Annotated in this window: 59 protein-coding genes (2 of these 59 running past the window's edge); 30 read left to right on the top strand and 29 right to left on the bottom strand. The window is 62.7% G+C overall.

All coding sequences use genetic code 11. From position 1 onward, the window contains the following. Positions 1–500: the 3' portion of a LysR family transcriptional regulator gene (locus LDZ23_RS19290; RefSeq protein ID WP_008352964.1), read on the top strand. The gene continues 436 nt to the left of window position 1, outside the view; 500 of the gene's 936 nt are visible here — the last part of the coding sequence; the start codon falls outside the window, past its left edge; its stop codon occupies positions 498–500. A 3-nt stretch (positions 501–503) separates the two neighbouring features. On the opposite strand, the gene tam is transcribed toward LDZ23_RS19290, so the two are convergent. Beyond that, the gene (gene tam, locus LDZ23_RS19285) at positions 504–1,283 is read right to left on the bottom strand and encodes a trans-aconitate 2-methyltransferase (RefSeq protein ID WP_008352965.1); all 780 of its coding nucleotides are present in this window, start codon (positions 1,281–1,283) and stop codon (positions 504–506) included. Positions 1,284–1,565: 282 nt separating this feature from the next. Between tam and LDZ23_RS19280 the strand changes: the two genes are divergently transcribed. Then, positions 1,566–2,795: a sensor histidine kinase gene (locus tag LDZ23_RS19280; RefSeq protein WP_008352967.1), complete on the top strand. Its 1,230-nt coding sequence runs from the start codon at positions 1,566–1,568 to the stop codon at positions 2,793–2,795. 62 nt (positions 2,796–2,857) lie between these two features. On the opposite strand, the gene ahpF is transcribed toward LDZ23_RS19280, so the two are convergent. Together ahpF and ahpC are read right to left on the bottom strand one after the other, a co-directional pair. Then, positions 2,858–4,444, bottom strand: a complete 1,587-nt coding sequence (ahpF, locus tag LDZ23_RS19275; RefSeq protein WP_008352970.1) for an alkyl hydroperoxide reductase subunit F — start codon at positions 4,442–4,444, stop codon at positions 2,858–2,860. A 147-nt stretch (positions 4,445–4,591) separates the two neighbouring features. Beyond that, a complete protein-coding gene (ahpC, locus tag LDZ23_RS19270) occupies positions 4,592–5,155 on the bottom strand; it encodes an alkyl hydroperoxide reductase subunit C (RefSeq protein WP_008352971.1) in 564 nt (187 codons plus the stop codon). Positions 5,156–5,370: 215 nt separating this feature from the next. On the opposite strand from ahpC, the gene LDZ23_RS19265 reads away from it, so the two are divergent. Next, complete coding sequence (locus LDZ23_RS19265) at positions 5,371–6,066, top strand: NADPH-dependent F420 reductase (RefSeq protein WP_008352973.1); 696 nt, start codon at positions 5,371–5,373, stop codon at positions 6,064–6,066. A gap of 144 nt (positions 6,067–6,210) precedes the next feature. Beyond that, positions 6,211–6,879 (top strand): GTP cyclohydrolase II, encoded by a 669-nt coding sequence (gene ribA, locus LDZ23_RS19260; protein WP_008352974.1) that lies wholly within the window; start codon positions 6,211–6,213, stop codon positions 6,877–6,879. An 18-nt stretch (positions 6,880–6,897) separates the two neighbouring features. On the opposite strand, the gene LDZ23_RS19255 is transcribed toward ribA, so the two are convergent. The 4 genes from LDZ23_RS19255 to LDZ23_RS19240 form a co-directional block, all read right to left on the bottom strand. Continuing rightward, positions 6,898–7,632, bottom strand: a complete 735-nt coding sequence (locus LDZ23_RS19255; RefSeq protein WP_033537062.1) for a 2OG-Fe(II) oxygenase — start codon at positions 7,630–7,632, stop codon at positions 6,898–6,900. Positions 7,633–7,714: 82 nt separating this feature from the next. Then, a complete protein-coding gene (locus LDZ23_RS19250; protein WP_008352978.1) occupies positions 7,715–8,209 on the bottom strand; it encodes a hemerythrin domain-containing protein in 495 nt (164 codons plus the stop codon). Positions 8,210–8,328: 119 nt separating this feature from the next. Further along, on the bottom strand, positions 8,329–10,662 hold the full coding sequence (locus LDZ23_RS19245; RefSeq protein WP_008352980.1) for an ATP-dependent DNA helicase: 2,334 nt from the start codon (positions 10,660–10,662) through the stop codon (positions 8,329–8,331). 24 nt (positions 10,663–10,686) lie between these two features. Then, positions 10,687–12,090: an aminotransferase-like domain-containing protein gene (locus LDZ23_RS19240; RefSeq protein ID WP_008352982.1), complete on the bottom strand. Its 1,404-nt coding sequence runs from the start codon at positions 12,088–12,090 to the stop codon at positions 10,687–10,689. A gap of 130 nt (positions 12,091–12,220) precedes the next feature. Between LDZ23_RS19240 and LDZ23_RS34855 the strand changes: the two genes are divergently transcribed. From LDZ23_RS34855 to LDZ23_RS19225, 4 genes are read left to right on the top strand one after another with little or no spacing between them, the layout of a single operon-like run. Beyond that, positions 12,221–12,349, top strand: a complete 129-nt coding sequence (locus tag LDZ23_RS34855; RefSeq protein WP_268811676.1) for a hypothetical protein — start codon at positions 12,221–12,223, stop codon at positions 12,347–12,349. Continuing rightward, positions 12,349–13,860, top strand: a complete 1,512-nt coding sequence (locus LDZ23_RS19235) for an FAD-binding oxidoreductase (RefSeq protein ID WP_008352984.1) — start codon at positions 12,349–12,351, stop codon at positions 13,858–13,860. The genes LDZ23_RS34855 and LDZ23_RS19235 overlap by 1 nt, the downstream gene beginning before the upstream one ends. Further along, on the top strand, positions 13,857–14,204 hold the full coding sequence (locus LDZ23_RS19230) for a hypothetical protein (protein ID WP_008352985.1): 348 nt from the start codon (positions 13,857–13,859) through the stop codon (positions 14,202–14,204). The genes LDZ23_RS19235 and LDZ23_RS19230 overlap by 4 nt, the downstream gene beginning before the upstream one ends. A gap of 54 nt (positions 14,205–14,258) precedes the next feature. Further along, the gene (locus tag LDZ23_RS19225; protein ID WP_033537083.1) at positions 14,259–14,627 is read left to right on the top strand and encodes a DOPA 4,5-dioxygenase family protein; all 369 of its coding nucleotides are present in this window, start codon (positions 14,259–14,261) and stop codon (positions 14,625–14,627) included. A gap of 49 nt (positions 14,628–14,676) precedes the next feature. Here LDZ23_RS19225 and phaP read toward each other — a convergent pair whose 3' ends face one another. Continuing rightward, the gene (gene phaP / locus LDZ23_RS19220; RefSeq protein ID WP_008352987.1) at positions 14,677–15,243 is read right to left on the bottom strand and encodes a TIGR01841 family phasin; all 567 of its coding nucleotides are present in this window, start codon (positions 15,241–15,243) and stop codon (positions 14,677–14,679) included. A 589-nt stretch (positions 15,244–15,832) separates the two neighbouring features. On the opposite strand from phaP, the gene LDZ23_RS19215 reads away from it, so the two are divergent. After that, positions 15,833–16,048: a helix-turn-helix domain-containing protein gene (locus LDZ23_RS19215; RefSeq protein WP_008352988.1), complete on the top strand. Its 216-nt coding sequence runs from the start codon at positions 15,833–15,835 to the stop codon at positions 16,046–16,048. 14 nt (positions 16,049–16,062) lie between these two features. Here the strand turns inward: LDZ23_RS19215 and LDZ23_RS19210 are convergent, their stop codons facing one another. Further along, positions 16,063–17,001 (bottom strand): DMT family transporter, encoded by a 939-nt coding sequence (locus LDZ23_RS19210; protein WP_008352989.1) that lies wholly within the window; start codon positions 16,999–17,001, stop codon positions 16,063–16,065. A 295-nt stretch (positions 17,002–17,296) separates the two neighbouring features. Here LDZ23_RS19210 and LDZ23_RS19205 point away from each other — a divergent pair, with 295 nt between their 5' ends. Together LDZ23_RS19205 and LDZ23_RS19200 are read left to right on the top strand one after the other, a co-directional pair. Continuing rightward, positions 17,297–17,443 carry a hypothetical protein gene (locus tag LDZ23_RS19205; RefSeq protein WP_160172893.1) on the top strand — a complete coding sequence of 49 codons (147 nt, stop codon included), beginning with the start codon at positions 17,297–17,299 and terminating at the stop codon, positions 17,441–17,443. Positions 17,444–17,675: 232 nt separating this feature from the next. Beyond that, complete coding sequence (locus LDZ23_RS19200) at positions 17,676–17,882, top strand: hypothetical protein (protein ID WP_008352990.1); 207 nt, start codon at positions 17,676–17,678, stop codon at positions 17,880–17,882. Positions 17,883–17,893: 11 nt separating this feature from the next. On the opposite strand, the gene LDZ23_RS19195 is transcribed toward LDZ23_RS19200, so the two are convergent. After that, positions 17,894–18,328: a hypothetical protein gene (locus LDZ23_RS19195; RefSeq protein ID WP_008352992.1), complete on the bottom strand. Its 435-nt coding sequence runs from the start codon at positions 18,326–18,328 to the stop codon at positions 17,894–17,896. Positions 18,329–18,583: 255 nt separating this feature from the next. On the opposite strand from LDZ23_RS19195, the gene LDZ23_RS19190 reads away from it, so the two are divergent. Beyond that, positions 18,584–18,958, top strand: a complete 375-nt coding sequence (locus tag LDZ23_RS19190; protein ID WP_008352994.1) for a hypothetical protein — start codon at positions 18,584–18,586, stop codon at positions 18,956–18,958. A gap of 63 nt (positions 18,959–19,021) precedes the next feature. Here the strand turns inward: LDZ23_RS19190 and LDZ23_RS19185 are convergent, their stop codons facing one another. Beyond that, the gene (locus LDZ23_RS19185) at positions 19,022–19,195 is read right to left on the bottom strand and encodes a hypothetical protein (RefSeq protein WP_160172894.1); all 174 of its coding nucleotides are present in this window, start codon (positions 19,193–19,195) and stop codon (positions 19,022–19,024) included. Between the two features lie 282 nt (positions 19,196–19,477). Here LDZ23_RS19185 and LDZ23_RS19180 point away from each other — a divergent pair, with 282 nt between their 5' ends. Beyond that, positions 19,478–19,768, top strand: a complete 291-nt coding sequence (locus tag LDZ23_RS19180) for a hypothetical protein (protein ID WP_008352995.1) — start codon at positions 19,478–19,480, stop codon at positions 19,766–19,768. A gap of 53 nt (positions 19,769–19,821) precedes the next feature. On the opposite strand, the gene LDZ23_RS19175 is transcribed toward LDZ23_RS19180, so the two are convergent. Together LDZ23_RS19175 and LDZ23_RS19170 are read right to left on the bottom strand one after the other, a co-directional pair. Beyond that, positions 19,822–20,868, bottom strand: coding sequence for a S1C family serine protease (locus LDZ23_RS19175; protein WP_008352997.1), 1,047 nt, complete (start codon positions 20,866–20,868; stop codon positions 19,822–19,824). 54 nt (positions 20,869–20,922) lie between these two features. After that, the gene (locus LDZ23_RS19170; protein WP_008352998.1) at positions 20,923–21,798 is read right to left on the bottom strand and encodes an ATP adenylyltransferase family protein; all 876 of its coding nucleotides are present in this window, start codon (positions 21,796–21,798) and stop codon (positions 20,923–20,925) included. Positions 21,799–21,971: 173 nt separating this feature from the next. Between LDZ23_RS19170 and LDZ23_RS19165 the strand changes: the two genes are divergently transcribed. The 3 genes from LDZ23_RS19165 to LDZ23_RS19155 all read left to right on the top strand — a co-directional run bounded on the left by LDZ23_RS19165 (position 21,972) and on the right by LDZ23_RS19155 (position 24,580). After that, positions 21,972–22,481, top strand: coding sequence for a hypothetical protein (locus tag LDZ23_RS19165; RefSeq protein ID WP_008353001.1), 510 nt, complete (start codon positions 21,972–21,974; stop codon positions 22,479–22,481). A 232-nt stretch (positions 22,482–22,713) separates the two neighbouring features. Then, on the top strand, positions 22,714–23,478 hold the full coding sequence (locus LDZ23_RS19160) for a ParA family protein (RefSeq protein WP_008353002.1): 765 nt from the start codon (positions 22,714–22,716) through the stop codon (positions 23,476–23,478). Positions 23,479–23,677: 199 nt separating this feature from the next. Then, positions 23,678–24,580 (top strand): LysR family transcriptional regulator, encoded by a 903-nt coding sequence (locus tag LDZ23_RS19155; RefSeq protein WP_008353003.1) that lies wholly within the window; start codon positions 23,678–23,680, stop codon positions 24,578–24,580. A 3-nt stretch (positions 24,581–24,583) separates the two neighbouring features. On the opposite strand, the gene LDZ23_RS19150 is transcribed toward LDZ23_RS19155, so the two are convergent. The 3 genes from LDZ23_RS19150 to LDZ23_RS19140 form a co-directional block, all read right to left on the bottom strand. Further along, positions 24,584–24,748, bottom strand: a complete 165-nt coding sequence (locus LDZ23_RS19150; RefSeq protein WP_008353004.1) for an FmdB family zinc ribbon protein — start codon at positions 24,746–24,748, stop codon at positions 24,584–24,586. 82 nt (positions 24,749–24,830) lie between these two features. Beyond that, positions 24,831–25,643, bottom strand: coding sequence for a mechanosensitive ion channel family protein (locus LDZ23_RS19145; RefSeq protein WP_008353005.1), 813 nt, complete (start codon positions 25,641–25,643; stop codon positions 24,831–24,833). 158 nt (positions 25,644–25,801) lie between these two features. Then, positions 25,802–26,332, bottom strand: coding sequence for an Lrp/AsnC family transcriptional regulator (locus tag LDZ23_RS19140; RefSeq protein WP_008353006.1), 531 nt, complete (start codon positions 26,330–26,332; stop codon positions 25,802–25,804). A 139-nt stretch (positions 26,333–26,471) separates the two neighbouring features. Here LDZ23_RS19140 and mdeB point away from each other — a divergent pair, with 139 nt between their 5' ends. Then, positions 26,472–29,180, top strand: coding sequence for an alpha-ketoglutarate dehydrogenase (gene mdeB / locus LDZ23_RS19135; RefSeq protein WP_008353007.1), 2,709 nt, complete (start codon positions 26,472–26,474; stop codon positions 29,178–29,180). Here the strand turns inward: mdeB and LDZ23_RS19130 are convergent. Both LDZ23_RS19130 and LDZ23_RS19125 read right to left on the bottom strand, forming a co-directional pair. Further along, positions 29,177–29,827, bottom strand: a complete 651-nt coding sequence (locus LDZ23_RS19130; RefSeq protein WP_034471932.1) for a phosphoribosyltransferase — start codon at positions 29,825–29,827, stop codon at positions 29,177–29,179. The two genes, mdeB and LDZ23_RS19130, sit on opposite strands and share 4 nt — an antisense overlap. 13 nt (positions 29,828–29,840) lie before the next feature. Then, complete coding sequence (locus tag LDZ23_RS19125) at positions 29,841–30,635, bottom strand: crotonase/enoyl-CoA hydratase family protein (RefSeq protein WP_008353009.1); 795 nt, start codon at positions 30,633–30,635, stop codon at positions 29,841–29,843. 313 nt (positions 30,636–30,948) lie between these two features. On the opposite strand from LDZ23_RS19125, the gene LDZ23_RS19120 reads away from it, so the two are divergent. Together LDZ23_RS19120 and LDZ23_RS19115 are read left to right on the top strand one after the other, a co-directional pair. After that, positions 30,949–32,151, top strand: coding sequence for an ammonium transporter (locus tag LDZ23_RS19120; protein WP_008353013.1), 1,203 nt, complete (start codon positions 30,949–30,951; stop codon positions 32,149–32,151). 197 nt (positions 32,152–32,348) lie between these two features. After that, a complete protein-coding gene (locus LDZ23_RS19115; protein ID WP_008353016.1) occupies positions 32,349–34,544 on the top strand; it encodes a hybrid sensor histidine kinase/response regulator family protein in 2,196 nt (731 codons plus the stop codon). Positions 34,545–34,571: 27 nt separating this feature from the next. Here the strand turns inward: LDZ23_RS19115 and LDZ23_RS19110 are convergent, their stop codons facing one another. From LDZ23_RS19110 to LDZ23_RS19100, 3 genes are read right to left on the bottom strand one after another with little or no spacing between them, the layout of a single operon-like run. Next, positions 34,572–35,039 carry a hypothetical protein gene (locus tag LDZ23_RS19110; protein WP_008353018.1) on the bottom strand — a complete coding sequence of 156 codons (468 nt, stop codon included), beginning with the start codon at positions 35,037–35,039 and terminating at the stop codon, positions 34,572–34,574. Continuing rightward, on the bottom strand, positions 35,040–36,359 hold the full coding sequence (locus LDZ23_RS19105; RefSeq protein WP_008353020.1) for a PQQ-dependent sugar dehydrogenase: 1,320 nt from the start codon (positions 36,357–36,359) through the stop codon (positions 35,040–35,042). Positions 36,360–36,381: 22 nt separating this feature from the next. Further along, positions 36,382–36,549, bottom strand: coding sequence for a hypothetical protein (locus tag LDZ23_RS19100; protein WP_008353022.1), 168 nt, complete (start codon positions 36,547–36,549; stop codon positions 36,382–36,384). Positions 36,550–36,726: 177 nt separating this feature from the next. Between LDZ23_RS19100 and LDZ23_RS19095 the strand changes: the two genes are divergently transcribed. Further along, positions 36,727–36,888, top strand: coding sequence for a hypothetical protein (locus LDZ23_RS19095; RefSeq protein WP_167561849.1), 162 nt, complete (start codon positions 36,727–36,729; stop codon positions 36,886–36,888). A gap of 66 nt (positions 36,889–36,954) precedes the next feature. Here the strand turns inward: LDZ23_RS19095 and LDZ23_RS19090 are convergent, their stop codons facing one another. The 3 genes from LDZ23_RS19090 to LDZ23_RS19080 are packed head-to-tail and all read right to left on the bottom strand — an operon-like array spanning position 36,955 to position 39,542. Beyond that, positions 36,955–37,335 (bottom strand): DUF3175 domain-containing protein, encoded by a 381-nt coding sequence (locus LDZ23_RS19090; RefSeq protein WP_008353024.1) that lies wholly within the window; start codon positions 37,333–37,335, stop codon positions 36,955–36,957. Between the two features lie 16 nt (positions 37,336–37,351). Further along, complete coding sequence (locus LDZ23_RS19085) at positions 37,352–37,969, bottom strand: UdgX family uracil-DNA binding protein (RefSeq protein ID WP_008353025.1); 618 nt, start codon at positions 37,967–37,969, stop codon at positions 37,352–37,354. 10 nt (positions 37,970–37,979) lie between these two features. Continuing rightward, positions 37,980–39,542 carry an FAD-dependent oxidoreductase gene (locus LDZ23_RS19080; protein WP_008353026.1) on the bottom strand — a complete coding sequence of 521 codons (1,563 nt, stop codon included), beginning with the start codon at positions 39,540–39,542 and terminating at the stop codon, positions 37,980–37,982. Positions 39,543–39,743: 201 nt separating this feature from the next. Here LDZ23_RS19080 and LDZ23_RS19075 point away from each other — a divergent pair, with 201 nt between their 5' ends. Further along, positions 39,744–41,150: a cytochrome c peroxidase gene (locus LDZ23_RS19075; protein ID WP_244808153.1), complete on the top strand. Its 1,407-nt coding sequence runs from the start codon at positions 39,744–39,746 to the stop codon at positions 41,148–41,150. A gap of 29 nt (positions 41,151–41,179) precedes the next feature. On the opposite strand, the gene ehuA is transcribed toward LDZ23_RS19075, so the two are convergent. From ehuA to ehuB, 4 genes are read right to left on the bottom strand one after another with little or no spacing between them, the layout of a single operon-like run. Continuing rightward, the gene (gene ehuA / locus LDZ23_RS19070) at positions 41,180–42,004 is read right to left on the bottom strand and encodes an ectoine/hydroxyectoine ABC transporter ATP-binding protein EhuA (protein ID WP_008353028.1); all 825 of its coding nucleotides are present in this window, start codon (positions 42,002–42,004) and stop codon (positions 41,180–41,182) included. A gap of 26 nt (positions 42,005–42,030) precedes the next feature. Beyond that, positions 42,031–42,690 carry an ectoine/hydroxyectoine ABC transporter permease subunit EhuD gene (gene ehuD, locus LDZ23_RS19065; protein ID WP_200889187.1) on the bottom strand — a complete coding sequence of 220 codons (660 nt, stop codon included), beginning with the start codon at positions 42,688–42,690 and terminating at the stop codon, positions 42,031–42,033. A 5-nt stretch (positions 42,691–42,695) separates the two neighbouring features. Beyond that, positions 42,696–43,388: an ectoine/hydroxyectoine ABC transporter permease subunit EhuC gene (gene ehuC, locus LDZ23_RS19060; RefSeq protein ID WP_008353030.1), complete on the bottom strand. Its 693-nt coding sequence runs from the start codon at positions 43,386–43,388 to the stop codon at positions 42,696–42,698. A gap of 49 nt (positions 43,389–43,437) precedes the next feature. Next, positions 43,438–44,289 carry an ectoine/hydroxyectoine ABC transporter substrate-binding protein EhuB gene (gene ehuB, locus LDZ23_RS19055; RefSeq protein WP_033537059.1) on the bottom strand — a complete coding sequence of 284 codons (852 nt, stop codon included), beginning with the start codon at positions 44,287–44,289 and terminating at the stop codon, positions 43,438–43,440. A gap of 226 nt (positions 44,290–44,515) precedes the next feature. On the opposite strand from ehuB, the gene ehuR reads away from it, so the two are divergent. From ehuR to LDZ23_RS19010, 9 genes are all read left to right on the top strand, one after another. Further along, entirely contained in the window at positions 44,516–45,913 is a 1,398-nt protein-coding gene (gene ehuR / locus LDZ23_RS19050; protein ID WP_008353032.1) for a MocR-like ectoine utilization transcription factor EhuR, read from the top strand. Between the two features lie 80 nt (positions 45,914–45,993). After that, on the top strand, positions 45,994–46,959 hold the full coding sequence (gene eutB, locus LDZ23_RS19045; RefSeq protein ID WP_008353033.1) for a hydroxyectoine utilization dehydratase EutB: 966 nt from the start codon (positions 45,994–45,996) through the stop codon (positions 46,957–46,959). Positions 46,960–46,963: 4 nt separating this feature from the next. Continuing rightward, positions 46,964–47,968: a cyclodeaminase gene (locus LDZ23_RS19040; protein WP_008353036.1), complete on the top strand. Its 1,005-nt coding sequence runs from the start codon at positions 46,964–46,966 to the stop codon at positions 47,966–47,968. 11 nt (positions 47,969–47,979) lie between these two features. Beyond that, positions 47,980–49,206, top strand: coding sequence for an ectoine hydrolase DoeA (gene doeA, locus LDZ23_RS19035; RefSeq protein WP_008353038.1), 1,227 nt, complete (start codon positions 47,980–47,982; stop codon positions 49,204–49,206). A 4-nt stretch (positions 49,207–49,210) separates the two neighbouring features. Beyond that, positions 49,211–50,233, top strand: a complete 1,023-nt coding sequence (gene doeB / locus LDZ23_RS19030) for a N(2)-acetyl-L-2,4-diaminobutanoate deacetylase DoeB (protein WP_008353039.1) — start codon at positions 49,211–49,213, stop codon at positions 50,231–50,233. Between the two features lie 4 nt (positions 50,234–50,237). Beyond that, entirely contained in the window at positions 50,238–50,717 is a 480-nt protein-coding gene (locus LDZ23_RS19025; protein ID WP_033537078.1) for an Lrp/AsnC family transcriptional regulator, read from the top strand. Between the two features lie 195 nt (positions 50,718–50,912). Next, positions 50,913–52,391: an NAD-dependent succinate-semialdehyde dehydrogenase gene (locus LDZ23_RS19020; protein WP_008353045.1), complete on the top strand. Its 1,479-nt coding sequence runs from the start codon at positions 50,913–50,915 to the stop codon at positions 52,389–52,391. 47 nt (positions 52,392–52,438) lie between these two features. Beyond that, positions 52,439–53,857 (top strand): aspartate aminotransferase family protein, encoded by a 1,419-nt coding sequence (locus tag LDZ23_RS19015; RefSeq protein ID WP_008353047.1) that lies wholly within the window; start codon positions 52,439–52,441, stop codon positions 53,855–53,857. A gap of 129 nt (positions 53,858–53,986) precedes the next feature. Continuing rightward, complete coding sequence (locus LDZ23_RS19010) at positions 53,987–54,220, top strand: hypothetical protein (protein WP_008353048.1); 234 nt, start codon at positions 53,987–53,989, stop codon at positions 54,218–54,220. A 64-nt stretch (positions 54,221–54,284) separates the two neighbouring features. On the opposite strand, the gene pqqA is transcribed toward LDZ23_RS19010, so the two are convergent. Continuing rightward, positions 54,285–54,315 carry the final stretch of a pyrroloquinoline quinone precursor peptide PqqA gene (pqqA, locus tag LDZ23_RS19005; RefSeq protein WP_008353049.1) on the bottom strand. The gene runs 44 nt beyond the window's last position, so only the last 31 of its 75 coding nucleotides appear in the window; the start codon falls outside the window, past its right edge; its stop codon occupies positions 54,285–54,287.

The raw sequence follows: 54,315 nt of genomic DNA, 5'->3' as shown, positions 1-54,315 counted from the left end.
TGCTCGACGACGGCCGCGTCGATCTCGTCATCGGGCGCTCGAGCGTGTCCGATCAGCCGTCGAAGTATCAGTATCAGCCGCTGGCGGACGAGCCGCTTTGCATCGTCGTCGGTCAGGGTCACGAGCGCACGGGCGAGCCGGAAGTCGGTTTCGCCGATCTCGCGCGCTATCGCTGGGTCACGTATCCGAGCTATATGCCGATGAGCGCATTGCTGGAACGCGAACTCGATCTCGCCGGCCTGCCGATGCCCGCCAATCCGATTTCCACCGCCTCGCCGCTGATGACCGTGACGCTGCTGCAGGAGAGCGCGGAACTCGTGTCGATTCTGCCGGCGAGCGTCGCGAAAGTGTTCGAGCGCCACGGCATGCTGCGCATTCTGCCCGTTCGCATGAAGTCGAAATCGCAGACCTACGGCATCGTCACGCGCAGGGGCGGCGAGCTTTCGCCGGCGGCGCGGCAGTTCGTGCAGATGTTGCGCGAGCAGCGCCGGCCGAACTGACACTCAGCGCGTCGCGACGATGAACAGACGCGGGAAGGGCAGGAGCACGCTGCCGTCGTCGAAAACGGTATATGCGGTTTTCAGGCCGGCGCGATAGCGGTCGAGGAACGCGGCCGCTTCCTTCTCGTCGAGCTTCGCGAGGAACGGCCGCAGCGCCGAGCCCTTGAACCATTCGATGATGGCATCGACGCCGCCGTCCAGCGGATGATGGTACGTCGTGCGCCACACGTCGACGCGCGCGCACAGCGGCTTGAGCAACGCGTAATACCAGTCCGCCCGGAAGCGCGCGGTGCGCTCCACGCCCTTCAGCTTGTCGCGCCAAGGGCCATCGGCGGCGGCTTCGCGCATCAGGCGGTGCGCGGGTTCGTCGAGATTGTCGGGCATCTGCACGGCGAGCTGCCCGCCCTTCGCGAGCTTGCCGGCGAGCGACGGAAACAGCGTCTCGTGATCGGGCACCCACTGCAGCGCCGCGTTCGCGAGAATCAGATCGAACGGTCCTTCTGCCTGCCACGCGGAAATGTCGGCGAGCGCGAATTCGACTTGGGGCAGGCGCTTTTTCGCCGCGTCGATCATGTCGCCCGAATTGTCGACGCCGATCACGCGCGCGTTCGGCGCATGCGCGATGAGCGTTTCGGTTGAATTGCCGGGGCCGCAGCCGAGATCGACCGCCGTGCGCGCGGCTCGCGCATGAGTCGCGTTCAGCAGATCGCGGACGGGGCGCGTGCGCTCTTCCTCGAACAGCGAATATTGGCGCGCTTGCCATTCGGGCGATGATGTCGTCATTGAAGGCTCCAGTCGATGTTCGTCGTGATATCACACGCGATTCTAGATGCACGGGCCGCGCCGATCCAAAGCCGCGCGACGGCCTTTGAATGGAACGCTGAATCCGATGTGCACGCGAGTCATTGAAAAAACTCGGATATGTCCCTTTCGCGCGGGCATCGCGCCTATACTGGCGAAGCATTCGCGGGCGGTTCCAGGCAATATCGGAACTTGCTTTCGCATGCATATCACGAACATCATTCGCGCCGCCCTCCGGCGCCTTAAGCACTCGGGGACTCGCAGATGAGCGACACGTCAGTCGGCGGCTTGAAGGGTCTCGTGGACGCGCTGCGCGCGCAGCAAGACGCGCTCACCGAACGCTGGATGAAGCTCGTGTTCGGCGATCAGGAAGTCGAACATTCGGATCAGCTCACGTATCGGCAGCTTGCGGATCATCTGCCGAGCATCTTCGATGAAATCTGCATCGTGCTGGAATCGCGCAATCTGCGCGACCAGGAAGGCGCGATCGAGCGCGACGCGCGCCAACACGGGCAATGGCGCTGGCAGCAAGGCTACCGTATCGATGAACTCGTGCGCGAGCTCGATCTTTTTCGTCAGGTGTTGCTGCTCGCGATCGGCGAATACGCGGGCGCCCATGACGATCTTTCGCGCGCCGACGAAGAGCACGCGCGCCTCATGACCGATGAAGTCGTGAGCTTCGTCACGCTGGCGTCGATTCGCGAGGCGATCGGCGAGCGCGATCGCAAGATCGACGAATACACCGGCATGCTGGAGCGCGCCAACTACGAGCTGACGCTGCGGCAAAAGCTCATCGGCGATTTGTACGAGACGCGCATGCAGGTCACGCGGCGCGTCGCGCACGATCTGCGCAATTTCCTCAACGTGTTCTCGACGGCGCTGCAACTGGCCGCGCGCTCGGCCGCGAAGCGCGAGACGGCGCTCGGACTGGCGAACCGGCAAGTCGCCGACATGGCGTCGCTCGTCGACGAGATGGTCGAATATTCGAAAGTGCTGGGCGACGATTCGGTGCTGACGGTCGAGCCGTTCGATCTCGTCGGTCTCTTCGACGAGCTGATGCAGGCCTGCCGCGTCGCGACCGAATCGAAGGGATTGAAGCTGATCGGCCATCTCGATCCGGCGCTCGGTGAGGTGACGTCGAACCGGCTGAAGGTGAAGCAGGTCGCGCTGAATCTGCTGTCGAATGCGATCAAGTACACGTCGTCGGGCGAGATCGCACTGTCGATCGCCGCCGCGCCCGATCAGCGCTGGAAATTGCGCGTCGCCGATACGGGCGTCGGCATCAGCGTGGCGGATCAGGAGCGCGTGTTCGAGGAATTCGAGCGCGCCGCCGATGACGACATTCCCGGCGCCGGGCTCGGCCTTGCGATCGTCAAGGAGTTGTCGCGCACGCTGGAAGGGGAACTGCGCTTCCAGTCGTCGAAAGGGCGCGGAAGCGTGTTCGAAGTGACGTTCCCGATGGTGCTGGAACCGAAGGCTTCCGACGCTCAATAAGCGAAAAAAGGCGGACGGGTCGCCCCGTCCGCCTTCCGGTCACCACGACGCCTGAACGATGCTCAGGCCGCCGCTTCTTCTTCGACCACTGCTTCGTCTTCCACCGACGCGCGGATCAGATGGTCGAACGCCGAGAGCGCCGCCTTCGCGCCTTCGCCGACCGCGATCACGATCTGCTTGTACGGCACCGTCGTCACGTCGCCCGCGGCGAACACGCCCGGCAGCGAGGTCGCGCCCTTCGCATCGACGACGATCTCGCCGTGCTTCGACAACTCGACTACGCCCTTCAGCCATTCGGTGTTCGGCACGAGGCCGATCTGCACGAACACGCCTTCCAGCTCGACGTGGTGGCTCGCGCCCGTCGCGCGGTCCGTGTACGTGATGCCGTTGACCTTCTTGCCGTCGCCGGTGACTTCGGTCGTCTGCGCCTCGGTGACGATCGTCACGTTCGGCAGGCTGCGCAGCTTCTTCTGCAGGACCGCGTCGGCGCGCAGCTCGTTGCCGAATTCGATCAGCGTCACCGCCGACACGATGCCCGCGAGGTCGATCGCCGCTTCCACGCCCGAATTGCCGCCGCCGATCACGGCGACGCGCTTGCCCTTGAAGAGCGGGCCGTCGCAGTGCGGGCAGTACGCCACGCCGCGTCCGCGATACTCGCGCTCGCCCGGCACGTTGATTTCACGCCAGCGCGCGCCGGTCGACAGAATCACGGTCTTCGCCTTCAGCACCGCGCCGCTCGCGAGATGGATTTCATTGATGCGGCCCGGCACCAGCTTCTCGGCGCGTTGCACGTCCATGATATCGACTTCGTAGCTCTTGACGTGCTGCTCCAGCGCCGTGGCGAACTTCGGCCCTTCGGTTTCCTTGACGGAGACGAAGTTTTCGATGGCCATCGTATCGAGCACCTGACCGCCGAAGCGCTCGGCGACGACGCCCGTCGCGATGCCCTTGCGCGCCGAATAGATCGCCGCCGCCGCGCCGGCAGGACCGCCGCCGACGATCAGCGTGTCGAACACCGGCTTGTTCTCGAGTTCCTTCGCCGCGCGCGCCGATGCGCCCGTGTCCAGCTTCGCGAGGATTTCCTTCACGCCCATGCGGCCCGAGCCGAAGCTCTCGCCGTTGACGAACATCATCGGCACGGACATGACCTGGCGTTCCTCGACTTCCTGCTGGAACAGCGCGCCGTCGATCGCGACATGCTTGATGCGCGGGTTGATGATCGCCATCACGTTCAGCGCCTGCACGACTTCCGGGCAGTTCTGGCACGACAGCGAGAAATACGTCTCGAACGCGAAGTCGCCGTCGAGATTCTTGATCTGCTCGATGATGGCGTCGTCGAGCTTGATCGGATGGCCGCCGGCTTGCAACAGCGCGAGCACGAGCGACGTGAATTCGTGGCCCATCGGGATGCCGGCGAAGTGGATGCCCGCAGCCTTGCCCGCCTCGCCGATGGTGAAGGACGGACGACGCACGCTGGCGTCCTCTTTCTCGACGACGCTGATCCGCGCAGACAGCGTAGCGATCTCGTCGAGCAGGCTTTTCAGCTCACGCGACTTGTCGCTGTCGTCGAGGAAGGCGACGAGTTCGATCGGCCGGGTGACTTTTTCCAGATACGCTTTTAATTGATTCTTGAGATTGGCGTCGAGCATGGCGATGTCCGTTCCTTGACTTGGGATATTGCAGACGTGTTCCGCCGCGGCGCTGCGAAATTCGCAGCGCCGGACGAACACGTTTTTTGGGGTGAACCTGCCGCAGAACCGCGGCAAGTTCGATACAGCGCTCGTGAAGTACGAGACTTAGATCTTGCCGATCAGGTCGAGCGACGGGGTCAGCGTTTCAGCGCCCGGCGTCCACTTGGCGGGGCACACTTGACCCGGATTCTTCGCGATGTACTGAGCAGCCTGAACCTTGCGGAGCAGTTCGCCAGCGTCGCGGCCGATGCCGTTGTCGTGCACTTCGCACAGCTTGATCTCGCCTTCCGGGTTGATCACGAACGTGCCGCGCAGCGCCAGGCCTTCTTCTTCGATCAGAACGTCGAAGTTGCGCGAGATCGCGAGCGTCGGGTCGGCGATCATCGGATAGTTGATCTTCTGGATCGTGTCCGACGTGTCGTGCCATGCCTTGTGCGTGAAGTGCGTGTCGGTCGAAACCGAGTAGATTTCCACGCCGAGCTTCTTGAATTCTTCGTAGCGGTCAGCCAGGTCGCCCAGTTCGGTCGGGCAGACGAACGTGAAATCGGCCGGGTAGAACACAAACACCGACCACTTGCCCTTCAGGCTTTCATCGGTGACGGTCACGAACTCGCCATTGTGATAGGCGGTTGCTTTAAACGGCTTGACTTGACTGTTGATGATGGGCATTACCAGTTTCCTTTTGGAGTGGTGTTGAAGAAGTAAGTGAACTATACAGGAAAGCTATCGTACTTGCGAAGTGGATTGATTTTATTATCGGGATAGCGCCGGGCTATCGACGCGATATTTTGGCGTTTTCCCGCACAAGGCATTCTGATTGCATGCGCCTTCGCAGGTTCCTTAAACAGACTTGGTCGCTTTCACTTTCATTTCAAGGAGGCAATATGAAAATAGGAATCATCGGAGCGGGGAATATCGGTTCGGTGCTGGCACTGCGCTTCACCGAGAAAGGGCATGACGTGCGTATCGCGAATTCGCGCGGCCCGGCGTCCCTCGCGGATATCGAGCGCGAGACCGGCGCGAAGGCCGTCGAAGCGCGGGACGCGGTGAAGGACGCCGAAGTCGTCGTCGTCACGATTCCGGAAGCCAAGGTGCCGAACCTGCCGAAGGATCTGTTTGCGGGCGTGCCGGCGAGCGTCGTCGTGATCGACACCGGTAACTACTATCCGCAGCAGCGCGACGGGCGGATCGAAGGCATCGAAAAGGGCACGCCCGAGAGCCGCTGGGTCGAGCAGCAGATCGGTCGGCCGGTCGTGAAAGCGTTCAACAATATCTATGCGGATCACCTGAAGAACCGCGGCAAGCCGCCGGGAACGCCGGGCCGCATCGCGCTGCCGGTCGCGGGCGATGACGCGAAGGCAAAGGCCGTCGTGATGATGCTCGTCGATGAGATCGGCTTCGATCCGGTCGATGCCGGCCAGATCGACGATTCCTGGCGTCAGCAGCCCGCGACGCCCGTCTACACCGCCGATCTCGACGCCGCCGGCCTGCGCGCGGCGCTTCAGAAGGCCGATCCGGTGCGCAAGCCCGAATGGCGCGCGACGGACAAGAGTCCCGGCACGTTCGAGCAACCTGCGTAGAAGCGAAAGACCGTACGGTAAAGCGCGGGAACGCGCGCGCGCCGTGAGACAATCTGCAAACTTTCCCGATGGGCTTTAACATGACGAACCGGGCTGGCGCAAAAATGCAGCCGCCGTCCGGCGTCGTGGACTCGCAGATTGACTATGAAAACCGCTTCTCCTACGCAGGACGTGCAGAACCCGCAACACCGCTTCGGCGAGTGCGACGAGTGCGCGGACGTCGAACTCGTGGCGACCGCCACCATTCCGACCCGCTACGGCACTTTCGCTTCGTACGTCTATCGCGTGAAGCACACGGATGTGGAGCACATCGCGTTCGTGATGGGCGACGTGAGCAGCGGCGAACCCGTGCTGACGCGCCTGCACTCCGAATGCGTGACCGGCGATGTCTTCGGCTCGTACCGCTGTGACTGCGGCGAGCAGCTCGATCTGGCATTGCGCTATATCGCCGCGGAGGCTCGCGGGATTCTGCTGTATCTGCGCGGCCACGAAGGGCGCGGCATCGGCCTCGCGAACAAGATCCGTGCATACGCGCTGCAGGAACAGGGGCTCGATACCGTCGATGCGAACCTGCATCTCGGCCTGCCCGACGACGCCCGCGAATACGATTCCGCCGCCGCGATCCTGCGTTCCATGAACGTGAAGTCGGTGCGATTGATGAGCAACAATCCGTCGAAGTTCGACACGCTGCTCAGGCACGATATTCCCGTATGCGAACGCGTCGCGCTCGCCATCCCGATGCGCGAGGAAAACGAGCGCTATATCAAGACCAAGCAGGCGCGCTTCGGGCATTACTTCGACGAGAACGAGTAAGCCCGACAGTGCGCGCGCTCACTGCGCGTCGTGAAAAATTACCCCGAGCATATGCCTGCGTCCCGAGCGCAGGCGGCTCACGCCGTGCTTCATGTTCACCCGATACGGCCCGCGCGTGCCCTGCACCGGCCGATGATGCACCGCGAAGAACACCGCATCGCCTTGCAAAAGCGGTACGACTTCCGCACGCGACTGCATGCGCGGACGCTGCTCCGTCATCACGAATTCGCCGCCGGTGAAATCGTGGCCGGGCGCGGAAAGCAGGATCGCCATCTGAATCGGAAAGACGTGCTCGCCGTAGAGATCCTGATGCAGACAGTTGAAATCGCCGGGCACGTAACGTAGCAAGAGCGGCGTCGGCCGTGTCTGCCCCGCGCGATGACAGCGCTCGATGAACGCCGCATGCTCGCGCGGATAGCGCGTCTCGATGCCCATCACCTCGTTCCAGCGATTCGCGACCGGCGCGAGATGCGGATACACCGCGCGCCGCACGCGTTCGAGCGCGCCCGGCAACGGATACGCGAAGTATTTGTATTCGCCGCGCCCGAAGCCGTGGCGCTCCATCACGACGCGGCTGCGAAAAATGCCGTCGCGATCGTAAAGCGCCGCGAGCGCCTCGCATTCGTCGCGCGAAAAAAGCGCCGACGCCGTCGCGCAGCCGAAGCTATCGAGTTGCGCTTCGAGATCGGCCCAGTCGAGCGCGTCGATGCGATCGCCGATATCGTCTGCCGTCGCGCGTTCGAGCACCTTCATGTCGTTCCTCCGGATGTGCGTGAATTCGAATGAAGTGTGCGCCCGCGACGCGACGCACGCACTCCGGCTCTTGCTGTGCAATTCAGTGCGCGGCCGCAGTCTCCGCGATGCGTTCGTACAGCGCGGCCTTGCGCGCGGCCATCTTCGCGCCGATCGCGACGAGATCCATCTGCGTCTTGCGCACGGCCGGGAAGAGTACGGTTTCCTCTTCCTCGATGTGATGCACCGCGTTTTCCTTCAGCACCTTGAACGTCCCGTCGAAACCGTCTTCGCCGGCGCGCAGGTTCGCGAATCGTTCGATCAGCGTCTTCACCAGAAAATGCTCGACGTAGGCTTCGTCCACGTCGATGCGCCGGTCCGCTTCGAGCGCGTTCTGCGCGCCCGGATACAACAATTCTTCCTCGACGATCGTATGGATCGTCAACAGTTCGCACGCGCGCTGCACGAGCGAGTTCTTGCGCTCGAAATCGTCGTGGTCCGCGCGTTCGAAGGCATCGAACAATTGTTCGATGGCGCGGTGATCGGCTTCGAGCATGTCGAGCGCATCGATGGGTCGCGGGGTTTGAGCGGTGGACATGGGGTTCTCCAATAGTGGGCTCTGTCGGCCCGGTAGCGACATCTGCGTGTCCCCAAGGTGCCGTAAAAAAGCAAGACGAATGCCCGCTATGGATCAGTTAACGGCGGCGGTGCGCGCGTCTAGATAGTGGTATTTCTCGATTCGCTCAAGTCGCGTTGGCGCAGCACTTTCACCTGCCACCACGCGGGCAGCAGCCGCCGCACTTCGGCGCGCGCGAAGCGGTCGTCGATCAGATAAAGCACGCCGCGATCGAGCGGTCCGCGAATCACGCGTCCCGCCGCCTGCACCACTTTCTGCAAGCCGGGAAAAAGATACGTGTACGCATAGCCCTCGCCGAACGCCTCGTGCATGCGCGCTTTCATTTGCTGATTGACGGGATTGAGTTGCGGCAGCCCGAGCGTCGCGACGAACGCACCGATGAGACGCGTGCCCGGCAGATCGATCGCCTCGCCGAACGCGCCGCCCAGCACCGCGAATCCGATACCGCGTCCATCGGCGACGAAGCGCGCGAGAAACTCGCGTTGCGCCGCCTCGCTCATCGCGCGGGACTGCTGCCAGCAGGGAATCGACGGATGACGCGCCGCCAGCGCCGCCGCCACTTGCGTCAGATAGTCGAAGCTGCTGAAGAAGCTCAGATAGTTGCCCTCGGCGCGGAAGTATTGCGCGGCGATGAGATCGGCGATGCGATCCACCGAGCGCTCGCGATCCCGATAGCGCGTCGAAAGATCGGCGATCGCGCGCACGTCGAGCTGATCGGCGGAGAAGGGCGATTCGACGTCGATCCGCACGCTCGATGCCGGCAAGCCGAGCGTATCGGCGTAAAAGTGCGCGGGCGTGAGCGTCGCCGAAAAGAGCGCGACGCTGTGCGCGCGCGCCAATCGCGGCGCGAGATGCGGCGCGGGAATCACGTTGCGCAGGCAGAGCGTGGCATTGCGCTTCTTCGCGTTTGCGCTCGCGTTTGCGTTCGCGCCGGAAAGCGTGATGTCGAAGATCGAATGCGACCCGAAACGCTCCGCGATGCGCGTGAAATGCACGGCATCGAAATAGAAGCGCAGCGTGTCGGGCGTGAAGGCGTCGGGCTGTTCGCCGAGCGTTTCTGTCATCAGCGAAACGGCTTGCCCGAGCGCGGTCAAAAAGCGCGCGGGCGGCTCCGTATGCGCCGCGTACTCGATGCCCGACGCGTGCTGCTCGCTCGCCGTCTCGCTCCAGCTTCGCGCGACGCGCCCGAGCGCCTTCTTGAGCACGCCCGGCGCGCCGCGGCGCATCGCGTTGAAGGCGGACTGATCGAGTGTCGCGGAATACATGCCGCGCGCGCGTTCGACGAGGTTGTGCGCTTCGTCGACGAGCACCGCCACGCGCCAGCGATTCGCCTCCGCGAGCGCGAAGAGCATCGCGCTCGTGTCGAAGTAGTAGTTGTAATCGCCGACGATCACATCGCTCCAGCGCGACAATTCCTGGCTCAGATAGTACGGACAGATGTCATGCCGGCGCGCGACCTCGGCGACCGACGCCCGATCGAGCTGCGTGCATTGGAGCGCGGCGGCGCGCGCATCGGCGAGGCGATCGTAGAAGCCGCGCGCGAGCGGACACGCTTCGCCGTGACACGCGCGATCGGGATATTCGCAAGCCTTGTCACGCGCGACGAGTTCGACGACGCGCAACGGCTTCGCGGCGAGCGTCGTGAGCGCGTCGAGCGCGAGTTGCCGTCCCGCGCTTTTCGCGGTGAGAAAGTAGATCTTGTCGAGCTGCTGGCCGGGCCACGCCTTCAGGAGCGGAAAGAGCGTGCCGACCGTTTTGCCGATGCCCGTCGGCGCTTGCGCGGCGAGACAGCGCTTCGATACCGCCGAGCGATACACCGCTTCCGCGAGCGCGCGCTGGCCGGGGCGGAAATCGGCGTGAGGGAACGCGAGCGTCTTCAGCGCTTCGTCGCGTGCCGCCCCGTGCGCCAGTTCCTGCCGCGCCCACGCGATGAAGCGTTCGCACTGCGCCTCGAAATGCACGGCGAGCGCTGCGGCCGTTTGCGTCTCGACGAGCACGCTTTCGGTTTCATCGACGATATCGAAATAAACGAGCGCGATGTCGATGGCTTCCAGCCCGAGCTTTCGGCACATCAGATGTCCGTAGACGCGCGCCTGCGCCCAATGCAGATGCCGATGATTCTCCGGCATCGATTCGAGCTTGCCGCGATGCGTCTTGATTTCCTCGAGCCGGTTGAGCGCGGGATCGTAGCCATCGGCGCGGCCGCGAACGAGTAGCGGGCCGTAGGTTTCCGAAAGCGAAATTTCCTTTTGATATCCGTCCGGCCGACGGTTCGTCACCGTGGCATGGCCGGCGACGCCTTCCTGCGCGCTCGGCGTCGGCGTAAAGCGTAGATCGAGATCGCCCTGTTTCGCCGTGAACTCGCACAGCGCGCGCACGGCGACGGTGTAGGCGGGCTCGGATACTGTATGCATGTACAGGAGTCTAGCACGCGCCTTTCACGAAGCCGCGCGCAGCAGTTCTCCGAGCGTTTTCATCGCGTTGTCGATTTGCGGCGACCATGGATGACCGAAATTGACGCGCACATGATTCCCGAAATCGTGACGCGCGGAGAAGATCGGCCCCGGCGTCACGTTGATGCCGTGTTCGAGTCCCCGCCGATGCAACTGCATCGCGTCGACGTGATCGGCCAGTTGCAGCCACAGGAAATAGCCGCCGTCCGGCCGCCGATATGCGACGTCGGACGGCAGCCAGCGCGCGATGGCGTGCTCCATCGCATCGCGTTGCACGAGAAGCGCGCCGCGCAGCTTGCGTAAATGCTTGTCGAAGCCGCCGTGCTGCAAATAATCGGCGATGCCCGCCTGAATCGGGACGCTGGTGGAAATGCTCGTCATCAGCTTGAGACGCCGGATCGCATCGGCGAAACGGCCCGCCGCGACCCAGCCGAGCCGATACCCCGGCGCAAGCGTCTTCGACAGCGATGCGCAATGCATCACGAGCCCGTTCGTATCGAAAGCTTTCGCGGGCGGCGGACGATCCTGCGCGAAATGCAGTTCGCCGTAGACATCGTCTTCGATCAGCGGAACCTCGTGCTTCGCGAGCAATGCGACGAGCGCGCGCTTTTTCTCGACGGAAAGCGTCGCGCCGGTCGGATTCTGAAAGTTCGTCATGAACCAGCACGCGCGCACCGGATGCTTGTCGAGCGCTTCGGCGAGCACGTCGAGATCGAGACCGTCTTGCGGATCGACCGGAATCTCCACCGCGCGCAAGCCGAGATGCTCGATAGCCTGCAGCGCGGCATAGAAGCACGGCGATTCGATCGCGACGACATCGCCCGGCTGCGTGACGGCCATGAGGCAAAGCGTGAGCGCTTCCATCGCGCCGTTCGTGACGATGAGTTCGTCCATCGGCTGCGCGATGCCCATGCCGATATAACGCAGCGCGATCTGTCCGCGCAACGCCTCGTTGCCCGGCGGCATGTCGACGACGGTGCTCCACGGATCGAGCATCCGCGCCGCGTGCGCGAGCGACTTCGCAAGACGCTGCAACGGAAAGAGCGCCGGCGATGGAAACGCGGAGCCGAGCGGCACGACGTCCGGGCGCTTCACGGCGTCGAGCACGGAGAACACGAGGCTGCTTACGTCGATGGGCGCGGGTTCTTTCAGCGTCGCGCTCTCTTTCGGCGCGAGTGCGGCGCCCGGCGCGACGTAATAGCCGGAACGTTCGCGCGCGCGAATCAAGCCCCATTCTTCGAGCAGGTAGTACGCGCGAAAGACCGTCGACTGGCCGACGCCGTATTGCGTCGTCAAATGCCGCACCGAAGGCAGCCGTGCACCGACAGGCAGGCGGCCCGCGCGTATCTCGGCGGCCATCGTGTCGGCAAGGGCTTGGTAGCGCTTCATCGCGGGTATCGGTGAAAGGGCGCGAAATTGTCTCACGCTTTATCGACGGAATATCGACACCCCGCCGCGCGTTTAATGAATAAGCGGCTTAATCGCCGTGCCCGCTTTTCAATCTTTCGGAGGTGGTTCCATGAAGCTCGCCAGAATCGCAACTGTCATGCTCGCGCTGCTCGCCGGCCTGCTCGCAGGATGTCAGACCGATGGCAGCTCGGGCGCGTCGGGCACGACATCGAACAGCGGCAGCAGCGGCGGATATTGATGCCGTATTTGCCCGCGGCGCTCGCGGCGTTCAAGTCGGCGCTCGGCAACGATGCGGTGCTCGCGGACGATATCGCTTCGTATCTCGATCCGTTCGCGCCCGGCGATGCATCCGCACACGCGCCATCTGCTGTCGTGTTGCCGAAGGACGTCGAAGGCGTGCGTGCGGCATTGGCGGTCGCGAATCGATATCGCGTGCCGCTCTGGACCGTATCGACGGGGCGCAACTTCGCTTACGGCGGCGCCGCGCCGCGTATGCCTGGTTGCGTCGTGCTCGATTTGCGGCGGATGAATCGCATCGTCGAGATCGATGAAACGCTGGCTTATGCGCTCGTCGAACCGGGCGTGACGTATTACGACCTGTATCGCGCGCTCGGCACGCCGCGGCGCTTCTGGCTCGATCCGCCCGCGGCCGGATGGGGCAGCGTGATCGGCAACACGCTCGAACGCGGTTACGGCACGACGCCATACGGCGACCATGCGGCGAATCAGTGCGGCATGGAAGTCGTGCTCGCGAACGGCGATGTCGTACGCACCGGCATGGGCGCGATGTCGTCGAGCCGCGACTGGCAGGTATTCAAGAGCGGCTTCGGGCCTTCGTACGACGGCATGTTCATGCAATCGAACTTCGGCGTTGTCACGAAGCTCGGCGTCTGGCTCATGCCCGCGCCCGAGGGCTACATGATCTGCCGCTACGCATTCGCGCGCGAGGACGATCTCGAACGCGTCGTCGATACGCTGCGCCCGCTGAAGATGGACGGCACCATCCAGAGCAACGCGGTCATCGAAAGCGCGGTGCGCTGGGCGGCAGGCGTGTCGACGCGCAAGCAATGGTTCGACGGCGACGGCGCGATGCCCGACGACGCCATCGACGCCATGGCACGCAAGATCGGCATCGGGCGCTGGAACCTGCGCTTCTGCCTGTATGGGCCGAGAGCGCTCGTCGAGGCGCGGCGCGATATCGTGCATGCGCGCTTCAGGCCGATCGCGGGCGCGACGCTCTTCGAGATGCCGTATCGCGATGCATCGGTCGAGCCGGAAGGCGGCGGCGATCGCGCGCAAGTCGGCATTCCGGGACTCGAAGCGTTCAATCTGCTCAACTGGCGCGGCGGCTCGGGCGCGCACATCGATTTCTCGCCGATCTGTCCGCCCGTCGGACGCGATGCCGTGAAGCAGGTCCGCATGGTGCGCGAGCGCGCCGCGCAATTCGGCTTCGATTATTACGGCGGATTCACGGCCGGCGAGCGCGCGATGCATCACATCTTCGCGGCGATTTTCGATCGCGACGATCCGAAACAGTCGCGCGATGCCGGCGCGCTCGTCGAAACGCTGATCCGCGATGCGGGCGCGGCGGGCTACGGGCAATATCGCACGCATCTGTCGTACATGGACCTCGCCGCCGCGCAATACGAATTCAACGATCACGCGCTGTTGCGGCTTTCGAAGACGATCAAGGCGTCGCTCGATCCGAACGGGATTCTGTCGCCCGGCAAGCAGGGGATCTGGCGATGACGACACGGCGCGCGTTTCTTATCGCGATGGGCGTCGTGCCGTGGATGCCGTTCGGCGGCGCGACGCGGACATCGGCGCGCACGTGGGTCGTCGACGGGGACTTGCCGCAAGGCGGCATCATCGTGCGGCGCGCGCGTCTGACGGGCGCGCAGATCGCATCTCTGTCGGGCGATGCGGGCTGGCTGTGGATCGAACGCCTGTCGTCGTCGCATGCGATCGGCGGCATCACGCGCTACGCCGATGCGTTCGTGTTGTCTCAACTCGGCGCAGGAGTCGGCATGCGCGCGACGCATCATCGAACGTTCGATGACGGCGCCGTGCTCTGGACGCTGGAACGTTGCTGAACGCGGTTCGCTAAAATGACACGCATCTCAATATTGCCGCGCACGGACGAAACGATGAACGCCACGGACACACGCACGATCGCCGACTGGCACGCGCATGTCTATTTCGATGCCGCGAGCCGCGACGCCGCGTGGCAGCTTCGGCTCGTGATCGAGCAGCGGTTTGCGACCGAATTGCAGGATGGCGCGCTGCGTCTGGGCCGCTTTCACGAGCGCCCGGTCGGACCGCATCCGATGTGGTCGTTCCAGTTGGGATTCGGCGATGCGCTGCTCGCGCCGATGCTCGCGTGGCTCACGCTGAATCACGGCGCGCTCGATGTCTTCATGCATCCGAATACGGGCGACGCGCTCGTCGATCATCGCGACTCGGCGGTGTGGATCGGCCGGTCGCACGAACTCTCGCTGAAGAGTCTGGGCGGTTGAGACGTAAAAAAGGCGGACCGCGTCCGCCTTTTGCTGGATCGCCGGCGAGTTACTTCTTCGCGCTTGCCGTCTTCGACGACACCACGCGCACGGCCGTCTGGCCAGCCACCGAGGCGTCGTTTTGCGCGGCCTCCACCACTTGCTGCGCGGCCTTCTTCGCCGCTTCGTAAGCGGAATTCGCCGATTCCGTCGCGGCATCGATCGCCGTGCGCCACGCCGTCACGACGGCTTCGCTGCCGACCGGCGCATTGCTCGCGAGACTCTCGACGAACGCCTGCACATTGCGCTGAGACTTCGCGATCTGGTCCTGCGCGGCTTCCAGATAGCCGCCGCGCACGCCCGACGCGATCTCATGGACGCCGAGCCAATAGGCCTGAACGCGCTGGGCGCTGTCTTGCAGGTGCTGGTTCTGAAGCGCGAAGAACGCCTGCGGATCGCGCACGGAGAGCGTTCTGGCGATGAGCGCCTGATGCTCGTCGAGCGCCGTCCTGACCGTACGCACGTTCAGATCGATCAGCTTTTCGAAGCCTTCGACGGCTTGTGCGGCGACACCGAACGTGGTGTCGACCCCCGCCTTTTGTGACGCGATTACATTTTCGGGCGCAAGACTGCTCATGCTCGACTCCATATGGAAATTGCCAATTGATTGCCGATGTATTTGTGCAATGCAGCGAACGACTTATTTTAAGGCAAGCGCGTGGTGTGTCAATTGCGTTTTCCCGGCTTGACTTTAAACCACTCAGCCGTTTATTCAAAAATAACAGTGAGCGCAAAGTAAATAACCGGAGCGATTAAGGACTCATCACACATCACACGAATGCAGGTAGAAAAGAAATAATCCCGACCAGTCGGCCTGCGAACGTGCGTTCATTAAACGCTTGCTGCAGGCGTCCAGGCGCGGCCTGTCGTAAACCCCTAAGACAAAAGTTACCGAATGCGTTGTTTCCCCACTTGACGCATTGATGCGTTAATTGGAAGAATCTCGCACTGCAACATGCGCGACGGGCTTTCGGTAGGACGGACGGTTTTCCGGTATTTCTGTCACTGCCGCGTCATCGTGAATCAGTAGGATTCACCTCGCGCTAATGAGCCGGCGCTGAACGGCATAAAGATATAAATCGAGAGACTTGAAGAAAATGGGGCGACATTCCCAAACCCTTGGCCACCTTGAACGCAGTCACGAAGACAACGCCTTGCGGCGCGCCATGGCCGCACGACTCGACCGGGCCTTGCAGAAGGCAAACATCAGTTCCGCAAAAGCCGCTGGCTGGCTCGACGTGAGCGAGCACGACGTGCAATTCTGGCGCCGCGGCATCACGGTTCCGCCGTTCGCGGCATTCAATCGCATCGCGAAGGCGCTGGACATCGATCCGCATTGGCTCTGCACGGGCCAGGCCGAGCGCGCGCACGCCGCCAACTGAGCGTTTCGTTATCGTCAGACATCCGCCGATACGGCCGGCGCCGCCTTGCGTCCATGCAGGAGCACGGTGCCGATGCCGCTCGCCGCGATCACGCACATGCCGATCGCCATCCAGAAGTCGGGCACTTGTCCGAACAGCAACCAGCTGAAAAGGGCGGCGAACGCGAGCTGACCGTAGCCGAGCGGCGTCAGCACGGAGAGCGGCGCGCGCTTTAGCGCCTGAAGCATGAGTCCGTGGCCGGTGGTCGCCATCGTCGCCATGAAGACGACGAGCAGCCAGCTTTCGAATCGTACCTGCGCGAGCGCGGGCAGCATTTCGGCTTGATCCATCCACACGAGCACGCACAGCATGAGCGTCGCGACGAGCGCCGTGAGGAAGTTGGTCGTGATCGCGTCGTCGACGCGCGAAAGATGGCTCGACACCACCTGGAAACACGCGAACGTCGTCGCCGCGCCGATCGGATAGATCACCGTCCAGCTAAACGAGCTGCCGCCCGGCCGCACGACCAGCAGCATGCCGACGAAACCGATCGCGACCAGCGCCCACTTGCTGCGCGGCACGTCGTCTTTCAGCACGAGCGCGGCGAGCAGTGTGGAGATGAGTGGCGCGAGCATCGCGAGGGACGTGCTGACGGGCAACGGAAGATGCCGCAGCCCTGCGAACGTGCACGCGGAATTGGTCAGCAGCAGCACCGCGCGCACGATCTGCAGCTTGACGCTGCCCGTGCGAAAGAGGCCGAACGCGCGGCGGCGTATCTGCCACGCGCCCATGACGATCATCTGGAAAAGATAGCGAACCCAGAGCAAAGCCAGCAGAGGGACGGCGGTGCCGATCAGCTTGACGGTGGAATCGCTTGCCGCGAAAGTCGCGGTCGTCAGGATCATGATGGCGATACCGGCTGCCGTGTTATCGGTATCAATGCGGTATTGCGCCTTGCCCTCTAAGGTTGCCATCGAACTCTCGTGGTAGTGAAGGAACGGTTTTTAGGCCGTTGCTTCAATTCTCCCGGCATCGCAGGACGCTGGCAAGGCAACAGTAAAGTTCTTTTCCGCCGTGTTGCGCACAGGGCACGATGCGGGAAATGTACTAGACGGTTCGAACAATCGCATGCTGCCTCATGCCGATTGCTGGCGGTCGTGCTTTTCGCTCCTAGTTTTTTGTGCCTTGAATTAAGACGCGGATTAGCGCTTTCCTATCTTCGACGCTCTACTATTCGTTGCACGCCAAACGAGAGAACGAATAGCAGCCATGCAAAAGAAGCGCATCATCCTTGCGGCCGCCATGATGTCGATGAGCCTTATCGCATTCATGTCGATGAGTAACAGTTACAGCGCCGCCGATACGTTCCCGATCGCTCGTGCGGCCCCGGAGCAGGTACAGGTGTTTCAGCAGTGAAGCAGTAGAAGCAGTAGAAGCAAGGCAGTATCCGCAGCAGCAGTAAAACGTGACGTGAAAGTGATAAAAGAGCCGGACGTGTGCGCAAGCATCCGTCCGGCTTTTTTATGCGCGTCCGAAACGCATGCAACGCGCATGCGCCGGCGCACATTATTTCGATGGAACGCCTTGCGCCTGAGCATTTGCCGCCTACACTTAAAGTAGTTTCTCAACTGCTTCGAAGGAGGCAACAATGAGAACGAGAACACGCGAAGTCGTTCGCCTGCTCGCGACGTTCCGCCACTCGGCGCGCTGTCGGACGTTGCGTGCGGCGGCGGCGGCGCAGGAAGCGCGCGATCTCGCCAACGAGCCTTCGTCCGACGACCCATCGGAAGACGATGAGCGCGCCGAGTCCGAAGCGCCCTCCGTCGTTCGCAAGCCTCATCCGGGCATGCACTGAAAACGCTGCGCTCAGACGCCCGCCGGATTCCTGAACGGGGAGAAGCGCCAGTGGCCGCTCGCGTCCTTGACCGCGATCGCGCCGTGCTCGTGCAGCATTTCGCCGATCGCGCCCGGCTTGATGTCATCGTTGATGCGGATGACGAGCAGCGTGCGCTGTGGCGTGGCGTCGTCGGCGGCATGAGACGCGGGCGGGCGCGGCGAGACCGGCTCGTGCGGCACGAACCGATTGCGCGCGCAGATCACGCCTTGATGCTCGCCATGAGCGACGTACTCCGCATCGTCCTCGTCGTGCGCGGGCGGCAGCAGAGCATCGATATCGCTCTCGCCACGTCCGGCCCGATAAAGATGCGCGTCGTCGCGTCGCAAACCCGCGAGCTGCAATGCGCGAAGCGCGTCGTGTCCGTCCCGATAGGATCCGAACACACCAACTATGACCTGATTCATCGTCGCCCCCTCTGTCAGTCCGAATGAGTCGCGGACCGGCAATGTCTTCATGCGCGGTCTTTCGCAGTCGTGATCCGCGCTCTTTCGATTCGTCAGATGAAGTGCAGCAACACGCGTTCCCGAATGAAGGTTCTGAAAGGAGCGCCGAGGATGACCATTCGTCCGCAGGTTGCGACCCCAACGCCGATCACCTAAAGTAACTGAGCTTCTTTCCCGGATCCGCGCGTCACGCGACGCGCTCTTCGCGAGGTTCGAATGATTGCGAAAGCCTGTGCTTGGGTGCTCGTGCTGATGGCAGGCTCCGCAGCGGCGGCGCCTTGCTATAACGATGGCGATGTCGTCACGCTCGAAGGCACGGCGACGCGCCAGTCCGCACGCGAAGGCGATGCGTCCCCCAAGCCCGCGTGGGTGCTATCGCTGTCGCGTCCGGTGTGCGTGATGAGCGCGAGCACAGGACAAGGCGGTCGCCAGCAGACGAATGTGTCGGCGGTGCAGATCATCGATGCGACGCCCACGGAGAACGCACGCATTCAACTGACGGGCAAGCTCGTCACGGGCAATGTCAGCGCTTACTACGCAGTGCCCACGGCAATCTGGGTGCTGAAGCAGCGGGTGCTGTCGGGACAATAGCGGGTACATAGCGCCGCGCGGCCCGCAGGGCGATGCTTCGAAACCGGCGAGAAGTACGAACGATCAGGCGGCTTTCGCGTGCGCCTGATAGCGCCAGTATTCAGCGACGACGATATGCAACGGCTGATTCTCCAGCTTGCGTTCCTCGCCGAATCGCAGGATGGCGTCGAGTTGTGCGCCAGTGCAACGGAACGCTTCGCGGCGCATCGCCGTCTGGTTTTTCTTGTGCGTGGTCATGGCAATCCTTTTTCTAGGACCTTCCCCGACAGGGCAGGCTCGTTCGAACGGGGCGGCCCGTGCGCGCGAACACTGTCTGCTGCTTCCACATTAGGCCGGAGCCGCGCACGCGCGACCGGTCGTTAGCGCACATAGCCGTCGAGACATTGCAAACAGCGCAAAGCGCGGGCCAGGGTGCGGAATCGCTTCGTTTCCTTGCGCCGCTGGAATAAAGCCTTCGGTTGCGACGTTTAGCATTCATGGAACCGCGCTCCATGACAGACGCGGAACGAGGAGGAGCCTGTGAGCGTCGATCAGCTCGCGCAGGAGGAACTCGCGCACATCGGCCGGATGATCGCGGAGCTTGAGCGCGTGGCGGCGAAAGCACGCGGGGAGCCGATGCGGCATGCCGTCATGCAGCAGGCGTACTGGCAACGGCGTATCGATGCGTTGATCGATGCGTCGGCGAACGCGCCGTTGCGCCGCGACGCCGACGCGCTGCGCGAGCGTCTGGCCGATGTTTTCGCCGATGCGCGCGCACGAAACACCGGGTACGCGGGACAAGCGGCGCGGGAGACCGGCAGCAGGAAGTGAAGTGAAGCGTTGGGAGGCGGCGCGTGTGCATCGAGGCACGCGCCGCCGCCGCGTCAGCCCGTCTGCTCGACGGGCGTCACGTCGATATCGAGCTTCTGCGTGCCGCGCAGCACCGCGATCTTCACCGGCCTGTCGATGCGCGATGCGTCCAGCGTGCGCTGCAAACTGTCGACGCTATCGATGGCGACGTCATCCACCGCGACGATCCGATCGCCTGTGCGCAGGCCGCCGAGCGCGGCCGGACTGCCTTTGACGATCTCCATCACATGCACGCCGCTTGCCGACGGAAGCGCGAAAAAGCGCTGCACGCGCCGCGAGATCGGCGTCGTCGTACCCGCCACGCCGATATACGCGCGCCGCACGCGCCCGTACGCGAAGATCTGCATGATGACCCACTTCGCCGTATCGATCGCGGTCGCGAACGAGATGGCCTGCGCGCCGGCGATGATCGCGGTGTTCACGCCGATCACCTGGCCTGCCGAATTGATGAGCGGCCCGCCCGAGTTGCCGGGATTGAGCGCGGCATCGGTCTGAATGACGTCATAGATCATGCGGCCCGAAGTCGAGCGCAGCGTTCGGCCGAGCGCGGAGACGACGCCCGTCGTGACGGTCTGCGCGAGCCCGAGCGGATTGCCTACCGCGATCGCGATCTGTCCTACGCGAAGGCGGCCCGAGTCGCCCAGTTCGACATGCGGCAGCGGCTCCGGCGAGCCGATGCGCAGCACCGCGAGATCGCTTGCGGGATCGTCGCCGACGAGATCGGCGTCGAAGCGCGTGCCATCGGCGAGCGTGACGACGATATGCGTCGCGCCGTGCACGACGTGACTATTGGTCAGCAGATAGCCGTCGGGCGTGAAGATGAATCCCGAGCCCGTGCCGCCGACACTGCGTCGCGCGCCGCGCGCGTCAGCCAGTTGACGTTCGACGGAAATGAACACGACTGCTTGCTGCACGCGCTCCAGCGCGCCGATGACGGTGCGCGAATAGGCGTCGAGCAGGGCCCCATCGTCGATAGCGTCGATGGGGTCGAGCGGGGTGGAGGGCGCGGCGTCCTGCGCCCCGCGCGCAAGATCGTCGATGAATTGAGGCCGGCTTCCCATGTTCCTTGAACTCCCGATGTCTGGATGCGGACATGCGGGTCGCCGGAGCCGATTTCAAGAGATAGTTGCGTTTGCAAGTAGTTTCATCGGACCCAGCGTTTCGACGACCTCGCGCTGTGCGTCGTCGCGAACGAAGAGCGAGCCGGCGAATCCGAGCGCATTCACCGCGACGCCCTCGACATGCGATACGCTGCGCGGCACCGCGAGCATCCATCGACGCGTGACGAGCAGGTTATAAGGCGCGCTTTGATGTTCGACGCCCATGACATCGAGCGGTTGCACGCCGATCGCGTTCAGCAGTTGCAGATAGGTTGCGTGCACGTTGGCGATGCTGTCATCGTCGAGCCATGCGGCTGCGTGCGCGAACGCGAGTTGCGGCACGCGAAAGATGCCGCTCGTGCGCGCCGCTTCGATGGCCGCTTCGATCGGCAATGCCTGACCATCGAGCGGCAGCGGCACCATCTGCAGATGCTTGTGCGGCTGGCTCGATCCGGCGATGCTGCCGCCGTTATAGAAGCCGAGTGCATCGAAACGATCGAGGCAGGCAAAGAGCGCGGCGAAGTCGTCCTCGCTGATGAGCGTCTCTTGCGGCTCGAAGTCCGTCGTCACGATCAGCAGATGATGCGCGAGCACGTTGAACTTGTTGAGCAACAGAAAATGCCGCTCGCCGATATCGCCGACACGCAGCGCTTCCTCGCATGGCGAGAATGGATCGCGCCATGCGCTCGCGGCATCGGCGGCGGACTTTGCCGCGAGTTTCGATGCCTGCTCCTTGCGCGCGATATTAGCGGCCTGTCGTACGAGAAAGCGCACGCCGCCATCTTCGATCACGCTTTGCGCGGTATCGAACGAACGCAGTGCGCCGCATGCGAGTGCGCGTTCGGTTTGCGTGATTACGTCCTGCCACGAAGGGGTGTTCATGTGCGTCATGCTGCTCCTTTTCCGAATGCGAATCGTTCGAACGCATCCGGAGATACTCGCATAAGCGTGCGCTGCCTGCATGGTGATACCCAAGCACGGTGACTTGCTTCGTGCGTGTTGAAAAGCGTTCCTGTGCGCGTCGTCTATATTGGATTCATGACGCTCCGATATGGAGGTGCGAGATGAGGCGCATCTATTTTCTGCTGCCGAGTGTGGCGAGCGCGAAGGGGATCATCGACGAATTGCTGCTGAAGCGAATCGAATGGCGGCATATCCATGTGCTTGCGCGGCCTCATGAACCGCTGGAGGATTTGCCTCAAGCGACACTCGTTCAACGCACCGATCTCTTGCCTGCGCTTGCTCGCGGAACGGCTGCAGGAGGCGTGACGGGCGCGCTCGCCGGACTTGTTGCGATGGCATTTCCGCCTGCGGGTTTGACGATTGCCGGCGGCGCGGTCGTTTGCATGACGCTCGCGAGCATGGGCTTCGGCGCATGGGCCGCGACGATGATCGGCGTGGGCATTCCGAATACGCGTTTGCGGCGGTTCGAGCATGCGATCGACGATGGCGAATTGCTGATGATGGTCGATGTGCCGAAGGATCGTGTCGAGGAGATCGAGGCGCTGGTGAAGAGTCATCATCCGGAGGCCGATGTCGAAGGGGCCGATCCTACGATTCCGGCTTTTCCTTGATTTTTTCGCTTTCGCCGGATCCCGTCTTCTAAGTGGTCTATTAGCACAGGGGCAGTGCTAATAGACCGACACGAATACGGGATCCAGCGACACCTCCCGAACAAACGAACAAAAACCCAAAGCCAAAAACCGCAACCATATTGATGCGATAAGATCACATCCCTGGAACCGCTCAACCCCAGCCAGAACGCACAAAGAAACGAGCGTTCACAAACCCAGGAAGAAAAACCCGATGCGCCGTGTGGTCTTCAATCAAAAGGGTGGCGTAGGCAAGTCCACCATCGTCTGCAATCTCGCCGCGATCAGCGCTTCCCGGGGCCTGCGCACACTCGTCATCGACCTCGATCCGCAGGGCAATGCAAGCCAGTACCTGCTAGGCGAACAAGCCCGCGATGCACAGCCGAATCTCGCAAGCTTCTTCGAATCCGCATTGAGCTATAGCTTTCGCGAACCGGCGTTCGAGTCCTTCATTCATGCAACGCCATTCGAGAATCTCGACATCGTGCCGTCGCATCCGAATCTCGAAGCGCTGCAAAGCAAGCTCGAATCGCGCTACAAGATCTATAAGCTGCGTGACGCATTGAAGGGACTGCAACACTACGACGCCGTCTATATCGACACGCCGCCCGCGCTCAACTTCTTCACGCGCTCCGCATTGATCGCCGTGGAGCGCTGTCTGATTCCATTCGATTGCGACGACTTCTCGCGCCGCGCGCTCTATTCGGTGCTCGATAACGTGCAGGAGATCCGCCACGATCACAATCCGGATCTGAGCGTCGAAGGCATCGTCATCAATCAGTTCCAGCCGCGCGCAAGCCTGCCCCAGCAACTCGTCGACGAACTACGCGGCGAAGATTTGCCTGTGCTCAATTCGCATCTGTCGCTCTCCGTGAAAATCCGCGAGAGCCATCAGCACGCGCGGCCGATGATCTATCTCGAACCGCGTCACAAGCTCGCGCAGGAATACGTCGCGCTGCACGAGGAACTGAACGGCTGACGCGCCGCACTACACGAGAGCGCGGGTAAGTCGGGAATAAATCGGCATCACGCACGTTCTCGCAGAAGACAGGCGCAATCCGTCGCGCCTTCTTTTTCGCCAGAACATGAATATGACCACCGTTCCATCGCAGGCTTCGCACGGGTCTCTCACGGCGACTTCGTCCGGGGCGCCTCCATCGACAGAAAGTCTTTCCGGCATGGTCGCGTTCGTGCGCGCCGCCGAGTCGGGCAGCTTCGTCGCGGCAGGGCGCGCGCTCGGATTGTCGGCTTCGGCAGTAGGCAAGAGCGTGATGCGGCTCGAAGCGAAGCTCGGCGTGCAACTGCTCAATCGCACGACGCGCAGGATCGGCCTCACGCACGAAGGCGCACGTTTCTTCGCGCGCTGCAAACGCATGCTCGCCGATCTCGAAGAAGCAGAGAACGAGCTGTTCCATTCGACGTCGTCGCCGCGCGGACGCCTGCGCATCAGCGCGCCGTCGCTCGGCACGCGGCTATTGATGCCGCTCGTGCCGGACTTCAGGCGGCGCTATCCGGACATCGAACTGGATATCGAATTCAGCGATCGCGTAGTCGATGTCACGCAGGAAGGGTATGACGCGGTGATCCGCACAGGGCGTCTCGCCGATTCGCAATTGCTCGCGCGCCCGCTCACGCAATACGGTCCGGTCGTGATTGGCTCGCCCGCATACTTCGCGGGTCATGGCGAGCCCGCGACGCCCGGCGATCTCGATGGCCATGCGTGCATCCGCTTCCGTTCTCCGGCGAGCGGCCGTCCCGAGCCCTGGCGTTTCGCGCGTGACGATCACACGTTCGCAATCGATCCGCACGCGACGCTCACGTTCAACGACATGGAAGCCGTGCTCGCAGCCTGCATCTCCGGATTGGGGCTCGCGTGCGTGCCGGATTTCGTCGCGAAGAGCGCGATGGACGGCGGCATGCTGCGCGCGGTGCTCGGTGCACACATGCGTACGGAAGGCGTGTTTCAGATTCTATGGCCGCCGAGCCGTCACGAAGCGCCGCGCTTGCGCGCGTTCATCGATCACGTCGCGCAACGTCTGGGCGGCCTGCCGTCGCACGAAGTGCGGTTTCGCGCGGCTTGAAGTTCAGCTTTTCTTCGTGGTCTTCGCGACGAACGGCGCCGGTGCGTGCGCGACCTTCTCGCTGCCGCACTTCGGGCATTTGAGTTGCACCGTTGCATGCTCGACGATGTGCTCCGCGTGCTCGAAGGTCTCGCCGCAATCCTGACAACGGTATTGATAAGTCGGCATGGCATCCTCCCGCGCGCGACCGGTGATCCGGCGCAAGGCACGCCGGTTCCACTCATTCTAGTTCAGCATTCGCGCGTGAAAATCAGTTGACGACGCGGCGCACGAGCGGCGTTTCCGGCGTCGGATAGCCGGCTTGCCTGAACGTTTCGATGATCGTGCGATTGGTGTCGAAATAGACCTGCCAATAGTCGTTTGTATTGGTGTAAGGCCGCACGCACAGAAGCGGTCCTTCCGGCGTGAACGACAGCACTTCGACATCGGGCGGCGGCGTGGTCGCCACGTTCGGTATCTTCGCGACGGCTTCCTTCAGACGCGCGATGGCATCGAGCGGATCGACGCCATTCGCGATCTTCGCGCTCAGTTCGACGCGCCGATGCGGCAGCAAGCTGAAATTCCAGATCGTGTCGGAGAAGATCTTGTTGTTGCCGATGATGGCCGCGACGTTGTCGGGCGTCGTGATGGTCGTGCCGAAAAGACCAAGCTCAGTGACGGTGCCGGTCACGCCGCCCGCGGTCACGAAATCGCCCACTTTGAAGGGCCGCAACACCTGCATGAACACGCCTGCCGCGAAGTGCGCGAGCAGCCCGCCCCATGCCGTGCCGATAGCGAGACCGAGACCCGCGAGCAACGCCGCGAAAGACGTCGTCTGCACGCCAAAAATCTGCAGAATCGCGAGTACGAGCAGCAGATTGAGAATGACGCCGACGATGGAGCCGAGATAATGCGCGAGCGTGGGATCGACGCGGCCGTTGCGCGAAAGAAGCTTGCGCATCGTGCTCGTGACGAGACCGATCAGCCAGCGCCCGATGATCCACAGCGCGATCGCGCCGATCACCATGATCGCGAAATCGACGCCGCGCGTCATGATGAATACACGTACGGTTTCGATGTTCATGTCTTTCTCGCGTGCGTGGTAATTCGTCAGAGAACACGTCAAGCCGGGAAAACATGCCGCACAGGCCACACGAGTTATAGGCGATGCACCGCGTCATCGCAAGAATTACAGGAATGTTTAGTGCTGTCGGAAGGATCGACCGCTCGTTGCACTATCCCTCAGGTCCATTCTGCCTCGTCGGCATTCTGATCGGGCAGGGTCAATCCCGACGCGGGCAACGGCAGCGCGGTTTTATAGCGCACCTGTTTGAGCGCAAAGCTCGAACGAATGTTGGAAACGCCTGGCATCTTCGTGAGCCGTTCCAGGATGAAGCGCTCCAGCGCGGCGACGTCGGGCAATACGACGCGCAACAGGTAATCGGCATCGCCCGTCATCAGATAACACTCCATCACTTCGGGCCGCTCGCTGATCGCTTGCTCGAAACGGGCAAGCGCATCCTTGATCTGCTTTTCCAGACTGACCTGAATGAAGACGTTGATGGAAAGCCCGAGCGCTTCCGGATTCAGCAAGGTGACGTGCTGCTTGAAAAGGCCCGCCTTCTCCAGCGCGCGCACGCGGTTGAAGCAGGGCGTCGGCGAAAGATTGACGGCGCGGGCGAGTTCCGAATTGGTGATGCGCGCGTTTTGCTGTAGCTCATTCAATATGCCGATGTCGATGCGGTCGAGGCGCTGCTTCGAGTGTGCTGTCATAGTCGAAAGATTCCGGTTTTTGGCGTTTCCGAAGAATAAACACACTACAGCAAAGGGAGAAGGCAGCCAAATGAGACGCACATTCTGCGCATCAAAGGATATGCTTGAGCGTATTCTCTAGCCAACGCGGAGTCGCGCCATGACGGACTTGTCGAGCGGTACCACCCAGCTTCTTTCCATTGCCAAGGGACGCGAGGACATCGATCCCGGCGAGACCGCCGAATGGCTGGAGGCGCTCGATGCGGTCGTCGAACACGTAGGCAAGGATCGCGCGCAGTATCTTTTCGACCGGCTCGCGGAGCACGCGCTGTCGGTGGGCGTCGAATCGGCGCGGGCGCGCGCGACGCCTTATGCGAATACGATTCCCGTGGCGCAGCAACAGCCTTATCCCGGCAATCTCGACATCGAGGAAAAGCTCGCCGCGGTGTTGCGCTGGAATGCACTCGCGATGGTCGTGCGCGCGAATCGGGCTTATGGCGAACTCGGCGGCCATATCGCAAGTTATGCATCGGCGGCGGATCTTTTCGAGGTCGGCTTCAATCACTTCTTTAAAGCCGCGAATGAAACGCATGGCGGCGATATCGTCTACTTTCAGCCGCATTCGTCGCCGGGCGTCTATGCGCGCGCGTTTCTCGAAGGCTTTCTCGGCGAAGAACATCTGAAGCATTATCGGCGCGAGATCGCGGGACCGGGCTTGTGCTCTTATCCGCATCCCTGGCTGATGCCGGATTTCTGGCAGTTCCCCACTGGGTCGATGGGCATCGGTCCTATCAATTCCATTTATCAAGCGCGCTTCATGCGCTATTTGCAGAACCGCAATCTCAAGAACACGGAAGGCCGCAAGGTCTGGGGCTTCTTCGGCGATGGCGAAATGGACGAGCCGGAATCGATCGGCGCGCTGTCGCTCGCAGCGCGCGAGCAACTCGATAACCTCGTGTTCGTCATCAACTGCAATCTGCAGCGGCTCGATGGCCCTGTGCGCAGCAACGGGCGCATCGTCGATGAACTCGAAGCGCAATTCACCGGCGCGGGCTGGAACGTCATCAAGGTCTTGTGGGGCTCGGACTGGGACGCGCTGTTCGCGCGCGATCGCTCCAATGCATTGCTGCGCGCATTTGCGCATACCGTCGACGGCCAATTCCAGACTTTCTCGGCGAATGACGGCCGCTATAACCGCGAGCGCTTCTTCGGGCAGAATCCGGAACTCGCGGCGCTCGTCGCGCATATGTCGGATGAAGATATCGACCGTTTGCGCCGTGGCGGTCACGACGTGCGCAAGCTCCACGCCGCTTATGCGAAGGCGCTTTCGCACAAGGGCCAGCCGACGGTGATTCTCGCGAAGACGATGAAGGGCTTCGGCATGGGCGCGGTGGGGCAGGGCCGCATGACGACGCATCAACAGAAGAAGCTCGATCTCGACGATCTCAAGCAGTTCCGCGATCGTTTTCGCCTGCCGCTCTCCGATAACGATGTCGAGCAGCTCAAGTTCTACAAGCCCGCGGATGACGCGCCCGAAATGCGCTATCTGCACGAGCGTCGTGCGGCGTTGGGCGGTTATCTGCCGCGACGGCGCGCGAAGGCTTCGCTTGGCATCACGCCGCCCGCGCTCGCTACGTGGGGCCAGTTCGCGCTCGACGCATCAGCGAAGGAAATGTCCACGACGATGGCTTTCGTCCGCATGCTCGGCAGCTTGCTGAAGGACAAGACGCTCGGACCGCGCGTCGTCCCTGTGGTCGCGGACGAGGCGCGCACGTTCGGCATGGCGAATCTCTTCAGGCAAGTGGGCATCTATTCGCCGCTCGGCCAGTTATACGAGCCGGAAGACATGGGCTCGATGCTCTATTACCGCGAGGACACGCGCGGGCAGATTCTCGAAGAAGGCATTTCGGAGGCGGGCGCAGTGTCGTCGTGGATCGCGGCGGCGACTTCATACAGCGTGCACGATCTGCCGATGCTGCCGTTCTACATCTATTACTCGATGTTCGGTTTTCAGCGCATCGGCGATCTGATTTTCGCGGCCGCGGATCAGCGTTCGCGTGGTTTTCTCATCGGCGCGACGGCGGGCCGCACGACGCTCGGCGGCGAAGGCTTGCAGCATCAGGACGGCACGAGCCATCTCTCTGCATCGACGGTTCCGAACTGCCGCGCTTACGATCCCGCGTTCGCGTACGAAGTCGCGGCTATCGTCGATGAAGGCATGCAGGAGATGATGGAACGCCAGAACGACGTGTTCTATTACATCACGGTGACGAATGAAAACTACGCGCAGCCTTCCGCGCCCGGCAGTGCGCTGAATGCGTCCACGCGCGAAGGCATTTTGCGCGGCATCTATCGCATCGGCGGCGATGCCAATGCGCAAGTGCAATTGCTCGGCTCGGGCGCGATCCTCAACGAAGCGATCGCCGCGCGCATGATGCTCAAAGACGACTGGAACATCGACGCCGCCGTGTGGAGCGTGACGAGCTTCACGGAGCTTCATCGCGATGGCGCGTCATGCGAGCGCGCGGCGCGCCTCTCCGACGACGATGCGAGCGTGCCCTTCGTCACGCGCGCGCTCGAATCATCGCGCGGGCCGGTGATCGCGGCGACGGACTATGTGCGCGCGGTGCCCGAACTGATTCGCGCGTATGTGCCGCGCCGTTACGTCACGCTCGGCACCGATGGCTTCGGCCGCAGCGATACGCGTCAATCGTTGCGTGAGTTCTTCGAAGTGGATCGCGTATCGATCGTCATCGCCGCGCTGAAATCGCTCGTGGACGAAGGCGTCATCGAGAAGCAGTCGTTGAAGGCCGCGCGTGAAAAATACGGCAAGACGCAGGAATCGCACGACGCGCCCTGGCTGCGCTAAACATCCTTGCGGGCCGCATCGAGCAACTCGCGCACTTCGTCGTCGCTCGTCTGATCGAAGTCGATGTAGAACTGCCCGACGCCGAAGTATCGATGCGGCCGCATCACGCAGACGAATTCATCGACGATATCTTCCACGCGCGCTTCCGAATCGAGCGGCGCAACGGGCAGCGCTGCGACGATCTTCGACGGGCGCGCATGACGCAAGGACATCGCCGCGGCCTTCATCGTTGCGCCGGTCGCCATGCCGTCATCGACGACGATCGCCACGCGTCCGTTCATATCGAGCGGCGGCATGTCGCCGCGATACAGCGCCTCGCGCCGCTCGAGCTCGGCGCGCTCCATCGCGATCACGCGATCGAGTTCGTCTTTCCCGACGCCTGCATATTCCACGATGCGCTCGTCGAGAAAGAACGCATCGCCGGATGCGATCGCGCCCATCGCGAGTTCCGGCTGCACCGGCACGCCGAGCTTGCGCACGACGAGCACATCGAGCCGTGCGCGCAATGCACGTGCGACTTCGTATGCCACGGGCACGCCGCCGCGCGGCAATGCGAGCACGGTGACGTCGTCACGGTCCGCATACGCGCCGAGATGCTGCGCGAGCTCGCGGCCCGCTTCCCTACGGTTCTCGAACACTGAGTTCATGTCGCTCGTCCTTTCAGTCCCGATGTCTTGCGATGAAACTCGTCGCGCCTTCGAGACCTTCATCGCACACCGCGCGATATCCGCTCGCGCCTTCGCGCTGCAAGGCGCGGCCCAAGTCGGCATCGAACGCGTTGTCGTGCGCGGAGCATAAGTCGGCGCGCAACGCGGCCTGCGGCAGCGCGGCCAGTTCCCATGCGAGCGCTTCGGCGACATTGCGCGCTTCGCCCGCCGGCGCAATGCGATTCGCAAGGCCGATAGCGAGCGCTTCGTCAGCATCGACGGCGCGGCCAGTGAGGATCAGATCGAGCGCGCGCGACATGCCGATGAGACGCGGCAGCCGTATCGTGCCGCCATCGATGAGCGGCACGCCGACGCGTCTGCAGAACACGCCCAGCACCGCGTGTTCCTCGACGACGCGCAGATCGCACCACGCGGCAAGCTCGAGTCCGCCCGCGACCGCATGACCGGCGATGGCGGCGATCACGGGTTTGTGCAGCGTGAGCCGCGTCGGTCCCATCGGGCCGGGGCCGCTGCCGTCGGCATGGATCTCGTTGCGGCGCGAGTCATCGTTGAGTGCGGACAGATCAGCGCCCGCGCAGAACGTGCCGCCCGCGCCCCATAGCACGGCGACGGATAACGCATCGTCGGCATCGAAGCGCTCGAACGCCTCTCGCAATGCGTCGGCCATGGAACGATCGACGGCATTGCGACGCGCGGGCCGATCGAGCACGACCGTGACGACACGCGGATCGCGCTCATGCGATTCCATGCGTACGTGCTCGCCAAATCGTTCGATGCGTGAGGTCATGGCCACTCCGTTTTGCACGCGACCAGTCTTCAGAATACTCGCCACGCAACGCGAACGTGCATCGCATCGCATGCTTGCGATAAGCCTACGACGTCCCTTCGCATCGAAATATTTGGCTCTTGCGCGGTGCATTCAATGCCATGCAACGGGGCACTGCACCAAGATCGGGCGCACCGAAAAAGTTAGCGTCGCGGCCCGTTGCACCATGCCAATCCGCGCTGCGCAAAGCGTCTGCACCGTTTGGATGCCGTCTGCGCCAAGTTGGCCCGGAACTTGCAAAACGTGCGCCTCTTCCAGACCAATCGCTCGAATCATGCAGGCACTCCAATCCGGAACCGACACTCTTTTTCTGCTGTTAGGCGCCGCGATGGTGCTTGCGATGCACGCAGGTTTCGCCTTTCTCGAACTCGGCACCGTGCGCCGCGAGAATCAAGTGAATGCGCTCGTGAAGATCCTCGTGGACTTCGCCGTGTCGACGCTTGCGTACTTCTTCATCGGCTACAACATCGCGTACGGCGTGCAGTTCATGCACAGCGCCGATATCCTCGCGCAGCACAACGGCTATGCGCTCGTGCGCTTCTTCTTTCTGCTGACCTTCGCCGCGGCGATTCCGGCGATCGTGTCGGGCGGCATTGCGGAGCGCTCCAAGTTCAATCCGCAACTGTTCGCGACCTGCGTGATCGTCGGCTTCATTTATCCCTTACTGGAAGGCGTCGCGTGGAACGAGCGTTTCGGCATTCAGGCGTGGCTCACGCACGCGTTCGGCGCGCCGTTTCATGATTTCGCCGGCTCGGTCGTCGTGCATGCGTTCGGCGGCTGGGTCGCGTTGCCCGCCGTGCTGCTGCTCGGGCCGCGTCACGGGCGTTATCACAAGGACGGGCGCATCGCCGCGCATCCGCCGTCGAGCATTCCGTTTCTCGCGCTCGGCGCGTGGGTGCTTGCGGTCGGCTGGTTCGGCTTCAATGTGATGAGCGCGCAGACGGTCGACAAGATCAGCGGCCTCGTCGCCGTCAACTCGCTGATGGCGATGGTCGGCGGCACGCTCGCCGCGTGGTTCGCGGGCCGCAACGATCCGGGCTTCACGTATAACGGGCCGCTCGCGGGTCTCGTCGCGGTATGCGCGGGCTCGGACCTCATGCATCCGCTCGGCGCGCTGATCGTCGGCGCGGTCGCGGGCGTGCTTTTCGTACAGATGTTCACCTGCGTGCAGAACCGCTGGCGCATCGACGACGTGCTCGGCGTGTGGCCGCTGCACGGCATGTGCGGCGCGTGGGGTGGCATCGCGGCGGGCGTGTTCGGGCAGAAGGCGTTCGGCGGCATCGGCGGTGTATCGATCGGGTCCCAGCTCATCGGCACGGCGGGCGCCGTCGTGCTCGCGCTCGCGGGCGGTGCGCTCGTGTATGGCGCCATCAAGATGACAGTGGGCCTGCGGCTCGATCGCGAAGAAGAGTTCAATGGCGCCGATCTCGCGATTCATCGCATATCCGCGACGCCCGATCGCGAAATGGCCGGCTGAAGCCGACGCTCGCGCCGGGTCCACAAGCCCTGCGACGAGTGGCCAGGCATGCGCCTGGCTAAATGAGAAGAAAGGCCGCCGGCGACCGATGCACTCGCCGCGTTTAAAGAGAATGCCGGCGTTTTCTTCATTCTTCATACCGCTCCGACTCCTCGCCGGTTACGATATGCCGGTCGACTTCCTCGGAGACGCAACGCTTGGACTCCACAGAGACCGCGACATTCGATCTGCCGCTGCCTGCCCGCAATTTCGCATCGATGCGCAAGGTGCTGCTGCTCGTATTGGGCGCATCCATCGTCATTCCGGTCGCGTGCCTTTGCATCTACGGCTACTACGATCATCAGCGCCGCTTCGCCGATGCGCGGGAACTCACGGAACGCCTCACGCGCGTCGCCGACGAGCACGCGCTGAAAGTGATCGACCTCAATCAGCAACTGGAGACGCGCATCGTCGATCTGCTCGGCGATAGCGACGACGCGCTCATCAAGAGCCGCGAAGCGGAGCTGCATCGCACGCTCGACGACATGAGCGGCACGCTCGCGCAGATCGCGGCGATCTCCGTGTTCGGCGAGAAAGGCGCGCTGCTCGCCAATAGCCGGTGGTATCCCGCGCCCGCGATATCGATCGAGGATCGCGACGATTTTCAGTCCGCGCGTGCGGTGGCGCCCGTCACGTACTTTTCGTTGCCCTTGCGCGGCAAGGTGGCGCGCTCGGATGTCTTCACGACGACGATGGGACGCATCGGCCGAAACGGGAAGTTTCTGGGCGTCGTGTCGATTGCGTTGAAGCGCGACTACCTCACCGATTTTTATCGCGAACTCGCGGCGGGCGACAAGGCGGTCGTCATCGGGCTTTATCGGCGCGACGGCAATATCCTCGCGCGCTTTCCGGCCGCCATGGAGAGCAGGCAACCCGCGACCAATACACCCTTTACCGCCGCGTTTCGCAACAACGAACTTTACGGCAGCATGCGTCTTCGTTCGACCGTCGATCACGTCGATCGCTTGCTCGCGTTCAGACGCGTGGGCGACTATCCGCTCTATGTGTCGACGGGCTATGCGGCCTCCGCTGTTCTCGCTCGCTGGCGCAATCACCTTGCGCTCGTCGCGACGATCGCGCTCGTGCCGTGCATCGCGGTGTGGCTGCTGATCCTGTTCTCGATCCGCCGGCTCAATGCCGAGCAGGCCGCATGGGAACGCTGGCAGGCCGAAGTCGCGACGCGCCTTTCCGTCGAGGCGTCGAGCCGGCAATTGCGGCGCATGGGCGCGCTCGGCAATCTCGTCGCGAACGTCGCGCACGACTTCAACAATCTGCTGATGGTCGTCGGCTCGAACATGGAGCTTGCCCGACACAAGCGCTTCAACGACGTCGAAAGCGAAGTGCTCGCGGTGGAACGTGCCACGGCCGGGGCCGAATCGCTCGCGCGGCGGCTGATGAGCGTCGCGCGCAAGCAGCCGCTGAAACGCGAGCTCGTCGATCCCGCCGACTGGCTGCGAAGCGTGCTCGATCTCGTGAAGAAATCGGTGCATCCGTCCGTCGCGGTGACGCTGGAGTTATCGCCCGATCTGTGGCGCGTCATGGCCGATCGGGTCGAACTGGAGATCGCGCTCGTGAACGTCGCGGTGAATGCGAGCGATGCGATGCCGCACGGCGGGCGCGTGCTGATCCGTTGCCAGAACGCGCGCGTGCGCGGCGCGGAAACGGATATTCCCGATGGCGAATACGTGCTCGTCTCGATCACCGACAACGGCGAAGGCATGACCGAGCAAGTGCAGCGCCGCGCGTTCGAGCCGCTCTTCACGACGAAGCAGCGCGGCGCGGGCACGGGCCTCGGCCTCACGCAGGTGCTCGCCGCGTGCGAGCAGGCGGGCGGCACGGCGCGCATCACGAGCGTGGCGGGATCGGGCACGACCGTGCGCCTCTATTTGCCGCGCCATCATGGTCCGGCACCGAAGGAATCGAAGGCCTATGTGCCGCCCGATGTCGAGACGCCGCCGATCGTGCCCGTATCCGATGAAGAAGACGAGCCGTTGCGCGGCACGTCGGTGCTGCTCGTGGAAGACAACGCGGATGTCGCGGCGGGCGTGACGGCGGTGCTCGAAGTGCTCGGCTGCGCGGTGCATCACGAAGAAAGCGCCGATGCCGCGTTCGCGCTATTGGGCGAAGGTTATGGATTCGATCTCGTGTTGTCGGATGTGCAGATGCCGGGCCGCATGAACGGCATCGATCTGGCCGAGCAGATCATGTCGCGTTTGCCATCGCAGAAGCTCGTGCTGATGACGGGTTATGCCGATGAACTCGAACGCGCGAAGCATCTCGGCGTGCCCATTCTCGCGAAGCCATTCGACATGGACGATCTGCTCGATCTCATCGCGCCGGGCGTGCCGCATTGATCGCGACAGGCGCGTGCCGTGATGCCGCTACTTGCGCACGGCACGCGCGCCGACGAGCGGATTGAACGCCGCGCGCTTCGGCTCGGCTTCTTCTTCCGTGCTCTTCTTCGCGGCGCGCGCCTTCGCGCGCGGCGGCGATGGGTCGCCGCCCAGTTGAGTCAGGAGATCTTCGTCGTCCTCGGCTTGCGCTTCGTCCTCTTGCATCTCGCGCGCGCCGCCCGCGAGATGCTCGACCACGGAGATGAAGTCCTTGCGTGCGTTCTTCAACGCACGTCCCGGCATCATCACGAGCACGACGGCTTCGTGCACCGTATGGCCATCGACGGTTTGCAGCGTGCCATCTTCGTTCCAGTCGATGCTGCTATTCGCGTAAGCCGCGACGACGTGATGCAGCACCGCAGGCGACATCACGCCCGCATCGTAAAGCCCGACGATCTGCTTTTCCGCGAGCGCGAAGAGACCTGGCGCGCCGCGTGCCGACTTTCGCGCGGCCATTTATTTCGCGGCGGGCGCGACCCGCCACACCGTATTGCCGATATCGTCGGCGACGAGCAATGCGCCTTTGCCATCGATCGCCACGCCGACAGGACGGCCGAGCGCATGACCATCCGACGACAGAAAGCCCGTCAGAATATCTTCGGGCGGTCCTGAAGGCTTGCCATTGTCGAAGGGCACGAAGATCACCTTGTAGCCACTTCTCGGCTTGCGATTCCACGAACCATGTTGACCGATGAACGCGCCATTTCGATAGCGTTGCGCAAATGCGGTGCCGTCATAAAACGCGAGACCGAGCGAAGCGGTGTGCGCGCCGATCGCATAGTCCGGCGCGATCGCCGATTGCACGAGATCCGCGCGTTGCGGCTTCACGCGATCATCGACATGCTGACCGTAATAGCTGTATGGCCAGCCATAGAAAGCGCCGTCTTTCACGGAGGTCAGATAGTCCGGCACGAGGTCGTTGCCGAGTTCGTCGCGCTCGTTGACCACGGTCCAGAGCGCGCCGCTCTGCGGCTGCCACGCCATGCCGTTCGGATTGCGCAAGCCCGTCGCGAAGAGGCGCGACTGCTTCGATTCGATATCGACTTCCATGATCGCCGCGCGGCCGTTCTCCGCGTCGATGCCGTTCTCCGCCACATTGCTGTTCGAGCCGACCGTCACGTAGAGCTTCCTTCCGTCGCGGCTCGCGATGATGTTCTTCGTCCAGTGATGGTTGATATCGCCGGCAGGCAAGTCGATGAACTTCTCGCCCGGCGTCGTGATTTGCGTCGTGCCGTTTTCGTACTTGAAGCGCAGGATCGCGTCGGTATCCGCGACGTAGAGATCGTCGCCGACGAGCGCCATGCCGAACGGCGAATGCAGCTTGTCGATGAACACGCTGCGCGTTTCAGCGATTCCGTCGCCATCGGCATCGCGCAGCAGCATGATGCGGTCCGGGCTTGGAACGGCCGCGCCCGCGCGCTTCATCACCTTCTTCATGACGAAGCCTTTGATGCCGGCGTTTTCGTCGTGCTTCGCGGGCGCATTGCTTTCGGCGACGAGCACGTCGCCATTGGGCAGCGTCGCAAGCCAGCGCGGATGTTCGAGCCCCGTGCCGAACGCGGTCACATCGAAACCCTCGGGCGCGATGGGTTTTTGTCCCTGCGCCCAAGGTTTGGCAGGCGCGATGTTCACCGTCGGCATCATCGCTCTGCGCGGTGCGGGCAGCGTCGGGTTCGGGCCAAAGTCGTTCGCGTAATCGTCGGCGATGGCCGCGCCGCTCGCGAGCAACAACGCGAGCGCGACCGTGCCTGCCAGATGGCTCGGATGCGTTTTCAAACGTGACTCCTGAAACGTCGATTCAACCGCCGCCGATGCCTTGCGTCACCTTGCCCGTTCCGCCGCACGTCTTGCAGTCGGCGCCTTCGAGCTTGCCCGAGCCGTTGCAGTCCGGACAGATGTCTTCGCCGGTACCGGGCACGCCGGGCTCGGCTTCATCGCCGGGATTGAGAGGAGGTTCTTGCGCCATTGCTGTCTCCTTTGAGCGGGTCGCATCGTCTTTTAGCGGGAGCAAGAGACGTTCCTCGTGACGTTGCGAAGCGCCCGCATAATGTGGACGTCCGTTCTGGTACGCGCGATGCTCGCACTATCGTGCGGCGCAAGCCGCGGCTTTTAACCTACGCGATGACTTAGCCAGGAGGGCTTCATGAGCGGAAATCAAAAGCAAACGGGCAATCAGCCATCGACGCCCAAGCAGCACGGCCAGCAAGACCGGTCGCCGGGGCAACCGCAACAGGATCAGCAGAGCGGTCAGCAGCAGCAGAATCAGCCGTTGCCACAGCATCAGGGCGGTCAGCGGCAACCCTGATCTTCATGGAGAAGCGGTAGCCACGCAACGCGCGCGGCCTCGTTCCGACGAGGCCGCGCGGACGTTTCAGGGCTTGCGTCCGAACGCTTCGCGCAAGCGTTTTTTCGCGCGTTCCAGCGTGCTCTTGCGCGACTTCGGCAGATTGCGCCCCGCGCGATTGATGTAGAAGTTCAGCATCGACATTGCCGATTGAAACGGCGAGCCCTTGCGGCGGGTGCTGCGCGTCGACGAGCGCTTGAGCGAATCGGCGATTTCCTGCGCGTTGCCGGTCTTGAAGATGTCGCGCTGAATATCCATTGCATCGCTCGTTTCCATCACATGATGCGACCAGCGATGCGTCGTGCGCTCCGGCTTCTTGCGGACGCTCGCAAGCGAATGCCGCTGGCGCGTGCTGGGCCGCTTGCCGCTATTCTTCTTTTTCGCTGCTGTCTTTGCGCTCGTTGTCATAGTCATTCCCTCAACGCTATTTCCGATGACGCGCGACGAGCCGATGTGCATCGCGCAACGCTTCGACGATTGCCTTGTATGCACGCTCGCGTGTTTCCGGATCGGGCGCGCGCAACGCGAACGAAGGATGATAGGTCGCGACGATCGCATGTCCCTCGTGTTCGAGCGCGTGCCCCATCGAGGCCTGCAGGGTCGCCTTCGAATCGCGCAACACGGACTTGAGCGCAGTCGAGCCGAGCGCGACGATCACTTTCGGCGCAACATCGCCTGTCTCGCGATCGAGCCAGTAATGGCAGGCATCGATCTCGCGCTGCGCAGGCGTCTTGTGCAGACGCCGCTTGCCGCGCGGTTCCCACTTGAAGTGCTTGACCGCGTTCGTTACATACACCTCCTTGCGCGCGACGCCCGCTTCTTCGAGCGCGCGATCGAGCATCGCGCCGGCAGGCCCGACGAACGGCTTGCCCTGCAAGTCTTCCTGATCGCCCGGCTGCTCGCCAACGATCATGATCGGCGCATGACGCGGACCGTTGCCCGGCACCGCTTGCGTCGCGTGTTCCCAGAGCGCGCAACGCCGGCATTCGTCGAGCGATGCGGGCGTCTGTTGCGGGTCGATATCGGCGCGTTTCGTGGCCATGTTCGCGCGCTCAGGCGTTGGCGATGCGACGTGCGTCTTCGAGCGTGAGCGGCTCGCGCATCGCTTCGGCGAGACGGCACACGGCGGCGTCGTGTTCGCACGCGACCACCGCGCCCACGCGTCCATCCTTCATCAGATACGCGATGAAATGCTGCGCTTCGAGATCGCCGTCTATTTCGATGCTGTCGGGCTCGCTGACATGTCCAAGATAGTCGAAGGTCTTCTCGTAGTGATAGGTCCAGAAGTAAGGAACGCCGACATACGTGCGTGCGCTGCCCGCCATGTTGTACGCGGCGACGCGCGCATGTTGCTGCGCGACACGCCAATGCTCGATGCGCACGCGCTGGTCCGAGCGCGGCAACGGAAAGCGCGCGATATCGCCGGCGGCATAGAGCGCGGGCGCGGCGAGCATGGACGTGTCCACATCGATGCCGCCATCGTCCGCGAGTTCGACGTCCGCAAGAAACGACGTGGCGGGATCGACGCCCGTGCCCGCGAGCACGACATCGGCTGCGATCTTCTCGCCGGAATCGAGGATCACTTCGCTCACCGCGTTGCCGCCCCTCAATGTGCTTACGCGTGCATTCATATGAAACGTCACGCCGTTCTTCTCGTGCAGCTTTCTGAACATCTCGCCGATGCGCTCGCCGAACTGCTTCGCGAACGGCACCTTGCCCGGCGCGACGATGGTCACGTCGACGTTTCGCTTCCTCAGACATGAAGCCGCCTCGAGCCCGATGAAACTCGCCCCGACGATCACCGCGCGCTTGTGCTGTTCGAGCGATGCGAGGATCGCACGCGCATCTTCGCGAGTGCGCAGCAGATGTACATGCGCGAGGTTTGCGCCGGGCGTCGTAAGCGGCTTCGGCACGCCGCCGGTGCAGACGAGCGCGGCGTCGTAATCGATCTTGTGCCCGTTTGCGAGTTCGACGCGCCGGTTCTTCGCGTCGAGATGAACGGCAGGCGATTCGTTGCGTTCGATGTCGTGCTTCGCGAAGAAATCGTCGTCGAGCAGGGGCGGAACGTCGTCGGGTGGCATGTCGCCCGCGAGCGTGAACTTGCTGAGCGAGGTGCGATCGTACGGCTCGCGCGCGTCGCCGCCGACCAACACGATGCGTCCGCCGAAACCGGCTTCGCGCAACGCCGAACAAGCGGCCGCGCCCGACGCGCCCGCGCCCACGATGAGCATGGTCCGGCTATCGTTGGTCTGCTTCTGCGATACGTCGCCGCTCTCGATGGGTTGCGCGGACACATACACATCGCCGTCCTTGAGCATCGCTTCATAGCGCGTCAACGCCTTCAAAGGCGGCGGCTCGACGAGACTGCCGTCGCCGACATCGAACGTGCCTTTGTGCCACGGACACACGATGCGTCCGTTGCAAATCGCGCCTTCGTCGAGCGGCCCGCCCGCATGCGGGCATTTGGCGGTGTACGCGCGCACATTCTCTCCGTCGCGCACGAGGAGGATCGGAATGTCCTTCGCGTCCTTGTCTTCGCTCTTGACGCACACGCGCGTGCCGCGCCCGGCGGACAGATCCGCGAAACGCGCGACTTTATGCAGGGTGGGGGGCATCGCACTCTCCGGTGGTCATCGAATGAGCGGGAAGCAATAAACGGTCCTCGACGCTCATGCGACGCCATGGCGCACGGCATTCGACGCCACGCATCAAGCGCGACAAGTTGTCCGGGAAAGAACGTTGACGGCTCTCAACCACGATTCCGGCCGCGTTCGTTAGCATCGCTAGCCAACTAATTCGAAAGCTAGAGCCAGTCGATGTCAAACATGTTGAAGAAGTCGTTGTTAGCGGTCGCGGGGGTCGTCATTGCAGGATATCTGGGCATGTCGGGTTATGCGTATCTGCACGACACGGCGTATGCGAGCAAGGCCGCAGAAGGGCCGGTGTCGTCGGCGCAAGCGGGTTCCATTCGCAACGTGCTGAACCGCAACGCATGCTATTACTGCCATTCGACGAAGGCCGAATTGCCGTCGTATTCGACATGGCCTGGCATCGCGCAGTTATCGAAGCATGACGTCGAGAAAGGGCTGCGTCATTTCCGTATCGACGCGCTGTACAACGCTCTCGAAGACGGCACGCCCGCGCCTGAAGCCGATATCGCCAAGCTCGAAACAGTCGTGAAAGACGGCACGATGCCGCCCGCTGCGTTCCGCGCCGTGCACTGGAGCACGGGCCTGACGCAGGATGATCGCGACATGCTGCTCGAATGGATCGCCGATGTCCGCAAAGCGAACTATGCGACGCACGGCGTAAGCGACGAATTCGCGAACGAGCCGGTGCAGCCCTTGCCGGCATCGCTGCCCGTCGATGCGCGCAAGGTCGCGCTCGGCATGCGCCTGTTCCACGATCCGCGCCTGTCGTCTGACAATTCGATCTCGTGTGCGAGCTGTCATGGCCTCGGAACCGGTGGCGTCGACAACCGCAAGCTATCGCTCGGCGTGGGCGGTCAACTCGGCGGCGTGAACGCGCCGACCGTATTTAACGCGGCGCTGAATCACGCGCAGTTCTGGGACGGACGTGCCGCGACGCTGCAGGATCAGGCGGGCGGGCCGCCGCTGAATCCGGTCGGGATGGCTTCGGTTTCGTGGGATCAGATCATCGGGAAGCTGAACAAGGATGCGGAGTTCACGCGCGCCTTCACGAGTGTGTATGAACGCGGCTGGTCGGGCGACGACATCACGGACGCCATCGCCGAATTCGAAAAGACCTTGCTGACGCCGAGCCGTTTCGACGCTTATCTTCGCGGCGACAAGACCGCACTCAACGAGCAGGAATTGCGCGGCTATCAGCTATTCAAGGCGAACCGTTGCGCGAACTGTCACGTCGGCGCGAATCTCGGCGGCCAGTCGTATGAACGGATGGGACTCGCCGGCGATTACTTCGCGGCGCGCGGCGTTGCATTGACGGATGCGGACAAAGGCCGAGCGAACGTGACACGCGATCCGGGCGATCTGCATCGCTTCAAGGTGCCGGGACTGCGCAACGTCGCGCTGACCGCGCCGTATTTCCACGACGGCAACGTGAACGACCTGCATCAGGCCGTTCGCGACATGGCGAAGTACGAAGTGGGAACGAAGCTATCGGAAGCGGATGTCGAGTCGATCGTCGCGTTCCTCAAGGCACTCACGGGAACCTATACGCCGCTGGCGGCGAGCACGCAGTAAGCCGCACCCGCGCCGCGCGCAGCAACGAATCAAAGCGCCTCGGTCACCGCACGCAGGAACTGCCGCGTGCGCTCATGCTGCGGTGCGCTGAAGAACTGCTGCGGCGGCGCCTGTTCGATGATCTTGCCTTGCGAGAAGAAACACACGCGATCGGCGAACTCTTTCGCGAAGCCCATCTGGTGCGTGACCATCAGCATCGTCAGGTTGTGTTCTTCGCCGAGACGGCGAATCACGTTGAGCACTTCGCCGCATAGTTCGGGATCGAGCGCGGATGTCACTTCGTCGAACAGCATGATCTTCGGCCGCATGGCGAGCGCTCGCGCAATCGCGACGCGCTGCTGCTGTCCCCCCGACAATTGCGACGGGTAATGCTCGCACTTCTCCGCGAGGCCGACGAGCGACAGCAGTTCGCGCGCGCGCTCGGTCGCTTCCTTCTTCGACAATCCGAGCACGCTCATTGGCGCTTCGATCGTATTCGCGAGCGCGGTCATGTGTGGAAAGAGATTGAAGCTCTGAAACACCATGCCGATCTTGCTGCGAACCTGACGAATATGCCGCGGCGATGCGGGCACGAGCTTGCCGCCGCGCATTTCGTGCGTGAGCGGCTGCCCGTCCACTTCGATGACGCCATCGGTCAGCGGATCGAGCGTCATCAGTACGCGCAATAGCGTGGACTTGCCCGAGCCGCTCGGGCCGATGATCGCCACCTTCTCGTTCGGCGCGACATCGAGATCGAGGCCGTCGAGCACGGTCAGCGGGCCGTAGCGTTTGGTGACGTTGCGAAAGCGCACCATCGGCGTGTTCGCGCTGGCGTCGGCTGCGCGGCCGAGCGCGGGGTCGAAATCCCGTTTCATCTGCTGCTCCTGGTATTGAGTCGCGGTCATGGCAGCCTCACGCGCCGTTCGATATGACGCACGCCCGAAGCGAACGTCACGCTGATGATGAGAAAGAAGATTCCGGTCATCGTGATGGGTTCGAGATAGCGAAAGGTCTCGGAGCCGATGTTCTTCGCCTGCTGCATCAGTTCGACGACGGTGATCGCGGAGAGCACCGGCGTGTCCTTGAACATCGCAACAAGGTAGTTGCCGAGCGCGGGAATCACCGGGCGGATCGCTTGCGGCAGAATCACGCCGGTATAGGTGCGCCACGGCCTGAGCGACAGCGCGCACGATGCTTCCCATTGTCCGCGAGCAACGCCGTTGAGTCCCGCGCGATACACCTCGGACACGTAGCATGCGTAATGGACCGCGATGCCGAGCGTGCCCGCCGTCAACGCCGACATCGTAAAGCCGTAAAGCGGCGCGACATAGAAGAGCACGTACACCTGAATCAACAGCGGCGTGCTGCGTATGAACTCGATGAAGAACGCAGTCGTCTTCGCGAGCGGCGCGAAATCGCTGCGCCGCATGATGGCGAGAACGAGGCCGAGCACGAGCGCGATGGCGAACCCGACGAGCGTGATGCCGATCGTATAAGTCGCCGCGCGCGCGAGTTCCGGCAGGATCTGCAGCGCGTATTTCACATCGAAGAGTTGACCCAGCGACGTCATGATGCGGCCCCCGGTAAGGTGCGGCTCGCGCGACGGATCGCGACATGACTGCTCACGCGCCGCTCGAACACCCGCATCACGGCGACGATCACCTGCGCGAGCACGAAGTAGATGAGCAGCGTGAGCCCGAAGATTTCCGCTGTCTTGAAGGTCGCTTCGTCGAGCTGGCGCGCGCGGAACGTGAGATCCGACAGCGTGATCAGCGAGACGAGCGATGTGCCCTTCAACAGTTCGATCATCAGATTCGTCGCGGGCGGCAGCGCGTTGATCATCGCCTGCGGAAGCACGATGCGACGCAGCCGCGCCGTGGCCGGCATGTTCAGCGCGAGCGCCGCTTCGTACTGTCCGCCCGGCACCGAACGCAGCGCGCCGCGCAGAATCTCGGAGCCATACGCGCCGTAGTGCAACCCGAGCCCGACGATGGCGACCGTGAAGGGCGTCAGTTGCACGTTGAACGGCGGCAGCGGCAGCACGAAGAAGAGCCAGAACAACTGCACGAGCAGCGAAGTGCCGCGAAACACTTCGACATACACGTTGCCGATCCATCGCACGACACGGTATGGCGCGGCGCGCAACGCCGTCGCGACGCCCGCCATGACGATCGCAAGCAGGATGCTGATGAAGGCGATCTGGATCGTGACGAGCGTGCCCTTCATCATCAAGGGCAGAAGCTCACGGAGGTCACTCATGACAGTTCCTCGCTAGTAGATGAAGCTGCGCGTCGCGATGCATCGATGCTCAACCGGCGCACAGTTCCGGCGCTTTCTTCGCTGTCACGTTGGACTTGTCGAAGCCGAAGGGCGCGACGGTCTTCAAATGATCGTCGGTGCCGAGCCACTGATGCAGCTCCTTGTTGACGGCGTCGCGCAGATCGGTGTCTTCGGGTCGGAACGCGAGCGCGCCATAGCCTGTGTGCTTCGGATCGTCGTTGAACTGCTTGATCGCCTCGACCGCCGAGCCGCCTTTTTCGGCGAGGCCCTTCATCGTCAATGCGGTGCCGACAGCCGCGTCGGCGCGACGCGCGCGCACGGCCTGCAATTGCGCGGTCGTGTCCGGAACCTGAAGAATCTGGTCGTCCTTGATGCCCGCCGCGCGCGCATAACCGAGTTCCGCCGTACCTGCCATTACAGCAAGCTTCGTGTCCGGCTGCTTCGCGACATCGGCATAGCTGTGCAGGTTCTTCGGGTTGCCCTTCATCGTCAGCAGCGTGTCGGGAATCTGATATTGCGGATCGGCGAACGCCACTTGCTTGCAACGCTCGGGCGTGATGTACATGCCCGCTGCAATCACGTCGAAGCGGCCGGCTTTGAGGCCCGGAATCAATGCGCCCCATTCGGTCAGCACCGCATCGACCTTCTTCACGCCGAGCTTGGCGAACACCTTCTTCGCGATCTCGGGCGATTCGCCGGTTACGGTGCCATCGGGCGTCGTGTAGGCGAAGGGCGTTTCGTTCGCATAGCCGATACGCACCTCGCCGGTGCGCTGGATGCGCTGCAACGTGGTTTCCGCGTTCGCGCTCGTGGCATAGGCGGCAAGACTCGCTGCCGCGACGCACGCCGCCAGCATTCCAGACAGTCGCTTCGTGTTCATATCGTTCCCGTAGTAATGGTTCTTCAAGCGTGGTCGAGTGGGGCGGCGCTGCATGTGAGAGACCGAGGAAAACCCTTACTCCAAGGGGCTTTGGAGTCACTCGCCGCATAGCCACCGACGCAGAATACAAAGCCATATATTTGTTCCGATTGCTCTAGGACAATTATTTTCGCGCGCGCTTTTGGGCCACTATTGCGCATGGAACCAGGCATGCGAGGAACAGCAAGTGAATGAAAGATGGCGCGACGCCGTGCGTACCGTGCAGGGCGTGCAGTCGAAGTACAAGCGGCTCGTCAAGGCGATGGCCGCCGATATAGAAAGCGGCGCGCTCGCATCGGGCGAACGGTTGCCGCCGCAACGCGAAGTCGCCGCCGATCTCGCGATCAGCGTGCAGACCGTCACCAATGCCTACAAGGAACTCGAACGGCAAGGGCTGATTCGATGCGAGGTCGGACGCGGGAGCTTCGTCAGCGCGCGCGTGACCGAAACGATGTCCAATTACATGCTCGACACCGCCGAGCGCTCGGTCGTCGATTTCTCGATCGCGCGCATCGTGCATACGCCCGAGCATGACGCGATGTGGCGCAAGGTCTGCGCGACGCTTTCGACCATCGACGATCAGCCGTGGATACGCGCGTTCCGGCCGATTGCGGGCTTCGACAGTCATCGACAGGCGGGCGTCGAATGGCTCGCTTCGCTCAACATGCCCGCGAAGGTCGAGACGCTGCTCGTCACCAACGGCGTCGCGCATAGCATCTTCCTTGCGCTGGCGAGCATCGTCGGGCCGGGCGATACGGTGCTGTGCGAAAGCCTCACCGATCACGGCGTAATCGGATCGGCGAACGTGTTGGGGTTTACGCTCAAAGGTCTTGAGATCGACGAGCACGGCATTCGCCCCGAGCACTTCGAGGAAGTCTGCGACAGCGAACGCGTGAGCGCGCTCGTCTGCACGCCGACGCTGAACAATCCCACGGTCGCGATGATGCCCGACTCGCGCCGCCGCGCGATTGCGCGCATCGCGGAACGCTATGGCGTCTATGTGATCGAGGACGATGTCTATGGCGCGTTGCCCGCGAAAACGCAGACGCCTATCGCGAGCCTCATTCCGGAACTCGCTTTCTACTGCACGAGCATGACCAAGTCCGTATTGAGCGGCTTGCGCACGGGCTTCATGACGGTGCCGCGGCGTCTTGCGTTGCGTGCGGAAAGCGTGCTGCGCGTCAGTTGCTGGATGGCGACGTCGCCCATCGCGGAGGTCACCGCGCGCTGGATCACGGATGGCACCGCGCAACGTCTCGTGGAGATTCAGCGCGAGCGGCTCGCGGCACGCCAGGGCGTCGTGCGCGAAGTGCTCGGCGAATACGTGCTCGGCAGTCATCCGAACGCGCTTTCGGTATGGCTGCGTGTGCCCGACGAATGGGAAGCGGAGCGCATCACGCGTGAATTGCGCAATCGCAATATCGCCGTGACGTCGCCGGATCCGTTTCTCGTGCGCGGCGCGGACCGGCCCAATGCGGTGCGGCTATGCGTGGGCGCGGAAGTCGGCGAAAGCACGTTTCGCAGCGCGGTCGAAACGATGCGCGAAGTCTTCGGTCAGTACCCGCATGTGCATGACTTCAACTAAATGAACTAGGACAATCGAAAACGATTTTTTAGGACATTAGACTGAGTTGCATGGTTAGCTCAAACGCAATTCAGCCGCACATGTCCGCACTCACGCTCGCCGATGTCTACCGCGCCCGCCAGCGCATCGAAGGCCGCGCGCTCGTCACGCCGCTGGTTCATTCGCTGTCGCTCTCGCGCATCGCGGGCGTGCCCGTTCATCTGAAGCTCGAAACGCTGCAACCTACGGGCAGCTTCAAACTGCGCGGCGCGACCAATGCGCTCGCACAGATCGCGGAGCAAGGCTGCAAGCGTGTCGTCACCGCATCGACGGGCAATCATGGCCGCGCGGTTGCACACGCGGCACGCGCGCTCGGCATCGAAGCAGCAGTGTGCATGTCGTCGCTCGTGCCGAAGAACAAGGTCGATGCGGTGGCCGCGCTCGGCGCGCGTGTCGTCATCGTCGGCAAGAGTCAGGACGATGCACAGGTCGAAGCGCAACGTCTCGTGCGCCAAGAAGGCTATGCATTCGTGCCGCCCTTCGACGACGAACGCGTGATCGCGGGGCAAGCCACCATCGGCCTTGAAATTCTCGAAGCGCTGCCCGATGCGGCGAGCATCGTCGTGCCCTTGTCGGGCGGCGGCTTATTCAGCGGCGTCGCGTTCGCGGCGAAAAGCATTCGTGCCGACGTGAAGATGATCGGCGTGTCGATGGAACGCGGCGCTGCGATGCATGCGAGTCTCGCGGCAGGCAAGCCGGTGTTCGTCGATGAACTCGAAACACTCGCCGATTCGCTCGGCGGCGGCATCGGCCTCGATAACAGACATACGTTCGCGATGACGCGCGATCTCATCGACGATGTCGTGCTGCTCGATGAAGTGTCGATCGCGCGCGGCATCGTGCACGCGTATCGCGAAGAGCGGCTCGTTGTAGAAGGCGCGGCGGCGGTCGGCATCGCGGCTTTGCTCGACGGCGCGATTGGAGCCGCGAACGGACCGATCGTCATCGTCGTGAGCGGCAGCAACATCGATATCGCAACGCATCGTCGACTCATCGGAGCGGCCTGAACCCATGTCCAACATCGATACCTCCACCGTGCTGCTCGGGCAGGCGCAATTGCGCAAGCTCGTGCCGCTTGACCTCGACGCGATCGAGCAAGTCGAAGCCGCGTTCAAGTCGCTCGCGACCGAAGCCGTCGCAATGCCGCCGATCCTGCGTCTCGACATTCCCGAGCACGCCGGCGAAGTCGACGTGAAAACCGCTTATTTGCCGCGCTTTCCGAGCTTCGCGATCAAGGTGAGCCCTGGCTTCTTCAACAATCCGTCGCTCGGACTTCCGAGCCTCAATGGCCTGATGCTCGTGCTGTCCGCGCGCACCGGTCTCACGGAAGCCGTGTTGCTCGACAACGGTTATCTCACCGCCGTGCGTACCGCTGCGGCGGGCGCGGTTGCATCGCGCTGGCTCGCGCGCAAGGATGCGAAGCGCGTCGCGATTATCGGCGCGGGCGAGCAGGCGCGTCTGCAATTGAAGGCGTTGCGGCTCGTGCGCGACATCGGGCATGTGACCGTATGGGCGCGCGATCCGAAGAGCGCGCAGCAGTTCGCGCGTGACTGCAAAGACTTGCCATGCGATGTCGCCGACAGCGTGAACCAGGCGTTGAAGCACGCCGATATCGCCATCACGACGACGCCGAGCCGCGAGCCACTGATACACGCACGCGATCTGCATCCGGGCTTGCATATCACCGCGATGGGATCGGATGCGGAGCACAAGAATGAAATCGCTCCGGACGTGTTCGCCAAAGCGCGCTATGTGTGCGACCGCCTTCAGCAAGTGCGCGTGCTCGGCGAGCTGCATCATGCGATCGAAGCGGGCGTGACGGATGCTGATGCATCTTTTGCCGAGCTTGGCGAAGTCATCGCGCAACAGGCTCAAGGCCGTATGAGCGATGACGAGATCACCGTCTGCGATCTGACCGGCACCGGCGCGCAAGACACCGCGATCGCGACGCTCGCCATTCAGCGAGCGCGCGCGGCACAGGCAGGAACCATTTTCCACAACGATGTGACCGCTTGATAGAGGGGACGATGTCCGAAATCACGCAACAGAAGAAGCTGGATGAACGAGGGGCGCCCGTGGTACGCCTGCCGTTCGAACGCAGCGAGTACGACGCGCGGATCGCGAAGACACGGCGCGCGATGGAGAAAGCGGGCATCGATCTGATGATCGTGACCGACCCGACCAACATGGCGTGGCTCACCGGTTACGACGGCTGGTCGTTCTACGTGCATCAATGCGTGCTGCTCGCGATGCACGGCGATCCGGTCTGGTACGGCCGCGGCCAGGACGCGAACGGCGCGAAGCGCACGGTGTTCATGTCGCACGACGATATCGTCGGCTACCCGGATCACTATGTGCAGTCGCAGGTGCGCCATCCGATGGATTATCTGTCATCCGAAGTAATTGCCGCGCGTGGCTGGGACACGTTGCGCATCGGCGTGGAGATGGACAACTATTACTTCAGCGCGAAGGCGTATGCGTCGCTGACGCAGCATCTGCCGAACGCGAAGTTCGTCGATGCGACCGCGCTCGTCAACTGGCAGCGCGCAGTGAAGTCGAAGCGCGAGATCGAGTACATGCGCGTCGCGGCGCGCATCGTCGAGAAGATGCATGCGCGCATTCTCGACACGGTCGAGCCGGGCATGAAGAAGAGCGATCTCGTCGCGCAGATTTACGAAGCGGGCATCACGGGCGTCGAAGGTTATGGCGGCGACTATCCCGCGATTGTGCCGCTATTGCCGACGGGTTCCGACGCCGCCGCGCCGCATCTCACATGGGACGACTCGACGTTCACGGCGAATGCGGGCACGTTCTTCGAAATCGCCGGATGCTTCAAGCGCTATCACTGCCCGCTCTCGCGCACGGTGTATCTCGGCCGCCCGCCGCAGCATTTCATCGAAGGCGAGAAGGCGGTCGTCGAAGGCATCGAGGCGGGTCTCGCGATGGCGAAGCCGGGCAACAAGACCGAGGACGTCGCCAATGCATTCTTCGCGGTGTTGCGCAAGTTCGGCATCGAGAAGGATAGCCGTTGCGGTTATCCGATCGGCGCGAGCTATCCGCCGGACTGGGGCGAGCGCACGATGAGCCTGCGTCCCGGGGACCAGACCGTCCTCGAACCCGGCATGACGTTCCACTTCATGCCGGGGCTGTGGCTCGACGACTGGGGCCTCGAAATCACGGAGAGCATCCTGATTACGGACACCGGCGTCGAGACCTTCTGCAACACGCCTCGCAAATTGTTCGTGAAGGAGTAGCACGATGCGCGCGTCACCGATCAGCCCGACCGTCGACTTCGATGCAGAGGGCGAACAGCACGGCTTTCTGAAGCTGCCGTATTCGCGCAACGATTCCGCGTGGGGCGCCGTGATGATTCCCGTCACCGTGATCAAGCGCGGCGACGGACCGACCGCGCTGCTCACGGGCGGCAATCACGGCGACGAATACGAAGGGCCGATCGCGCTGGCGAAGCTCGCATCGACGTTGAAGGCAAGCGACGTGAACGGCCGCGTGATCATCGTGCCGTTCATGAACTATCCGGCGTTTCGCGCGGGTTCGCGCACTTCGCCGATCGACGCGGGCAATCTGAATCGCAGCTTTCCGGGCAAGCCCGACGGCACGGTGACGGAAAAGATCGCGGATTACTTTCAGCGTCATCTGTTGCCGCTCGCCGATTACGTGCTCGATATCCACGCGGGCGGCCGCACGCTCGATTTTCTGCCGTTTGCGGCCATTCATGTATTGAACGACGGGACGCAGCAGTCGCGTTGCGAAGCCGCGATGCGTGCATTCGGCGCGCCGTATTCGATGCGGATGCTCGAACTCGACAGCATCGGTCTGTATGACAGCGCGGCCGAGGAAGCGGGCAAGGTGTTCGTCTCGACGGAACTGGGCGGTGGCGGTTCGTCGACGGCGAAGAGCGTCGCGGTGGCGGAGCGCGGCGTGTACGGCTTTCTCGCGTATGCGGGCATCATCGAGAAGGAGGTGGTTCGCGGCGAAGCGCGCACGACGACGTTGCTCGACATGCCGGATGGTTCCTGCTACACGACGAGCGAGCATACGGGCCTGCTCGAAATGTGCCGCGATCTCGGCGACATGGTGAGAGCGGGCGATGTGCTTGCGCGCGTGTATGACGTTACGCGCACGGGCGCGACGCCGGTTGAATATCGCGCGAAGCGTGACGGACTGCTTGCGGCGCGGCATTTTCCGGGCCTCGTGCAGATGGGCGACACCGTGGCCGTGGTCGCGGATATCGTCGAACGCAACATTGCCGTGAGCGTGTAAGTTGATCAAGCTCGACCGCTACGATCTGGCCATTCTGCGCATTCTTGCGCGGGATGGCCGCATAACGAAATCGCGCCTTGCGGAAGAGGTCAATTTGTCGATCTCGCCCGCGTGGGAGCGTGTGAAGAAACTCGAAGACAGCGGGCTTATCAAGGGCTATCGCGCGGATATCGACTGGACGGCTGCTTTCAAGGGCAGCCGTATTGTCGTTGAGGTGACGCTTTCGCGTCATACCGCGCAAGATATGCGGCGCTTCGAGGAGCGCGTCGCGGCGGCTTCCGAGATCGTGCAGTGTTATGCCACCGGCGGCGGCGTGGATTACGTGCTGCACGTCGTGTCGCGGGATATCGATCACTATCAGCGGTTCATCGATTCTTTGCTCGTCGAAGAGTTGGGTATCGAGCGGTACTTCACTTATATCGTTACGAAAGTCGTGAAGAATAGTACGGAAGGGCCGCCGGATTGGGTTGACGATGTGGTTTAGTTATTTTTTGGTTGCCGGATCCCGTATTTGTGTCGGCTCGGGGAAGCCCAAAAAAAACGCAAAAAGAAGCACAGAAAAAACAGAAAAAACACCAACCGCCCGAGGGCAATAACAAAAAACTCCATCGCGGCAACGCCCTTAAAGTGGACCCATCGAACCATGCAAATCAAGCACGCTTTGAGCAAGGAGACGAACATGCTGCTGGGCCATCCCGTTCTATTCAAATCCCTCTGTTATGTCGACGGCCGCTGGATTCACAGCGACAGCGCCGCATCGATTGCAGTAACCAATCCCGCCGATCAGAACGTCATCGGCCATGTCCCGATGCTCGATCAGGCGCAAATCGTCGCCACCATCGATGCCGCCGATCGCGCATTCCAGTCATGGCGCTGGATGCCGCAGCGAAAGCGCAGTGCGCTGCTCCTGCGCTGGCATGAACTCATCATGCGTCATCAATCGGACCTTGCCGGCATTTTGTCGCTCGAGCAAGGCAAGCCGCTCGCGGAATCCAAAGGCGAAATCACCTATGCGGCGAGCTTCGTCGAATGGTTCGCGAACGAAGCGAAACGCCTGGCGGGCCGCACCATTCCGACGCATATCGATGGCGCGCATCTCGGCACCGTGATGGAACCGGTCGGCGTCGCGGCATTGATCACGCCGTGGAATTTCCCCGTCGCGATGATCACGCGCAAGGCCGCCGCCGCGATTGCCGCGGGCTGCACCGTCGTCGTGAAGCCCGCGCATGAAACGCCGTTCTCCGCGATCGCACTCGCACAACTCGCCGAAGAAGCAGGCTTTCCGCCGGGCGTGTTCAACGTCGTGATCGGCGAGCCACAAATGGCGATGGAAACGCTCGTCAGCGATACGCGCGTGCGCGCCGTGAGCTTCACGGGGTCGACGCGCGTCGGCGGTCTCGTTGCGAAGACGGCAGCGCAGGCGGGCATCAAGAAGCTCGCATTGGAACTGGGCGGCAACGCGCCTTTCATCGTGACGGAAGACGCGGACCTGGAACAGGCCGTGCGCGTTGCAGTGGGCGCGAAGTTTCAAACCTCGGGGCAGGATTGCTGCGCTGCGAACCGCATTCTCGTCGCGCGTCCGCTTTATGAACGGTTCGTCGAACGCTACACGCAAGCGGTGAAAGCGCTGAAAGTAGGGACGGCCTTCGAAGCAGATGTCGATGTCGGTCCGCTCATGCATCAGGCCGCATTCGATGCGACCGTCGCTCGTGTCGAGGATGCAAAGGCGCAAGGCGCGCGCATCACCGTCGGCGGCAAAGCTCATGCGCTCGGTGGCTGGTTTTATGAACCGACCGTCGTCGCCGATGCCAGACCGGGCATGCGTATCTACGACGAAGAGAACTTCGCGCCGATCTCCGCGATCTCGCCGTTCGATACGCTCGACGAAGCCGTGACGCGCGCCAACGACACCGAATACGGCCTCGCCGCCTACGTCTGTGCGACGCGCATCGACACGATCTTCCAGCTCGTGCGCCGACTCGATTTCGCGATGGTGTCGGTCAACGGCGTGAAGTTCACCGGCGCGCCGATTCCGTTCGGCGGCATGAAGGCATCGGGCCTCGGACGCGAAGGCGGCGCGGAAGGCTTCGAGCCCTTCGTCGAAACGAAATACTTTTGCCTCGGCAATCTCGGCCTGCCGCTCACGAGCGCGGCCTGAAGACCTATCCTCAGAGACACGCAGTACCGCATATCAAGGAGAAGCACATGACCCAGCAGAATCAATCGCTCGAGCAACTGTTCGCCGAAGACCGCGCGCACTTCATGCATCCGTCCACGCATGCACACGATCACGCGAGCGGCGCGCTGCCCGGCAAGATCGTCACGGGCGCGAAGGGCATCCGCATTCAGGATCATCAAGGTAAAAGTTATATCGACGCATTCGCGGGCCTCTATTGCGTGAACATCGGCTATGGCCGCACCGAAGTAGCCGACGCAATCTATGAGCAGGCGAAGAAGCTCGCGTATTACCACACGTATGTCGGTCACTCGACCGATACGATCATCGAGCTGTCGTCGCGCATCATCGACTGGTCGCCCGAGGGCATGAAGAAGGTGTATTACGGCATGTCGGGATCGGATGCGAACGAAACGCAGATCAAGATCGTCTGGTATTACAACAATGTTCTCGGCCGTCCGAACAAGAAGAAGATCATCTCGCGCGAGCGCGGTTATCACGGTTCGGGCATCGTGACGGGCAGTCTCACGGGCCTGCCGAGCTTTCATCAGAACTTCGATCTGCCGATCGACCGCGTAAAGCACACGGTGTGTCCGCACTGGTATCGCAAGGCGCCCGCCGGCATGAGCGAAGCGCAATTCACCGCGTATTGCGTCGATGAACTCGAAAAGCTGATTGCGAAAGAAGGCGCGGATACGATCGCTGCATTCATCGCCGAACCGGTCATGGGCACGGGCGGTATCATCGCGCCGCCGCAAGGTTATTGGGAAGCTATCCAGGATGTTCTGCGGAAGCACGACATTCTTTTGATCTCCGATGAAGTCGTGTGCGGCTTCGGCCGTCTCGGCTCGAAAATGGGCGCGCAGCACTTCGGCATCAAGCCCGATCTCATCACGGTCGCGAAGGGCCTGACGAGCGCCTATGCGCCGCTGTCGGGCGTGATCGTCGGCGAGAAGGTGTGGGACGTGATCGAGAAGGGCTCGCGGGAACATGGTCCGATGGGACACGGCTGGACGTATTCGGGGCATCCCATTTGCGCGGCTGCTGCTATCGCGAACCTCGATATTCTCGAGCGCGAAAACCTGACGCAGAATGCCGCCGATGTCGGCGCGTATTTCCAGCAGCAATTGCACACGGCTTTCGATTCGCATCCGCTCGTCGGCGAAGTGCGCGGCGCGGGCATGCTCGCGGCGCTCGAATTCATGGCCGACAAGGACGCGCGCACGCCGTTCGACGCCGCGCTGAAGGTCGGCCCGAAGGTATCGGCGGCAGCACTCGAACGCGGCGTGATCGCGCGCGCCATGCCGCATGGCGATATCCTCGGCTTCGCGCCGCCGCTCGTCACGACGCGTGAAGAAGCGGACGAAATCGTCGGCATCGTGAAGCAGGCCGTGGATGCGGTGGCGAACGAAGTTATCGGCTCGGCACTCGCTACGCAAGCGATCTGATTCTCTTGAGTAGCGGTATGGGTAGTTGTGTTGGCAGAGGCTCGCGAAACATTGCGGGCCCTTTTTGCGATTCTGAAGGAACGTGCGTTGCTGAGTAATCTTCGGTGCCCCATCGAAAGGAGATTCACGATGAGCGAGAGCGAAGAGAAACGCCATCAGCAACCGCATTCCGCGCCTCACCCGAATGCAGCGGAGATCGAACCGGAGAACCGTCGGCTCGATCAGCATCCGCATCAGACGGCGGAAGTGCCTTATGGATCGGGCAATGAGCCGGAAATTGCAGGAAAGGGCGGGCTTGACGCACAGAACGCAGATCTTCCCGATCCCGCGAACGAACAATCCAGGACGCCGGGCAAAGATTGACGCATCGATTCGACGCGCCCATAAAACAAAACGGCCACTCAGGTGGCCGTTTTGTCATTTCCGATTAGCGCGTCGCGATATACATCGTGATTTCA

The organism is Caballeronia zhejiangensis (assembly GCF_022879815.1).
GTDB lineage: Bacteria > Pseudomonadota > Gammaproteobacteria > Burkholderiales > Burkholderiaceae > Caballeronia > Caballeronia zhejiangensis.
The sequence above is the reverse complement of the archived record's forward strand: the minus strand, read 5'-3'. Positions and strand labels throughout refer to the sequence as shown.

What these genes read in the sequence shown, in the direction of transcription:
- tam (WP_008352965.1), bottom strand. Translation starts at nt 1,283, where the DNA reads ATGACGACATCATCGCCCGAATGGCAAGCGCGCCAATATTCGCTGTTC.
- LDZ23_RS19280 (WP_008352967.1), top strand. Translation starts at nt 1,566, where the DNA reads ATGAGCGACACGTCAGTCGGCGGCTTGAAGGGTCTCGTGGACGCGCTG.
- ahpF (WP_008352970.1), bottom strand. Translation starts at nt 4,444, where the DNA reads ATGCTCGACGCCAATCTCAAGAATCAATTAAAAGCGTATCTGGAAAAA.
- ahpC (WP_008352971.1), bottom strand. Translation starts at nt 5,155, where the DNA reads ATGCCCATCATCAACAGTCAAGTCAAGCCGTTTAAAGCAACCGCCTAT.
- LDZ23_RS19265 (WP_008352973.1), top strand. Translation starts at nt 5,371, where the DNA reads ATGAAAATAGGAATCATCGGAGCGGGGAATATCGGTTCGGTGCTGGCA.
- ribA (WP_008352974.1), top strand. Translation starts at nt 6,211, where the DNA reads ATGAAAACCGCTTCTCCTACGCAGGACGTGCAGAACCCGCAACACCGC.
- LDZ23_RS19255 (WP_033537062.1), bottom strand. Translation starts at nt 7,632, where the DNA reads ATGAAGGTGCTCGAACGCGCGACGGCAGACGATATCGGCGATCGCATC.
- LDZ23_RS19250 (WP_008352978.1), bottom strand. Translation starts at nt 8,209, where the DNA reads ATGTCCACCGCTCAAACCCCGCGACCCATCGATGCGCTCGACATGCTC.
- LDZ23_RS19245 (WP_008352980.1), bottom strand. Translation starts at nt 10,662, where the DNA reads ATGCATACAGTATCCGAGCCCGCCTACACCGTCGCCGTGCGCGCGCTG.
- LDZ23_RS19240 (WP_008352982.1), bottom strand. Translation starts at nt 12,090, where the DNA reads ATGAAGCGCTACCAAGCCCTTGCCGACACGATGGCCGCCGAGATACGC.
- LDZ23_RS34855 (WP_268811676.1), top strand. Translation starts at nt 12,221, where the DNA reads ATGAAGCTCGCCAGAATCGCAACTGTCATGCTCGCGCTGCTCGCCGGC.
- LDZ23_RS19235 (WP_008352984.1), top strand. Translation starts at nt 12,349, where the DNA reads ATGCCGTATTTGCCCGCGGCGCTCGCGGCGTTCAAGTCGGCGCTCGGC.
- LDZ23_RS19230 (WP_008352985.1), top strand. Translation starts at nt 13,857, where the DNA reads ATGACGACACGGCGCGCGTTTCTTATCGCGATGGGCGTCGTGCCGTGG.
- LDZ23_RS19225 (WP_033537083.1), top strand. Translation starts at nt 14,259, where the DNA reads ATGAACGCCACGGACACACGCACGATCGCCGACTGGCACGCGCATGTC.
- phaP (WP_008352987.1), bottom strand. Translation starts at nt 15,243, where the DNA reads ATGAGCAGTCTTGCGCCCGAAAATGTAATCGCGTCACAAAAGGCGGGG.
- LDZ23_RS19215 (WP_008352988.1), top strand. Translation starts at nt 15,833, where the DNA reads ATGGCCGCACGACTCGACCGGGCCTTGCAGAAGGCAAACATCAGTTCC.
- LDZ23_RS19210 (WP_008352989.1), bottom strand. Translation starts at nt 17,001, where the DNA reads ATGGCAACCTTAGAGGGCAAGGCGCAATACCGCATTGATACCGATAAC.
- LDZ23_RS19205 (WP_160172893.1), top strand. Translation starts at nt 17,297, where the DNA reads ATGCAAAAGAAGCGCATCATCCTTGCGGCCGCCATGATGTCGATGAGC.
- LDZ23_RS19200 (WP_008352990.1), top strand. Translation starts at nt 17,676, where the DNA reads ATGAGAACGAGAACACGCGAAGTCGTTCGCCTGCTCGCGACGTTCCGC.
- LDZ23_RS19195 (WP_008352992.1), bottom strand. Translation starts at nt 18,328, where the DNA reads ATGAATCAGGTCATAGTTGGTGTGTTCGGATCCTATCGGGACGGACAC.
- LDZ23_RS19190 (WP_008352994.1), top strand. Translation starts at nt 18,584, where the DNA reads ATGATTGCGAAAGCCTGTGCTTGGGTGCTCGTGCTGATGGCAGGCTCC.
- LDZ23_RS19185 (WP_160172894.1), bottom strand. Translation starts at nt 19,195, where the DNA reads ATGACCACGCACAAGAAAAACCAGACGGCGATGCGCCGCGAAGCGTTC.
- LDZ23_RS19175 (WP_008352997.1), bottom strand. Translation starts at nt 20,868, where the DNA reads ATGGGAAGCCGGCCTCAATTCATCGACGATCTTGCGCGCGGGGCGCAG.
- LDZ23_RS19170 (WP_008352998.1), bottom strand. Translation starts at nt 21,798, where the DNA reads ATGACGCACATGAACACCCCTTCGTGGCAGGACGTAATCACGCAAACC.
- LDZ23_RS19165 (WP_008353001.1), top strand. Translation starts at nt 21,972, where the DNA reads ATGAGGCGCATCTATTTTCTGCTGCCGAGTGTGGCGAGCGCGAAGGGG.
- LDZ23_RS19160 (WP_008353002.1), top strand. Translation starts at nt 22,714, where the DNA reads ATGCGCCGTGTGGTCTTCAATCAAAAGGGTGGCGTAGGCAAGTCCACC.
- LDZ23_RS19155 (WP_008353003.1), top strand. Translation starts at nt 23,678, where the DNA reads ATGGTCGCGTTCGTGCGCGCCGCCGAGTCGGGCAGCTTCGTCGCGGCA.
- LDZ23_RS19150 (WP_008353004.1), bottom strand. Translation starts at nt 24,748, where the DNA reads ATGCCGACTTATCAATACCGTTGTCAGGATTGCGGCGAGACCTTCGAG.
- LDZ23_RS19145 (WP_008353005.1), bottom strand. Translation starts at nt 25,643, where the DNA reads ATGAACATCGAAACCGTACGTGTATTCATCATGACGCGCGGCGTCGAT.
- LDZ23_RS19140 (WP_008353006.1), bottom strand. Translation starts at nt 26,332, where the DNA reads ATGACAGCACACTCGAAGCAGCGCCTCGACCGCATCGACATCGGCATA.
- mdeB (WP_008353007.1), top strand. Translation starts at nt 26,472, where the DNA reads ATGACGGACTTGTCGAGCGGTACCACCCAGCTTCTTTCCATTGCCAAG.
- LDZ23_RS19130 (WP_034471932.1), bottom strand. Translation starts at nt 29,827, where the DNA reads ATGAACTCAGTGTTCGAGAACCGTAGGGAAGCGGGCCGCGAGCTCGCG.
- LDZ23_RS19125 (WP_008353009.1), bottom strand. Translation starts at nt 30,635, where the DNA reads ATGACCTCACGCATCGAACGATTTGGCGAGCACGTACGCATGGAATCG.
- LDZ23_RS19120 (WP_008353013.1), top strand. Translation starts at nt 30,949, where the DNA reads ATGCAGGCACTCCAATCCGGAACCGACACTCTTTTTCTGCTGTTAGGC.
- LDZ23_RS19110 (WP_008353018.1), bottom strand. Translation starts at nt 35,039, where the DNA reads ATGGCCGCGCGAAAGTCGGCACGCGGCGCGCCAGGTCTCTTCGCGCTC.
- LDZ23_RS19100 (WP_008353022.1), bottom strand. Translation starts at nt 36,549, where the DNA reads ATGGCGCAAGAACCTCCTCTCAATCCCGGCGATGAAGCCGAGCCCGGC.
- LDZ23_RS19095 (WP_167561849.1), top strand. Translation starts at nt 36,727, where the DNA reads ATGAGCGGAAATCAAAAGCAAACGGGCAATCAGCCATCGACGCCCAAG.
- LDZ23_RS19090 (WP_008353024.1), bottom strand. Translation starts at nt 37,335, where the DNA reads ATGACAACGAGCGCAAAGACAGCAGCGAAAAAGAAGAATAGCGGCAAG.
- LDZ23_RS19085 (WP_008353025.1), bottom strand. Translation starts at nt 37,969, where the DNA reads ATGGCCACGAAACGCGCCGATATCGACCCGCAACAGACGCCCGCATCG.
- LDZ23_RS19080 (WP_008353026.1), bottom strand. Translation starts at nt 39,542, where the DNA reads ATGCCCCCCACCCTGCATAAAGTCGCGCGTTTCGCGGATCTGTCCGCC.
- LDZ23_RS19075 (WP_244808153.1), top strand. Translation starts at nt 39,744, where the DNA reads ATGTCAAACATGTTGAAGAAGTCGTTGTTAGCGGTCGCGGGGGTCGTC.
- ehuA (WP_008353028.1), bottom strand. Translation starts at nt 42,004, where the DNA reads ATGAAACGGGATTTCGACCCCGCGCTCGGCCGCGCAGCCGACGCCAGC.
- ehuC (WP_008353030.1), bottom strand. Translation starts at nt 43,388, where the DNA reads ATGAGTGACCTCCGTGAGCTTCTGCCCTTGATGATGAAGGGCACGCTC.
- ehuB (WP_033537059.1), bottom strand. Translation starts at nt 44,289, where the DNA reads ATGAACACGAAGCGACTGTCTGGAATGCTGGCGGCGTGCGTCGCGGCA.
- eutB (WP_008353033.1), top strand. Translation starts at nt 45,994, where the DNA reads ATGTCCGCACTCACGCTCGCCGATGTCTACCGCGCCCGCCAGCGCATC.
- LDZ23_RS19040 (WP_008353036.1), top strand. Translation starts at nt 46,964, where the DNA reads ATGTCCAACATCGATACCTCCACCGTGCTGCTCGGGCAGGCGCAATTG.
- doeA (WP_008353038.1), top strand. Translation starts at nt 47,980, where the DNA reads ATGTCCGAAATCACGCAACAGAAGAAGCTGGATGAACGAGGGGCGCCC.
- doeB (WP_008353039.1), top strand. Translation starts at nt 49,211, where the DNA reads ATGCGCGCGTCACCGATCAGCCCGACCGTCGACTTCGATGCAGAGGGC.
- LDZ23_RS19020 (WP_008353045.1), top strand. Translation starts at nt 50,913, where the DNA reads ATGCTGCTGGGCCATCCCGTTCTATTCAAATCCCTCTGTTATGTCGAC.
- LDZ23_RS19015 (WP_008353047.1), top strand. Translation starts at nt 52,439, where the DNA reads ATGACCCAGCAGAATCAATCGCTCGAGCAACTGTTCGCCGAAGACCGC.
- LDZ23_RS19010 (WP_008353048.1), top strand. Translation starts at nt 53,987, where the DNA reads ATGAGCGAGAGCGAAGAGAAACGCCATCAGCAACCGCATTCCGCGCCT.